48 protein-coding genes and 2 pseudogenes (1 of these 50 running past the window's edge) are annotated in these 57,671 nt (G+C 51.0%); 44 read left to right on the top strand and 6 right to left on the bottom strand.

The annotated features are described in order from the left end of the window. The 4 genes in view from DXA97_RS08410 to DXA97_RS08400 are tightly spaced (at most 23 nt apart) and all read left to right on the top strand, a layout consistent with a single transcriptional unit that may run on beyond the window. Positions 1–1,228 carry the 3' portion of a hypothetical protein gene (locus DXA97_RS08410; RefSeq protein ID WP_147355552.1) on the top strand. Its footprint begins 1,232 nt before the window's first position, so 1,228 of the gene's 2,460 nt are visible here — the last part of the coding sequence; its start codon lies off the left edge, out of view; the stop codon is at positions 1,226–1,228. Then, on the top strand, positions 1,228–1,668 hold the full coding sequence (locus tag DXA97_RS22050; RefSeq protein WP_347561515.1) for an ABC transporter ATP-binding protein: 441 nt from the start codon (positions 1,228–1,230) through the stop codon (positions 1,666–1,668). The genes DXA97_RS08410 and DXA97_RS22050 overlap by 1 nt, the downstream gene beginning before the upstream one ends. Positions 1,669–1,691: 23 nt before the next feature. Next, positions 1,692–2,189, top strand: a complete 498-nt coding sequence (locus DXA97_RS22045; protein WP_347561514.1) for a DUF4162 domain-containing protein — start codon at positions 1,692–1,694, stop codon at positions 2,187–2,189. Next, positions 2,167–3,057 (top strand): ABC transporter permease, encoded by an 891-nt coding sequence (locus tag DXA97_RS08400; protein WP_118719478.1) that lies wholly within the window; start codon positions 2,167–2,169, stop codon positions 3,055–3,057. Before DXA97_RS22045 ends, DXA97_RS08400 begins: the two co-directional genes overlap by 23 nt. Before the next feature lie 94 nt (positions 3,058–3,151). Here DXA97_RS08400 and DXA97_RS08395 read toward each other — a convergent pair whose 3' ends face one another. Next, positions 3,152–4,789 carry a polysaccharide biosynthesis protein gene (locus DXA97_RS08395; protein ID WP_118719476.1) on the bottom strand — a complete coding sequence of 546 codons (1,638 nt, stop codon included), beginning with the start codon at positions 4,787–4,789 and terminating at the stop codon, positions 3,152–3,154. Between the two features lie 128 nt (positions 4,790–4,917). On the opposite strand from DXA97_RS08395, the gene DXA97_RS21535 reads away from it, so the two are divergent. The 11 genes from DXA97_RS21535 to DXA97_RS08350 all read left to right on the top strand — a co-directional run bounded on the left by DXA97_RS21535 (position 4,918) and on the right by DXA97_RS08350 (position 15,416). Beyond that, entirely contained in the window at positions 4,918–5,046 is a 129-nt protein-coding gene (locus tag DXA97_RS21535; RefSeq protein ID WP_279221142.1) for a hypothetical protein, read from the top strand. Positions 5,047–5,062: 16 nt separating this feature from the next. Further along, a complete protein-coding gene (locus DXA97_RS22040; RefSeq protein WP_347561513.1) occupies positions 5,063–5,806 on the top strand; it encodes a DHH family phosphoesterase in 744 nt (247 codons plus the stop codon). Continuing rightward, entirely contained in the window at positions 5,791–6,837 is a 1,047-nt protein-coding gene (locus DXA97_RS22035; RefSeq protein WP_347561512.1) for a DHHA1 domain-containing protein, read from the top strand. Before DXA97_RS22040 ends, DXA97_RS22035 begins: the two co-directional genes overlap by 16 nt. A 237-nt stretch (positions 6,838–7,074) precedes the next feature. Further along, entirely contained in the window at positions 7,075–8,322 is a 1,248-nt protein-coding gene (gene glyA, locus DXA97_RS08385) for a serine hydroxymethyltransferase (RefSeq protein ID WP_118719474.1), read from the top strand. A gap of 254 nt (positions 8,323–8,576) precedes the next feature. Beyond that, positions 8,577–9,536 carry a substrate-binding domain-containing protein gene (locus DXA97_RS08380; protein ID WP_118719472.1) on the top strand — a complete coding sequence of 320 codons (960 nt, stop codon included), beginning with the start codon at positions 8,577–8,579 and terminating at the stop codon, positions 9,534–9,536. Between the two features lie 204 nt (positions 9,537–9,740). Then, complete coding sequence (pstC, locus tag DXA97_RS08375; protein ID WP_118540308.1) at positions 9,741–10,592, top strand: phosphate ABC transporter permease subunit PstC; 852 nt, start codon at positions 9,741–9,743, stop codon at positions 10,590–10,592. A 32-nt stretch (positions 10,593–10,624) separates the two neighbouring features. Next, positions 10,625–11,497: a phosphate ABC transporter permease PstA gene (pstA, locus tag DXA97_RS08370; RefSeq protein ID WP_118719585.1), complete on the top strand. Its 873-nt coding sequence runs from the start codon at positions 10,625–10,627 to the stop codon at positions 11,495–11,497. Positions 11,498–11,588: 91 nt separating this feature from the next. After that, positions 11,589–12,338 carry a phosphate ABC transporter ATP-binding protein PstB gene (pstB, locus tag DXA97_RS08365; protein WP_118719470.1) on the top strand — a complete coding sequence of 250 codons (750 nt, stop codon included), beginning with the start codon at positions 11,589–11,591 and terminating at the stop codon, positions 12,336–12,338. A gap of 1 nt (position 12,339) precedes the next feature. Then, positions 12,340–12,987, top strand: a complete 648-nt coding sequence (phoU, locus tag DXA97_RS08360; RefSeq protein WP_118719468.1) for a phosphate signaling complex protein PhoU — start codon at positions 12,340–12,342, stop codon at positions 12,985–12,987. A 12-nt stretch (positions 12,988–12,999) separates the two neighbouring features. Then, positions 13,000–13,683, top strand: coding sequence for a response regulator transcription factor (locus tag DXA97_RS08355; RefSeq protein WP_118719466.1), 684 nt, complete (start codon positions 13,000–13,002; stop codon positions 13,681–13,683). After that, complete coding sequence (locus DXA97_RS08350) at positions 13,680–15,416, top strand: ATP-binding protein (RefSeq protein ID WP_243107593.1); 1,737 nt, start codon at positions 13,680–13,682, stop codon at positions 15,414–15,416. Before DXA97_RS08355 ends, DXA97_RS08350 begins: the two co-directional genes overlap by 4 nt. A gap of 84 nt (positions 15,417–15,500) precedes the next feature. Here the strand turns inward: DXA97_RS08350 and DXA97_RS08345 are convergent, their stop codons facing one another. The 3 genes from DXA97_RS08345 to asnS all read right to left on the bottom strand — a co-directional run bounded on the left by DXA97_RS08345 (position 15,501) and on the right by asnS (position 20,163). Then, the gene (locus tag DXA97_RS08345) at positions 15,501–17,399 is read right to left on the bottom strand and encodes an AAA family ATPase (protein ID WP_118719464.1); all 1,899 of its coding nucleotides are present in this window, start codon (positions 17,397–17,399) and stop codon (positions 15,501–15,503) included. A gap of 3 nt (positions 17,400–17,402) precedes the next feature. Then, positions 17,403–18,473 carry a metallophosphoesterase gene (locus DXA97_RS08340; protein ID WP_118719462.1) on the bottom strand — a complete coding sequence of 357 codons (1,071 nt, stop codon included), beginning with the start codon at positions 18,471–18,473 and terminating at the stop codon, positions 17,403–17,405. 298 nt (positions 18,474–18,771) lie between these two features. Then, positions 18,772–20,163, bottom strand: coding sequence for an asparagine--tRNA ligase (gene asnS, locus DXA97_RS08335; protein WP_118719460.1), 1,392 nt, complete (start codon positions 20,161–20,163; stop codon positions 18,772–18,774). A gap of 418 nt (positions 20,164–20,581) precedes the next feature. Between asnS and DXA97_RS08330 the strand changes: the two genes are divergently transcribed. The 18 genes and pseudogenes from DXA97_RS08330 to DXA97_RS08245 all read left to right on the top strand — a co-directional run bounded on the left by DXA97_RS08330 (position 20,582) and on the right by DXA97_RS08245 (position 42,704). Next, entirely contained in the window at positions 20,582–21,856 is a 1,275-nt protein-coding gene (locus DXA97_RS08330) for a glucose-1-phosphate adenylyltransferase (protein WP_118719458.1), read from the top strand. Next, a complete protein-coding gene (glgD, locus tag DXA97_RS08325) occupies positions 21,853–22,974 on the top strand; it encodes a glucose-1-phosphate adenylyltransferase subunit GlgD (protein WP_118719456.1) in 1,122 nt (373 codons plus the stop codon). Before DXA97_RS08330 ends, glgD begins: the two co-directional genes overlap by 4 nt. A 175-nt stretch (positions 22,975–23,149) precedes the next feature. Further along, complete coding sequence (gene spoVG / locus DXA97_RS08320; protein ID WP_118719454.1) at positions 23,150–23,431, top strand: septation regulator SpoVG; 282 nt, start codon at positions 23,150–23,152, stop codon at positions 23,429–23,431. Between the two features lie 269 nt (positions 23,432–23,700). Further along, on the top strand, positions 23,701–25,071 hold the full coding sequence (locus DXA97_RS08315) for a BTAD domain-containing putative transcriptional regulator (protein WP_118719452.1): 1,371 nt from the start codon (positions 23,701–23,703) through the stop codon (positions 25,069–25,071). A gap of 219 nt (positions 25,072–25,290) precedes the next feature. Continuing rightward, complete coding sequence (locus tag DXA97_RS08310; protein WP_118719450.1) at positions 25,291–26,181, top strand: hypothetical protein; 891 nt, start codon at positions 25,291–25,293, stop codon at positions 26,179–26,181. A gap of 448 nt (positions 26,182–26,629) precedes the next feature. Next, the gene (locus DXA97_RS08305; protein WP_118719448.1) at positions 26,630–28,987 is read left to right on the top strand and encodes an SHIRT domain-containing protein; all 2,358 of its coding nucleotides are present in this window, start codon (positions 26,630–26,632) and stop codon (positions 28,985–28,987) included. Then, positions 28,974–29,591 carry an SHIRT domain-containing protein gene (locus tag DXA97_RS08300; protein WP_118719446.1) on the top strand — a complete coding sequence of 206 codons (618 nt, stop codon included), beginning with the start codon at positions 28,974–28,976 and terminating at the stop codon, positions 29,589–29,591. The genes DXA97_RS08305 and DXA97_RS08300 overlap by 14 nt, the downstream gene beginning before the upstream one ends. Then, positions 29,542–30,585, top strand: a complete 1,044-nt coding sequence (locus DXA97_RS08295) for a hypothetical protein (RefSeq protein ID WP_182436838.1) — start codon at positions 29,542–29,544, stop codon at positions 30,583–30,585. The genes DXA97_RS08300 and DXA97_RS08295 overlap by 50 nt, the downstream gene beginning before the upstream one ends. After that, the gene (locus DXA97_RS22030; protein ID WP_118719442.1) at positions 30,552–31,232 is read left to right on the top strand and encodes a doubled motif LPXTG anchor domain-containing protein; all 681 of its coding nucleotides are present in this window, start codon (positions 30,552–30,554) and stop codon (positions 31,230–31,232) included. Before DXA97_RS08295 ends, DXA97_RS22030 begins: the two co-directional genes overlap by 34 nt. Before the next feature lie 180 nt (positions 31,233–31,412). Then, positions 31,413–33,119: an AAA family ATPase gene (locus DXA97_RS08285; RefSeq protein WP_118719440.1), complete on the top strand. Its 1,707-nt coding sequence runs from the start codon at positions 31,413–31,415 to the stop codon at positions 33,117–33,119. Positions 33,120–33,132: 13 nt separating this feature from the next. Next, positions 33,133–33,708, top strand: a complete 576-nt coding sequence (gene pth / locus DXA97_RS08280; RefSeq protein ID WP_118719581.1) for an aminoacyl-tRNA hydrolase — start codon at positions 33,133–33,135, stop codon at positions 33,706–33,708. Between the two features lie 5 nt (positions 33,709–33,713). Continuing rightward, positions 33,714–37,255 (top strand): annotated as a pseudogene (mfd, locus tag DXA97_RS08275) (transcription-repair coupling factor). 240 nt (positions 37,256–37,495) lie between these two features. Continuing rightward, a complete protein-coding gene (locus DXA97_RS08270) occupies positions 37,496–38,305 on the top strand; it encodes a transporter substrate-binding domain-containing protein (RefSeq protein ID WP_118719579.1) in 810 nt (269 codons plus the stop codon). Continuing rightward, positions 38,295–40,631 carry an ATP-binding protein gene (locus tag DXA97_RS08265; RefSeq protein ID WP_118719438.1) on the top strand — a complete coding sequence of 779 codons (2,337 nt, stop codon included), beginning with the start codon at positions 38,295–38,297 and terminating at the stop codon, positions 40,629–40,631. Before DXA97_RS08270 ends, DXA97_RS08265 begins: the two co-directional genes overlap by 11 nt. Before the next feature lie 26 nt (positions 40,632–40,657). After that, positions 40,658–40,861: a hypothetical protein gene (locus DXA97_RS08260; protein WP_118719436.1), complete on the top strand. Its 204-nt coding sequence runs from the start codon at positions 40,658–40,660 to the stop codon at positions 40,859–40,861. Between the two features lie 147 nt (positions 40,862–41,008). Beyond that, positions 41,009–41,555: pseudogene (spoVT, locus tag DXA97_RS08255) on the top strand (stage V sporulation protein T). A gap of 58 nt (positions 41,556–41,613) precedes the next feature. Next, positions 41,614–41,964 carry a hypothetical protein gene (locus DXA97_RS08250; RefSeq protein WP_118719434.1) on the top strand — a complete coding sequence of 117 codons (351 nt, stop codon included), beginning with the start codon at positions 41,614–41,616 and terminating at the stop codon, positions 41,962–41,964. A gap of 224 nt (positions 41,965–42,188) precedes the next feature. After that, positions 42,189–42,704 carry a hypothetical protein gene (locus tag DXA97_RS08245; protein ID WP_147353353.1) on the top strand — a complete coding sequence of 172 codons (516 nt, stop codon included), beginning with the start codon at positions 42,189–42,191 and terminating at the stop codon, positions 42,702–42,704. Between the two features lie 117 nt (positions 42,705–42,821). On the opposite strand, the gene DXA97_RS08240 is transcribed toward DXA97_RS08245, so the two are convergent. Then, a complete protein-coding gene (locus DXA97_RS08240; protein WP_147353352.1) occupies positions 42,822–43,145 on the bottom strand; it encodes a hypothetical protein in 324 nt (107 codons plus the stop codon). A gap of 313 nt (positions 43,146–43,458) precedes the next feature. Then, positions 43,459–44,949: a cell wall-binding protein gene (locus tag DXA97_RS08235; protein ID WP_118719428.1), complete on the bottom strand. Its 1,491-nt coding sequence runs from the start codon at positions 44,947–44,949 to the stop codon at positions 43,459–43,461. A gap of 281 nt (positions 44,950–45,230) precedes the next feature. Between DXA97_RS08235 and DXA97_RS08225 the strand changes: the two genes are divergently transcribed. The 11 genes from DXA97_RS08225 to DXA97_RS20820 all read left to right on the top strand — a co-directional run. Further along, positions 45,231–47,186: a thiamine pyrophosphate-binding protein gene (locus DXA97_RS08225; RefSeq protein WP_118719423.1), complete on the top strand. Its 1,956-nt coding sequence runs from the start codon at positions 45,231–45,233 to the stop codon at positions 47,184–47,186. Continuing rightward, entirely contained in the window at positions 47,186–48,124 is a 939-nt protein-coding gene (locus tag DXA97_RS08220) for an NAD(P)-dependent oxidoreductase (protein WP_118719421.1), read from the top strand. Before DXA97_RS08225 ends, DXA97_RS08220 begins: the two co-directional genes overlap by 1 nt. After that, positions 48,072–49,412: a class I SAM-dependent methyltransferase gene (locus DXA97_RS08215; RefSeq protein WP_118719419.1), complete on the top strand. Its 1,341-nt coding sequence runs from the start codon at positions 48,072–48,074 to the stop codon at positions 49,410–49,412. The genes DXA97_RS08220 and DXA97_RS08215 overlap by 53 nt, the downstream gene beginning before the upstream one ends. A gap of 104 nt (positions 49,413–49,516) precedes the next feature. Further along, positions 49,517–49,891, top strand: a complete 375-nt coding sequence (locus DXA97_RS22025) for an NAD(P)-dependent oxidoreductase (protein WP_347561509.1) — start codon at positions 49,517–49,519, stop codon at positions 49,889–49,891. Further along, positions 49,870–50,463 carry an NAD(P)-dependent oxidoreductase gene (locus tag DXA97_RS22020; protein WP_347561508.1) on the top strand — a complete coding sequence of 198 codons (594 nt, stop codon included), beginning with the start codon at positions 49,870–49,872 and terminating at the stop codon, positions 50,461–50,463. The genes DXA97_RS22025 and DXA97_RS22020 overlap by 22 nt, the downstream gene beginning before the upstream one ends. Positions 50,464–50,578: 115 nt before the next feature. Further along, positions 50,579–51,520 (top strand): glycosyltransferase family 2 protein, encoded by a 942-nt coding sequence (locus DXA97_RS08205; protein WP_118719577.1) that lies wholly within the window; start codon positions 50,579–50,581, stop codon positions 51,518–51,520. 5 nt (positions 51,521–51,525) lie between these two features. Further along, positions 51,526–53,730 carry a glycosyltransferase family 2 protein gene (locus DXA97_RS08200; RefSeq protein WP_118719417.1) on the top strand — a complete coding sequence of 735 codons (2,205 nt, stop codon included), beginning with the start codon at positions 51,526–51,528 and terminating at the stop codon, positions 53,728–53,730. A gap of 14 nt (positions 53,731–53,744) precedes the next feature. Beyond that, positions 53,745–54,731: a glycosyltransferase family 2 protein gene (locus tag DXA97_RS08195; protein ID WP_118719415.1), complete on the top strand. Its 987-nt coding sequence runs from the start codon at positions 53,745–53,747 to the stop codon at positions 54,729–54,731. Between the two features lie 152 nt (positions 54,732–54,883). Continuing rightward, on the top strand, positions 54,884–55,504 hold the full coding sequence (locus tag DXA97_RS22015) for a hypothetical protein (protein WP_347561507.1): 621 nt from the start codon (positions 54,884–54,886) through the stop codon (positions 55,502–55,504). A gap of 14 nt (positions 55,505–55,518) precedes the next feature. After that, entirely contained in the window at positions 55,519–56,304 is a 786-nt protein-coding gene (locus DXA97_RS22010) for an exopolysaccharide biosynthesis polyprenyl glycosylphosphotransferase (RefSeq protein ID WP_347561506.1), read from the top strand. A 41-nt stretch (positions 56,305–56,345) separates the two neighbouring features. Then, positions 56,346–57,671, top strand: a 1,326-nt coding sequence (locus tag DXA97_RS20820; protein WP_243107592.1) for an LCP family protein, incomplete at its 3' end; no start/stop codon positions are given.

Raw genomic sequence — 57,671 nt, 5'->3', positions numbered from 1 at the left:
CGTGGTGATCGTGGCACTTGGCTTTTCCGGCCTGGTGTATGTGCTTGGCATACCGACCCGTTTCCGTTCCACCTTCTATACTTATGCCTCCATTGAGGATGTGACGGACGATTATGTGACGGATACGACCTATATTAACATCCGCAATCCTTACAACCGTCCGTATACGGTGGAGCTTGACCCGGGCTACCGTCTGCTCCCGATCACCCGGAGTACCCAGTATACGGTGAGTGGCCAGTCTCTGGATGTAGATGCACCTTACCAGATCGCCATCTGCACGGGTGAGGATGCGCTGACGGTGAAGGGACAGAATATTTCTGCCTTCACACCGCGTTATTTCCGGCTGGAGCGCCGCACGGAAAATTCAGAAAAGGTGGGGATCACCGGCGAGGTGGACTATTTTGAAGGACAGCTCCAGGGCAGCCTGACGAACCGTTTCCCGTACCCGATCGAGAATGCAACCCTGATCCTGTACGGAAATATGGTGCAGCTTGGACGCATGGAAGCAGGTGAGACCAAGGATCTGGCGGGTTACCCGCTGCTGCGTTACCCGCTTGGCGATTCCTACCTGGCGGCAGAGCATATTTCCGGCGAGGATACCTACGCCTCAGCCGATATCCGGAACCGCAGCTATATGCTGGCTGTGGAGCGTTCTAACCTGACCCGCTTTTATCTGGATAACTACTTAACCGGCTACACGGCAGATGCCCGGGTCATTGCGTTCAGCACCCAGAAGGAGGAAAGCCAGTTTTTGAAGAACCCGTCTGAGGAAACCTATGGTATTACCATGCTGACCCAGACGGTTCCAGTCAATGCCTCCCGCGACCACTCCATTTACCGGTCGGTACTGATGAAGGTTCCGAGGGTGAACGGCGGAAGCTATGACGCGGAAACCAACTCCATGAGCGGGGCAGAGCCGCTGACACTGGAATATCAGTTTGGAACCGATATTGAAGTAGAGAGCCTGACCTTTGAGAGTGTGTCGGAGGAATTTATAGACACCGGAAGCGGCAGCATAAGCCATATTTTCACCGGAAGCATCTATTTTTACAACTATGCGACCGGAAACTTTGACCGGATGGAGTTAGAGGGAACGACGCTGAATGTAGAGCAGCTAAAGCCGTATCTCTCACCGGGCAACACTTTAACGGTACGCTATGCCTATAACGGCAGCGGGCTCGATGCGATCCAGCTTCCAATGCCGATGGTAGCAGGGAGGGAACGATAATGCTGAAGATTCAGGGATTACATAAAAAATACGGCAATTACCACGCCCTGGACGGTCTGGACATGGAGCTTTCGGACGGAGCCCTGTTTGGCTTTGTAGGGCCAAACGGAGCCGGAAAGACAACCACGATCAAGATTATGACCGGGTTGTTAAAGCCGGACCAGGGAAGCGTAACATTAGATGGGACCGATATGCTGGCAGACACAATGGCGCTTAGAAGGCGGATCGGCTATGTGCCGGACCATTTTGGCCTGTATGACAATCTGAAGGTGTCGGAGTACATGGAATTTTTTGCGGCCTGCTACCACTTAGAGGGCTTTGAGGCGAGAAAGCGTGCCAGAAACCTGCTGGAGCAGGTGGGACTGGGCGGCCGGATGGATGCCTTCGTAGATGGCCTTTCCCGGGGAATGCAGCAACGTCTCTGTCTGGCCAGGGCCTGATCCATGACCCGGAGCTCCTGATCATGGATGAGCCGACGGCTGGTCTGGATCCACGGACCCATATGGAATTCAGGCAGATGGTATGGGAGCTTCACGAACAGGGAAAGACCATTCTCTTAAGTTCCCACAATCTGGCAGAACTTTCCGAACTCTGCACGGATATCGGTATCATCGATGCCGGGAAAATGGTGCTTTCCGGCAGCATGGATGAGATCATGGAGCGCCTTTATACCTCCAGACAGATCATCATCAGTGTGCCGGGGCAGTTAGAAAAGGCCATCGCATTTTTAAAGGAAAATCCGATGGTGCGCACCATGACCATCAGCGAAAAAGATATCATGGTGGGCTTTACCGGGGACGAGCACATGGAGAGCGAGCTCTTAAAGCAGATGATCGAGGCCGGGATCCCGGTGCGCGGCTTTATGCGTGAGCCGGGAAGCCTGGAGTCGATCTTTATGCAGATCACGGATCATAATGAGGAAAAGGTGGTGTTGTCCTATGAAGACGAATCCGGTCTATAAGCGGGAGTGCATGGTCAGTGCCAGAAGTTTTAAGCTGGCACTGGTGCTTCTGATTTTTAACGGGATCCTGGCGCTGGTGGCACTGTTAAATATGTATTCAGCGCTGGCCCAGGTGCGGCTGACAGCAGAGGTGCAGTACACCGGTTTCCTGGATCTTTACATGTTTGTGGCAGCATTGGAATTTCTGATGCTCATCCTCATTATGCCTGCAGTGACGGCAGGGAGCATCAGCGGAGAGCGGGAACGCCAGACTCTCGACCTGATGCTGACAACCTGTATGACTCCGGTGGATATTGTTCTGGGAAAGCTGGAAGCAGCGCTTGGCACCATGTTTCTGATGGTGGTTTCCAGCCTTCCGGTGTTAGCCATGGTATTTGTGTATGGTGGTATCCTTTTTTCTGATCTTGCTCTATTGTTATGCTGTTTTTTTGCGGCAGCCGTGTTTATGGGAAGCATCGGCTTATGCTGTTCTGTGCTTTTTAAGCGGACAACAGCAGCTACGGTAGCGGCCTATGCGGTGACTGCCGTGCTGACAGCCGGAACCTACGGGATCAATTTCCTGGTCACCTACATCAACCAGATGCGGATCGGGGAATACCTGGCATCGGCTGAGTCCGGCGGGGTATCCGGCGCCTCCGGAGAGCTTTTGTATGTGCTGCTTTTAAACCCCATTGCGACCTTTGCGCAGGTGCTTGGCCGTCTTGCAGCTACAAACCAGAGCTGGGTGCAGGTTGGAAGCTGGTTCGGAAACCAGAAGGAAGGGCTTGTCATCACCCACTGGATGGGAATCAGCATGGGGATCCAGATGGTCCTTGCGGCGCTGTTTGTGTTCTGCGCCGTGCGGGCCGTGGAGCAGAGGAGGTCCTAAAATATAGCAATTTAAATGTATGTATGACAAGGGCCGTGTGAGTTGCCGAAAGGCAACTCGCACGGCCCTATTAAAGTTAATCAAATTGTTAAATTTACATGAGGTGCAGCTTCCGGCACAGGCGCAGGACCCGCATGCCGAACGGCATGTCCGGAAGCTCCTCTGCGGTGACAGCTTTGGTCAGGATGATCAGGAGTCCGTAGATGACCATCGCTGCTGGAACGCTGATGAGAAGTCCAAGCTGGTAATAGCCGGTGATGCGTTCAATCACGGTGTAGACCAGAAGGGCAGCAACGCCCATGATAGCGGCACAGATGCAGGGCAGCAGGAAGGTGGTCTTTACTTCCTGGCGGTAGCGTAAGGCCCTGCCGATGGCACGCCAGTTTAAAAGGCAGACTGCCAGGGCAAAGGTTACATTGCCGATGACCAGTCCGTATACCCCCCAGTTTAAATACTTTAACATCACGTAAACCAGTGCGGCGTGGATGATTAGGGAGATGGCGGAGTGGGTCACGGATTTGCGCATCAGGTCAATTCCCTGCAAGACGGCGTTCGTGACAGTCGAGAGGGAAAAGAAGATAACAGCCGGTGCACCAAGCATCAAAAGATTGGTGGTCAGCTGGCGGCTGTCGTGGAAGATCAGCCGCAGAACCGGAGTTGCCAGTGCTGCCATGCCGAAGGCACATGGAATGGCAATCAGCATGTTAAATTTGATGGTAAGGCGGATCTTGTACATGACATCCGCCTTATTTTTCTGGGCGCGGGAGCGCACGATACTTGGGATCATGGAAGTACCCAGGGAGGAAGCTACGGCTACCGGTACATTGGAAAGCAGGCGGTATTTGCCGCCGTAGATGCCTAAGAGGGAAAGGCGTTCTTTTTCTGTCAGGCCTTTTTCACTCATCAAGAAGCCGAACATGGAGTTATCCACAGAACCACTTAACTGATACACAAACTGGCTGAGAATGATCGGGGTCAGAGTCAGAAATAACGCGGTGTATACATGCTGCCAGCTTTCCAGGCGGTCTGTCTGCGGCTTCCGGAAAGCTGCCGCATTCTGTTTGCGGTAAAGGAACATCAAAAGAGTCAGGAATACAAAGGCAGCCAGGGCACCGGAAAGCGTACCGAGGGTGCCGCCTGCAGCGCCGTAGGCAGCCGGGGTTTCGCGGTTTGCAAACCAGTGCATGAAAGCAAAGGAGGCCACAACGCTGATCACAGCATTTACCACCTGCTCAATAACCTGGGAGATGGAGGTCGGTACCATGTTGCCGAGTCCCTGGAAATAGCCGCGCACTACACCCATAATGGAAAAGACCAGAATGGTCGGCGCCATAACCTTAAGTGGCAGGGCACTGTTTGGGCTGTTGAAGATATGGACGGTGATCCAGTCCGCACCAAACAGCAAAAACAGCGTCATAAGACCGCCTGCGACAAGGCCGAAGAGCAGGCCGGCCCGGAAAACACGCTGTACATCCTGAATCTTGCCGTGCACGCGTCTTGCCGCGATCAGCTTGGAAATGGCGAGCGGCAGACTGTAGGAAGACAGGATCAGACCAATGTTATAAATTTCGTAGGCTGTGTTGTAGTAACCGATTCCCTCGTCTCCGATGGCGCGGGTCATAGGAATCTTGTAGAGAAGTCCGATAAAGCGGACGATGATACCGGCTGCGGCGAGAATGCTTCCCTGTACCAGGAAGTTGCCGGAGTCGGATTTTTCCTTATTGTTACCCATACGTAAATTTCTCCTTTAGTAATTGCATCTGGACAAAACGATATCTGTATATAGAAAAAGTTTTGCCGGAACAGTAACAGTATATCCCATCGGCGATATGATTGCAATCTGGAAATGGGAGGGGAGATATGGTAGAATGGTTGGTGCTGGCGACTTCGAAGGTTCTGGACGGACAAGTCTGGCAGAGCATGGATTTTCGTTGGGGCGCGGCATGTTTTGATAGTTATGAAAGGATCATGATATTATATGAAGAATAATCAGGAGTCTGTCTGGATGCTTCAGACAAAACGGGCAGATTTTAACGGAATCGCCACACGGTTTCATATCAGTCCGGTCACGGCGCGTATCCTGCGGAACCGTGATGTAGAAGGCGAGAAAGCGATTGACCGTTATTTAAATGGAACCATCGACCAGCTTTACGATCCCCACCAGATGAAGGATATGGACAAGGCGGCTGCTTTGATCCTGGAAAAGATCCGGCAGGGGGTCCGCATCCGCATTGTGGGTGATTACGATATCGACGGGGTGTGTTCTACCTATCTTTTGTACCGGGGACTGACCCGGTGCGGCGGGCAGGTCGATTACCAGATTCCGGAGCGCATCCGCGACGGGTACGGGATCAACGAATCCATCATCCAAAAGGCGAAGGAAGACGGCATCGACACCATTGTCACCTGTGACAACGGCATTGCGGCGCTGGAACAGATCAGGCTGGCAAAAGAACTTGGCATGACGGTGATTGTGACCGATCACCATGAGGTAGTCCGCACGGAGGACGGCAGCCAGATTCTGCCACAGGCAGATGCAGTCGTGAACCCGCACCGGGACGACTGTTCGTACCCGTTTGCCGGAATCTGCGGTGGTGTTGTTGCATACAAACTGGTGCAGGTGCTCTATGAACAGAGCGGGGTACCAAAGCAGGAATGGCTGGACATGCTGGAATTTGCAGCCATTGCAACCGTCGGTGATGTGATGAGCTGCAGGATGAGAACCGCATCATTGTGCGCTGGGGCTTAAAGCAGATGCCGTATACCGCCAGTGCCGGACTGCGTGCATTGGTGGAAGCCTGTGGTCTGGACATCTTCGACCTGACAGCGTACCACATCGGCTTTGTGATCGGTCCCTGTTTAAACGCAAGCGGACGGCTGAAGACCGCACAGCTGGCACTGGAACTGTTGCTGTGCGGAGAAGAAACTTCGGAGGGTCTGCTTTCTGCTTCCGGGACACAGAATGGACAGGGGAAGATGGCTGTATGCATGCAGCAGGGACATTCCCGGGCAGAAGCGCTGGCAGCAGAACTTAAAAATCTGAACGAAGAGCGCAAAGACATGACTCAGGCCGGCATGGAGCAGGCCTTTGAGCAGGTCGGTACCGAGCTTTCGCAGGATGATGTTCTGGTCGTATACCTGCCGGACTGTCATGAATCCCTGGCGGGAATTATCGCCGGAAGAGTGCGCGAGGCCTACAATAAACCTTCATTTGTGCTGACAAAGGGTGAGGACTGCGTGAAAGGCTCCGGCCGTTCCATTGAAAGCTACCATATGTATAAGGCTCTGTGCGGCGTACAGGATCTGCTCTTAAAATTCGGAGGCCATCCGATGGCAGCCGGTTTCTCTTTAAAGGAAGAAAATGTGGAAGAGTTCCGCCGCCGCTTAAACGAGCAGTCCACGCTCACAAAAGAGGATTTTATCCCAAAAATCTGGATCGATGTGGCGATGCCGCTGGAATACATATCCGAAGCGCTGGTAAATGAGTTAAAGAGCTTAGAACCGTTCGGACAGGGCAATGAAAAGCCGCAGTTTGCGCAGAAAAATTTGCGTATCCGCAGTGTGCGGGCCATCGGCCGCAACAACAATGCCGTCCGCATGACGGTGGTAAGTGAACAGGGCCGCCCCATGGAAGCCATGGTGTTTACCGTGGCAGATCAGTTTGTGGAAGAAGCAAAGCAAAGCAGAAGTATCGATGTGATCTACTATCCGGATATCAATGAGTACAATGGAAACCGGACACTGCAGATCGTGGTGCGGGCGTACAAACTGCATTCTTAAAGATTTTTCTTTATGATTCTCACAATTTTTTGTACAGACTCATAATTGCTTGACACTTAGAAAACGCTGTACTATAATCGAGCGTAAATAACCGCGAAGGCGCTGGGCTGACCAGTGCCTTTGTCACAACGTGGCGGCCTGTATTCTACGGGAATCGTTGTGTCACAACAAATGCAAAGGAAAGCAACTGCCTGAAAGGTATCAGAGAGGGCATTTGCGGAAAAGGAGACAAAGCCCATGGTTAATGAGGTAATGAAATTTATCGAAAACTATGACCCGGAAGTCGGCAAGGCAATTGAGCAGGAAGCCGCACGTCAGAGAAGAAATCTGGAGCTTATCGCTTCAGAAAATATCGTATCTGAGCCGGTCATGATGGCAATGGGAACCGTGCTGACCAACAAATATGCGGAGGGTTACTCTGGAAAGCGCTATTACGGCGGCTGCCAGTACATCGACGTGGTAGAGACCATCGCAATCGAGCGTGCAAAGAAGCTGTTCGGCTGTGAGTATGCCAACGTTCAGCCGCATTCCGGCGCACAGGCAAACATGGCAGTATTCCTGGCTATGTTAAAACCAGGTGACACCGTACTCAGCATGAGCCTCGACCATGGCGGTCATCTGTCTCACGGAAGCCCAGTGAACTTTTCCGGCCTTTACTTCAACATTGTATCCTATGGTGTAAACGATGAGGGCTTCCTCGATTACGACCAGGTAGAGCGTCTGGCTGTAGAGCATAAGCCGAAACTGATCCTTGCAGGTGCAAGTGCATACGCAAGAGAGATCGACTTTAAGCGTTTCCGCGAGATTGCAGACAAGGTTGGTGCATACCTCATGGTAGATATGGCACACATCGCAGGTCTGGTAGCAGCAGGAGAGCATATGAGCCCGATCCCGTACGCAGACGTGGTAACCACTACCACTCACAAGACCCTGCGCGGACCGAGAGGCGGCATGATCCTGGCAAGCAAGGAGTCTGCTGAGAAGTTCAACTTCAACAAAGCCATCTTCCCGGGAACCCAGGGCGGTCCGTTAGAGCATGTGATCGCAGCAAAGGCAGTCTGCCTGGGCGAGGCATTGAAGCCAGAGTTTACCGAGTATCAGAAACAGGTTCGCAAGAACGCGAAGGCACTGGCAGCAGCACTGGTAGCACAGGGCTTCAAGCTGTTAACCGGCGGTACCGACAACCACTTAATGTTGGTAGACCTGCGCGGCATGGACGTCTCTGGAAGGGAACTTCAGAACCGTTGTGATGAAGTATTCATCACCCTGAACAAGAATACCGTTCCGAATGAGCCGAGAAGCCCGTTCGTAACCTCCGGTGTCCGCATCGGAACCCCGGCCATTACCACCCGCGGCTTAAAGGAAGAGGATATGCCGAAGATCGCAGAGTGCATCTGGCTGGCAGCAACCGATTTCGAGAACAAGGCAGATTACATCCGCGGCGAAGTAACGAAGCTGTGTGAGAAGTATCCGCTGTACGAATAAAATAGAATGAAATAAGAACTGGAACGTATTAGGGACCGGAAATCCTATCCCCGCTATGTGGCGGGGCAGGATTTCCGGTCCTTTTTCTTGTTGTTTTGCTTTACATATATTTAACATATCCCCTCTTTTTGATTTTACATTCAAATTTTACAATGCACTTGTGGTTGGGAGAGAAAGAAAACCCCGGAAATCACAGTAAACATGCAAGGAACTGAAATGAATGTATAAACAAAGAAAAGAGGAGAACACGTATTATGAAGAAGACATTAGCAATGGTATTAGCAATGGGTATGACAATTGCAAGCTTGACTGCTTGTGGCGGCAGCAAACCGGCAGAGACAACTGCAGCAGCTACCGAGGCAGCAAAGACTGAGGCGGCAAGCGAGGCAGATACAAAAGCAGAAGAGACCACCGAAGCAGCTGGCGGCAAGGCAGAAGGCCCGATCACCGTGGTTTCCCGTGAGGATGGATCCGGTACCAGAGGCGCATTCATCGAGCTGTTCGGCATTGAGACCAAGAACGATGCAGGCGAGAAGGTAGACAACACCACCGAGGATGCAGAGATCACCAACAGCACCTCCGTTATGATGACCACCATCGCAGGCAACACCGGAGCAATCGGTTATGTTTCCCTGGGTTCCTTAAATGACACCGTAAAGGCAGTTAACATCGACGGTGCTGAGGCAAGCGTCGATGCGATCAAGGCTGGCGAGTACAAGGTAGCACGTCCGTTCAACATTGCAGTAAAGGATGGTTTAAGCGATGTTGCTTCTGATTTCATCACCTTCATCATGAGCGAGGATGGCCAGAAGGTTGTTGAGGACAACGGTTACATCAGCCAGGGCAATGAGGGTGCTTACACCGCTTCCGGTTTAAAGGGCAAGGTTGTTGTTGCAGGTTCTTCTTCCGTAACCCCGGTTATGGAGAAGCTGAAAGAGGCTTATGTAGCTGTAAACCCGGATGTAGAGATCGAGGTTCAGCAGTCTGATTCCACCACTGGTATGACTTCCGCAATCGAGGGTGTCTGTGATATCGGTATGGCATCCAGAGACTTAAAGGACAGCGAACTGGAAGCTGGTCTGACCCCGACCGTCATCGCAATGGATGGTATCGCAGTTGTAGTCAACAATGAGAGCCCGGTTACCGAGCTGACCAGCGAGAACGTAAAAGACATCTTTACCGGTGCAATCACCGATTGGGCAGACGTTCAGTAAGCAGTAACAGCAAGACACTTAAAACAGACGGTCTGCTGTAGAATTACAGTAGTTTAGCAAGAAAACAAACAGGGCAGCAGGGCGACATCGTTGAAGCGCGGCGCAGACCGTAACGAAGAACCGGCTGCCCTGTCTGACTGTAAGGCATGCGGAAAGATAAAGGTTGCATATCTTCCGCTTTTATAAGGAAAGAAAGTGAGAACCATGAAAAATCTGAAAGAACAGCTGATGCACGCAGTATTTTTACTCAGTGCCTGCGTGTCCATTCTGTGTGTTGCCATGATCTGTGTATTCCTGTTCGCAAATGGTATTCCGGCGATCGGAAAGATCGGAGTCCTGAACTTTTTAACCGGCGAAAAGTGGAAACCGGGCAATAACCTCTTTGGCATCCTGCCGATGATCTTAGGCAGCATTTACGTGACAGCCGGTGCCGTCATCATCGGAGTGCCGATTGGCATTCTGACTGCAGTCTTTATGTCGAAGTTTTGTCCGAAGCGTGTTTACAAGATTGTAAAGCCGGCGATCGATTTGCTGGCAGGAATCCCTTCGGTTGTATATGGATTCTTCGGTATGGTTGTGATTGTACCGGTTGTCTCCACCCTGTTTGGCGGAAGCGGCAAGAGCATGCTGACCGCATCGATTCTGCTTGGAATCATGATCCTGCCGACGATCATCGGCGTGTCGGAATCCGCGATCAATGCCGTACCGTCCAGCTATTACGAAGGTTCCCTGGCACTGGGGGCCAGCCATGAGCGCAGCGTATTTTTCGCTACACTTCCGGCAGCAAAATCCGGTATTCTGGCCGGTGTGATCTTAGGTGTTGGCCGTGCCATCGGTGAGACCATGGCGGTCATCATGGTAGCCGGAAACCAGGCACGTATGCCGAAGGGCATTTTGCAGGGTGTCCGCACCATGACGGCAAACATCGTTCTGGAAATGGGATACGCAACGGATCTCCACAGGGAAGCGCTGATCGCCACGGCGGTAGTCCTTTTCGTATTCATTCTGATCATTAACCTGTCGTTTTCAGTTATCAGCAGAAAGGCGAATGCATAATGGAAGCAGCTATGGAAAAGAAAAATATCGAAATGCAGGCGATCAACCGCCAGACCTTCGGGCAGCGGTTAAAGTCCTACAAACGCAGTCCGCTGTCTCTGGTGCTTCTGATCATGGTATCGGCATCGGCACTTCTGACAGTGATGACCTTACTGTTTTTACTGGCTTATATTCTGATCAAGGGAATCCCGTATCTGACTCCGAGTTTGTTTGCGTGGGAATACAACAGTGAGAATGTATCCCTCATGCCGGCACTCGTCAATACGGTGATCATGACAGGGCTCTCCCTGCTGATCGCAGTTCCCCTTGGCATTTTCGCGGCCATCTATCTGGTGGAATACGCTAAACGTGGCAACCGGCTGGTGAATATCGTGCGGATCACCGCAGAGACCCTGACCGGCATTCCATCCATTGTATATGGTCTGTTTGGATTTCTTCTGTTTGCCGTGGCGCTTGGCTGGTCTTACACCATCTTAGGCGGCGCCATGACACTGGCGATCATGATCCTTCCAACGATCATGAGAACCACGGAGGAGGCATTAAAAGCGGTCCCGGATTCTTACCGGGAAGGAAGCTTCGGCCTTGGTGCCGGACGTCTCCGCACCGTTTTCCAGGTGGTTCTGCCATCGGCAGTACCTGGAATTCTGGCAGGTATCATTCTGGCGGTCGGCCGTATTGTAGGCGAGACCGCGGCACTGATGTATACAGCGGGAACCGTTGCAGGCATTCCATCCAACTTATTCGGCTCTGGCCGGACCCTGGCAGTGCACATGTACGTGCTGACCAATGAAGGAGTTTACACCAACCAGTCCTACGCTACGGCAGTAGTGCTGTTGGTGATCGTAGTTTGTATCAACGCAGTATCCGGGTTCATTGCAAAGAAAGTATCCGGAAAGACCGCTTAATTTCCGGTGGAAGAACAATCTGGAAAAACGGCTCAGTATTCTGGCTGCGGCGCAAAAGGTGCCGCGGCATCCAAAAACAGAGAGGTAACGTATGGATAAGCTAACAATCAGCAACATGGAATTGTATTACGGCGATTTTAAAGCCTTAAAAGGAATCAATTTAAATATCCAGGCCAACGAGATCACGGCGTTTATCGGTCCGTCCGGCTGCGGAAAATCCACCTTATTAAAATCCTTAAACCGCATGAATGACCTGGTAGAAGGATGCCGCATCAGCGGAAGCATTTTGCTTGACGGGGAAGACATCTACGGGGACATGGACATCAACCTTCTCAGAAAGCGGGTCGGCATGGTGTTCCAGAAGCCAAACCCGTTCCCGATGAGTGTTTACGACAACATCGCCTACGGACCGCGTACCCACGGCATCCGCTCCAAGGCACAGCTCGATGACATCGTAGAGAAATCCCTGCGCGACGCAGCCATCTGGGATGAGTTAAAGGACCGCTTAAAAAAGAGTGCGCTGGGACTTTCCGGAGGACAGCAGCAGCGTCTTTGCATCGCAAGAGCACTGGCCGTGCAGCCAGAAGTACTTCTGATGGATGAGCCGACCTCTGCACTGGACCCGATCTCAACTTCCAAGATCGAGGACCTTGCGGTGGAACTGAAAAAAGATTATACTATCGTCATGGTAACCCATAACATGCAGCAGGCAGCGCGAATCTCTGACAAGACCGCATTCTTCCTGATGGGCGAAGTGATCGAGTTCGGCGAGACTGAGCAGATCTTCTCCATGCCGAAGAACAAGAAGACAGAAGATTACATTACGGGGAGGTTTGGCTGATATGCGCAATCGATTTGATGAACAGCTGGAGCTTTTGAATGTGGAGCTGATCCGCATGGGAGCACTGTGTGAGGATGCGATCTCGTACGCGTCCCGCACGCTGATGGGTGAGGGGGACTTTACCAAGGATGTCTACAAGGCCGACCACGAGATCGACCAGAAGGAGCGCGACATCGAGAATCTCTGTATGCGCCTTCTTTTGCAGCAGCAGCCGGTAGCGAAGGACCTGCGTCAGGTTTCTTCCGCACTGAAAATGATCTCCGATATGGAGCGGATCGGTGACCAGGCATCCGATATCGCGGAAATCTGCGGCTTTGTGGATGACCGCGAGGCAAAGAGCCGCCTGCATATCCGCGACATGGCCGATGCGACCATGCGCATGGTGACCCAGAGCATCGATTCCTATGTAAAACGGGATCTCAACATTGCAAAAGAAGTGGTCCAGTACGATGATGTAGTGGATGATCTGTTCGGCAAAGTAAAAGAGGAGCTGATCGGCATGCTGAGTGCCGGAAGCACCGACGAGAAAATGGGCGAGTTTTGTATCGACATGCTGATGATCGCCAAATACTTTGAACGAATCGGAGATCATGCCACCAACATTGCAGAGTGGGTGGAGTATTCCATCACGGGAACCCACTTGGAATAAAAGGAGAAAAAGATGATCTATCTGGTAGAAGACGATGAAAGTATCCGGGAACTTGTAATCTATACGCTGCAGACCACGGGTCTTACTGCAAAGGGGTTTCCCTGCGCGAAGGATTTCTGGAATGCCATGAAACAGGACTATCCGTCACTGGTGCTCCTTGATATCATGCTTCCGGATGAAGATGGCCTGACCATCTTAAAGAAGCTGCGGGATGCCGACCCCACAAAACGGCTTCCCGTTATCATGCTGACAGCCAAGGGAACCGAATATGACAAGGTAGTTGGCCTGGACAGTGGCGCAGACGATTACATACCAAAGCCGTTTGGCATGATGGAGCTGGTCTCCCGGGTGCGCGCCCTTTTGCGCCGGGCAGAGCCGGAAAAAGAAAAACGCACCGATGCCTGCACCGCCGGTCCGATTCACGTGGACTTAAACCGCCATGTGGTAACGGTAGACGGAACTGCTGTAGCGCTGACGTACAAGGAATTTGAGCTGCTCTGTTATCTGACCGAAAACAAGGGCATGGTCTTGACCAGAGATCAGCTGTTATCCAAAATCTGGGGATATGATTTTGACGGAGAAACCCGCACGGTGGATGTCCACATCCGGACACTCAGACAGAAGCTTGGCGAGGCCAGCCGCTGCATCGAGACCATCCGCGGGGTTGGTTATAAGCTGGAGGAATCCGAAACATGAAGATCAAACGAAAAATCTACTGGAATCTGTGTCTGGTAGCACTTCTGACCATGGTGGTGTCAGCGTTGATCACGACGCTCCTTTTGTGCCAGGATCTGCAGACCCAGATGCGCCAGGCAGTTATGACCGAGGTGCGCTACCTGGAGTCCGCCATGGAGGTATCCGGGGAAGATTACCTTTCTCATTTAAAAAGCCGCGGGGACGGCAACAGCGTTAACCGCATTACCTGGGTCGATGCAAACGGCAGCGTGCTCTATGACAGTTATGCGGACAGCGAGAGCCTGGAAAACCACAAAGACCGACCGGAGATCGCGGCAGCCTTAAAAAATGGACACGGCGAGAGCGTCCGTACCTCCCGCACCCTTGCGGAGCAGACCTACTATTATGCAGCACGTCTGAGTGATGGCAGTGTCATCCGCGTGGCAAGTACCACAAAGAGTGCCCTCGCGACGGTATTCCACACCGTTCCGGTCATGATCGCCATGGCTGTTCTGATCGTTCTGGGAGTTCTGATCCTGGCTGAGTTCCAGACCAAGCGGATCATCGCACCGATCAACCAGATGAATCCGGACGATCCGCAGGCTGGAGATGTATACGATGAGCTGGCACCGCTGGTGCGTCGCCTGGAAAAGCAGAAGGAAACCATCCGCCAGCAGATGGAGATATTAAAAGAAAAGCAGGAAGAATTCTCCGCGATCACGGAAAATATGCGCGAAGGTTTTCTTGTGGTAGACAGCAAAGGCGATGTGATGTCTTACAACAAGAGCGCACTGAAGCTTCTGGGAATCTCGGAAGGGGAAGAAGGAATGCTAAGCCGTCATGGGAATGATGGGAATGCGGCGTGGGAAGAACATGAAAAAACAGATGCAAATGTAAACATCATCAGCATCAACCGTTCCGAAAACTTCCGCAGGGTCGTGGACGAAGCCTTAAAAGGCAGCCACTGTGAGGAAATGCTGGATGTCGGGAACCGGCATTACCAGATCATCGCAAACCCGGTCGCAGAATCCGAAGAGCGCAGCGGCGCTGTCGTTGTCATTCTGGATGTCACCGAGCAGCAGGGCCGCGAGGAACTGCGCCGCGAATTTACCGCGAATGTCTCCCACGAATTAAAGACTCCGCTAACCTCTATCTCCGGTTACGCAGAGATCATGATGAACGGCATGGTACAGCCGGCAGACATGGGCCGTTTTTCCGGAAAGATCTACAAAGAAGCCCAGCGGCTGATCACGCTGGTAGGTGATATCATCCGACTGTCCCAGCTGGATGAAGAAAAAGTCCAGATGGAAAAAAGTCCGGTCGACTTACATCTCCTTGCCTCCGATGTGGTAAAACGTCTGCAGGATGTGGCAAAGAAAAATCAGGTCACACTGATGCTTACCGGAAAACCAACCGTGGTAAACGGCAACCCGCAGATCCTCGACGAGATGATCTACAACCTTTGCGACAACGCCATCAAATACAACAAGCCGTTTGGTGAAGTCGAAGTCAATGTCGCCATGATCAAAGACCACCCGGTCCTCACCGTGGAAGATGACGGAATCGGCATCCCGCCGGAAGACCAGGAACGCATCTTCGAGCGCTTCTACCGGGTCGATAAAAGCCACTCCCGCCAGATCGGCGGCACCGGACTTGGACTCTCCATCGTAAAGCACGGAGCCATCTATCATAAGGCGAAAGTAGAGCTCAAGAGCGCGCCCGGGGAAGGAACCACCGTGCGGATTACGTTCTAAAAAATAACAATTTAAGTATATGACAAGGGCCGTGTGAGTTGCCGAAAGGCAACTCACACGGCCCTATTAAAGTGAATCAAATTGTTACATTGTAACGAGGTGATACGCGATCTGGTCGGCGGTCATCATCTGCGCTTCCCTCTGGTGGCAGGTGAAGATGATGATCTGGCCCGGATACGCCTTCTTCAGCCACTTGAGGGCGGTGTGCAGCCGGTCTTCGTCGTAGAGTACGAAGCTGTCATCGAAGATCAGCGGCATGTAGTCGCCTTCCGGCTGGATGAGCTTTGCTGCGGCGAGGCGCAGGGCCAGGTAGATCTGGTCCATGGTGCCGCTGGATACTTGTTCTACCGGAACAAGGCGGGTGCGGGTGTTCATGAAGACATTTAAGTTTTCATCGACACTCATGCTGTCATAGATGCCGCCGGTGATCCCGGAGATTAAATCGGATGCAGTCTTGTTTAAGTAAAGTCCGAAGGAATCGCGGATGGTGGCGGAAAGCTCGGTCATGGTCTCCAGAGCAAGGTCAATGGCGGTAATCTCCTCGCGGATGCGGTCATTTTCGGCAAGAACCTGCTTTAAGGATTCGGTCTGGTCCTTGCAGTGTGCCAGGTGGTCCAGCTTTTTTTCCAGCTCCCACTGGGCTTTTTGCTGGCGGGAGATGACATCGTCGCAGTCCGTTTCTTTTTCCTGCAGGGCACTGATCTCGGCGGCCTGTTCCGTTACGGACTGCTCGGAGCACTCCAGCACCTGGCTTAAGCGGATGAATTCTTCCATGCGGCCCTCGAAGGCCTTCATTGCCTCCTCGGAGATGGAGGAATCACCCAGGTGGCGGGAGAAAATTTCCTGCAGCAGCTTTTCCGTCATGGAAAGCTCCTGGCGCAGGCTGCGGTTCTTCATAAAGAAGATGAGCCCGACAGCGAAAAAGAAGACTGCAGCAGCACTTAAAATACAGATGAGCCATATGGTATAGCGGGACACGCCGGTCGATACGGACATCAGCGCGCCTGCACCGGATGTGGCGGTGGAAATCGGCTGGGAACTGAAAAAGCCGAGGACACCGGCCCCGATGGTAGAGCAGATGGCAAGCACCAGCATGATAACAGGCAGTACTGTGCGTCCCTTTCGGGAAGCAGTTTCTTCCAGTTCCTGATAATGACTGTAAGTAGTTTTTGCATTCTCCTGGTAAGCGCGGATGGAAGCCTCATCAGTAAACTGCGCGCCTTCCAAGGCCTGGCGGCCCTTTGCGATTTTCTGGAGCAGGGTTTCGCGCTCGGTCTGCTTTTCGGAAAGCTGGTTCTTTACCTGGGAACGCAGGTCCTGGTAGGTCCGTAGCTGGTTTTCGTATTCCGGGGCGGAAATCTCTTTTTCGATGTTTTTGATCTCGGTCAGCAGCGCGGTGTAGGTGCGGGCTGCCTCTGGGGTGAGCTGGCGCTCAAACTCTTTCCGGCGCCCCTTTAAATAGGAAGCAGCCTTTGTGATATTTAAAGAAAGATTACCGGTGGTGTTCATGTTGGCAATGTAATTGCGAAGCTCTGTCACCATGCCGCCCTCGGTCACACATTTGAGCTGGCCGATGCTGATGGTGTTGTTGTAGGCGGTTTCGGTGAGCCCTCCTAAGAGAAAGTCCAGAAAGCCCTTGGTGGGCTCCACCTGCTTCCCGGCAGTTTCATTTACGATCACAAACGATTTCTGGTCCTTCTGGAAATTGCGTTCCAGACGGTAGATGACACCGTCCTTTTCCACCCGCATCTGGCCGCCGTAGACACCCTTGTTCTGCCAGGGTTCATATTTGCTGTAAAGGTCGCCGCGGGCAGCACGTCCGCGCCCGCGCTCTAATCCGAACAGCATGCAGCGGATGAAGGTGTGCAGGGTAGATTTTCCGGCTTCATTTTTGCCGTAAACCACATTTAAGTCTTTATCGAAGGAGACGGAGAGGTCGTGGAATTTGCCGAATCCGTCGATATGTAAATCCAGTATCCGCATGGTTTAACTCCTCTCGTCTTTGGTGCGAAGCAGGGCATCGATCCCGTAGTACAGCGCCTTTTTTTCAACCGGACTGAGATCGTCCTTCTGAAACGCCTGGATATAAAAGCCGATCATGTCGCTCGGGTGCTCCGCAAAGAGCTGGCAGAAATCGTACTGGGGTTCCGATTCATCGACTGCCTCCACGATCTGCAGGCGGCGTTCCAATGGAGCTAAGTCGAATGTAATATCCGGGTCACGCATGCCGCGGATGCGGAAACGGTAAATGTTTTCCATACCGCGTTCCTTTACGGCGTCTGTGATGCGGTCACAAAGCTCGCCGTTGGTCGTAGCCGGAGTAACATGAACCACCAGCGGAATGTACTGGGCACGCGCCACAGGGACAAATTCCAGGGAGATGACCTGGCCGGAAGCCGGCTGGATTTCGCCGACGATCATGCCGTGCGGACCGGTCTCGGTTTTGTCAAGCGGCTCTAAGGAGCCTGGATACGCATAGGAAAAATCCGGTGCAAGCTCCCGCTTATGGATATGGCCGAGGGCCGTGTAGGCAAAACCGGTGCGGGCCAGGCTGCTCTTATCGAGCGGGAGATGGGACGCATCGCCGCCGTGGGCCAGAAGCACATGGATGCGGGAATCGTCCGGGGCCTTGATCCCGTTTAAGCGTGCTTCATTGATCTCGGCTGTGTGGTAGGAGAATCCGTGCACCTCCAGATTGAAGTCTGGAAAATAGACAGAGCTCAACTCCTCGGACATGAGAAAGGTGACATTGGGACACCAGGTAAAGCTCATGAGCGCAGAATTAGAGCGGATGCGGTCATGGTTTCCGGCGATGATGACAACCTTCACACCGGGAATCGTGGAAAAGAGATAGTTGACCTCTTTTAGATCGCGCAGGAGCGGCTGACGGTGAAACAGATCTCCTGCAATAAAGAGAAAGTCTGCGTCCCGGAGCTTGGCCTGGCGCACAACCTCTGCGAAGCTGTCGTGAATAGCCTGGGCCCGCTCGCGGCTCCAGGGCCGGTCACTGTCCGGATTCATGCCCCAGTGGACATCGGCAATGTGAATAAATTTCATGGGATCTCCTTGTTGATCAGCGGATGCGCTGCTGGCGCCTCCATGATATGCGGTGCGATAGCAAGTGTGCCATGGCGCCTTCCTGATATGCAATATAATAGAATGCGGGTATGCCGGCAGTTCGTCCTGCGCAGTATACCCGCATTGATTTTCAAAATTTGTAACTGTTCAGTACCTTCACAGTCACGAGCAAAAATCCATGAAAATTGCCTGCGGCAATGGGATTTTTGCCTACCAGCCTATGTTTTCTTACGGTCAGCGCAGTAAATGCGCAGACCTACTGAACAGTTACCAAAATTTACAGATCGCAGTTTCCTACGGTTCTCGGGAACGGGATCACGTCACGGATGTTGCCCATGCCGGTTAAGTACATCACGCAGCGCTCAAAGCCAAGACCGAAACCTGCATGGCGTGCGGAACCGTATTTGCGCAGGTCAAGGTAGAAGCTGTAATCTTCTTCCTTCAGACCAAGCTCTTTCATACGTGCGCTTAACTTCTCTAAGTCATCCTCACGCTGGCTGCCGCCGATGATCTCGCCGATGCCCGGTACCAGGCAGTCTACTGCAGCGACGGTCTTTCCGTCCGGGTTCATCTTCATGTAGAAGGCTTTGATCTCCTTCGGGTAGTCGGTCACGAATACCGGTTTCTTGAAGATCTGCTCGGTCAGGAAGCGCTCATGCTCGGTCTGAAGGTCGCAGCCCCAGGATACCTTGTAGTCAAACTGGTCGTTGTGCTCTTCCAGGATCTTCACCGCGTCGGTGTAGGTGATGCGGCCGAACTCGGAATTTACAACATTGTTCAGACGGTCTAACAGACCCTTGTCGATGAAGTTATTGAAGAATGCCATCTCCTCCGGAGCGTGCTCCAGCACATAGCGGATGACATATTTTAACATGCCTTCTGCAACTTCCATGTTGTCGTCCAGATCAGCGAATGCCATCTCCGGCTCGATCATCCAGAACTCGGCAGCGTGGCGGGTGGTGTTGGAATTCTCAGCACGGAAGGTCGGTCCGAATGTGTAGATATTGCGGAATGCCATAGCGTAGGTCTCGCCGTTTAACTGGCCGCTTACAGTTAAGTTGGTTGGTTTGCCGAAGAAGTCCTGAGTGTAGTCAACAGAACCGTCTTCGTTCTTCGGAACATTGTTTAAATCCATGGTGGTTACCTGGAACATCTCGCCGGCACCCTCGCAGTCACTTCCGGTAATGAGTGGGGTGTGAACGTATACGAAGTCACGCTCCTGGAAGTACTGGTGAATGGCGTATGCGATCAGGGAACGCACGCGGAATACAGCCTGGAATGTGTTGGTGCGCGGACGCAGATGGGTGATGGTACGCAGGTACTCCAGGGTGTGGCGCTTTTTCTGAAGAGGGTAGTCCGGTGCGGACGGACCCTCTACGGTAACCTCAGCCGCCTGGATCTCGAACGGCTGCTTTGCCTCCGGGGTAGCAACCAGGGTGCCTTTTACGATGATGGCAGCGCCTACGTTTAATTTGCTGATCTCAGCAAAGTTTGCCATATTGTCATGATAAACAACCTGAAGGGTCTCAAAATAGGTTCCGTCGCTGACTACGATAAAGCCAAACGCTTTGGAAGCACGCACGCTGCGCACCCAGCCGCCGATGGAAACCTCTTTGCCGAGGTAAGCCTCCCGGTTCTTATAAAGTTCTCTTACAGTAACTAAATCCATGATACTTCTCCTTTGATCTGTGTTTTTTTCGCAGCAGGATTCTTTGTTTATCCCTGCGTTTTCCTGTTTTGACAGATATTTATGGAATGATTTCCACACTTAATCAAGATTATACTTCATTTTATTAAGTGATTCAAGGAAAATTATCGAAATACAGGCATTTTGCAGGTGCCGCCGGGCATGTCCCACGTACAGATGCAGCAAGCTGGAAGCACCGTTTTACAAAGTGCCCCGGCCAATCGCAGAAATAGTGTTATATTTTTTTACCAGCTACCATATATAGACAATGCTCGAAATAACACAAAAAGTGTCGGAAAATGTACAAAAATTATTGAAAATAATACAATTATTTGTTCACTATTTCTGAAATGTGTGTTATAATGGTAGATACAAGAAAACACTACAGCGAGGTGATAACGTGATTAAAAAGGAAATGATTGCCATGCTTTTGGCAGGGGGACAGGGCAGCCGCCTTGGAGTATTAACACAAAAAGTCGCAAAACCGGCAGTGTCGTTTGGCGGCAAATACAGAATTATCGATTTCCCGCTCAGCAACTGTATCAATTCTGGCGTTGACACAGTTGGAGTTTTAACACAGTATCAGCCATTACGTCTGAATAGTCACATCGGAATTGGTATTCCGTGGGACTTAGACCGTAATGTCGGAGGAGTTACCATTCTTCCACCATACGAGCGGAGCAAAGGCAGTGACTGGTATACCGGTACTGCAAATGCGATTTATCAGAACCTGGAGTATATGGAAAGCTATAATCCAGACTACGTTCTGATCCTCTCCGGCGACCACATTTACAAAATGGATTATGAGGTTATGCTGGAGTATCACAAAGCAAACAATGCAGATGTCACCATCGCCTGTATGCCGGTGCCGATCGAAGAAGCAAGCCGCTTCGGTATCGTGATCACCGATGACAACAACCGGATCACCGAGTTCGAGGAGAAGCCAGCAAATCCGCGCAGCAACCTGGCTTCCATGGGTATCTACATATTCAGCTGGCCGGCATTAAAGGAAGCACTCATCGCTATGTCCGAGGAGCCGGGCTGTGACTTTGGTAAGCATGTCATCCCGTACTGCCACGGAAAGGGCGAACGCATCTTCGCTTACGAGTACAACGGTTACTGGAAGGACGTCGGCACCTTAGGCTCTTACTGGGAAGCAAACATGGAGCTTATCGATATTATTCCGGAGTTCAACCTCTATGAGGAATACTGGAAGATCTACACCAAGAGCGATATCATCCCGCCGCAGTATGTAGCTGCAGACGCAGTCATTGAGCGCAGCATCATCGGCGAGGGTACCGAGGTACACGGAACCATTACCAACTCCGTGATCGGCGCAGGTGTTACCATTGAGCCGGGCGCAGAGGTACACGATTCCATCATCATGCGCGACTGCCACATCAAGGCAGGCGCAAAGATCAACAAAGCCATTGTCGCTGAGGACACTACGGTGGGCGAAGGCGCAGAGCTGGGTGTCGGCGAGTACGCACCGAGCAAATATGACCAGAAGGTATACCAGTTTGACCTGGTAACCATTGGCGAACACAGTGTGATCCCGGATCACGTAAAAATTGGTAAGAATACCGCAATTTCCGGCGTCACCACTCCGGAGGACTACACCGACGGGGCACTGGCAAGCGGAGACTACATTATAAAGGCAGGTGGCGTACGATGAAAGCGATTGGTATTGTATTAGCAGGCGGAAACAGTAAGAGAATGCGGGAATTATCCAACAAACGTGCGATTTCCGCAATGCCGGTTGCAGGCAGCTACCGCAGCATTGACTTTGCGCTCAGCAGCATGAGCAATTCCCATATCCAGAACGTGGCAGTATTTACCCAGTACAACTCCCGTTCCTTAAACGAGCATTTAAGCTCCTCCAAGTGGTGGGATTTCGGAAGAAAACAGGGCGGACTTTATGTATTCACCCCGACCATCACCGCAGAGAACAGCGACTGGTACCGCGGCACGGCAGATGCCCTGTACCAGAACCTTACCTTTTTAAAGAACAGCCATGAGCCGTATGTAGTCATTGCCGCAGGTGACGGTATCTACAAGCTGGACTACAACAAGGTTCTGGAATATCACATTGAGAAGAAAGCAGACATCACCGTTGTCTGCAAGGACATGCCTGAGGATGAGGACGTAACCCGCTTCGGCCAGGTAAAGGTAAACGAGGATGGCCGCATTACCGACTTCGAGGAGAAGCCTATGGTTTCCACCTCCAACACCATTTCCTGTGGTATCTATGTCATCCGCAGACGCCAGCTCATTGAGCTCATCGAGCGCTGCGCAGCAGAAGACCGTGTAGACTTTGTACGTGACATCCTGGTACGTTATAAAAACTTAAAACGTATCTACGCATACAAGATGGACACTTACTGGAGCAACATCGCTTCCGTAGATTCCTACTATAAGACCAATATGGACTTCTTAAAGCCGGAAGTACGCAACTACTTCTTCAAGGAATATCCGGACGTATACTCCAAGGTGGATGATCTTCCGCCTGCAAAATACAACCCGGGCGCACTGGTAAAGAACAGCCTGATCTCCAGCGGCTCCATCATCAACGGAACCGTCGAGAACTCAATCCTGTTTAAGAAAGCATATGTAGGAAACAACTGTGTGATCAAGAATTCCATCATCCTGAACGATGTTTACATCGGTGACAATACCGTCATTGAGAACTGCATCGTAGAGAGCCGCGATACCATTCGTGCAAATACCACGTATATCGGTACTCCGGAGGATATCAAGATCGTTATTGAGAAAAACGAACGTTATACCCTGTAATGGGCGTGTCTGTGCAGGCACCGGGCCTTGCATAGCGAAAAGGTCCCTGTTTGCGCAGTGCGTAAATAGCAGCGGGGGACATCGTTTTGACATCATGAAAACACACAGCCGGCAGCCGGGGCAGGCAGTCAGCCCGCTCCTGGCAGCCGCATAAATATGGGGGAGGGGTTTCCACATGCAGATAACAGATGTGAGAGTGAGAAAGATCGAAAAAGAAGGAAAAATGAAGGCAATCGTTTCCATTACCATAGATAACGAATTTGTTGTTCACGACATTAAGGTTATCGAAGGCGAGAAGGGATTGTTTATCGCTATGCCGAGCCGCAAGGCTGCAGACGGCGAATACCGCGATATCGCACATCCGATCAATTCGGGAACCCGCGATATGATCCAGTCCATCATCCTCAACAAATACGAGAGTGCGGCACTGGAGAGCCAGCAGGAAGAGCTGGCATAAGAGCTGCTGTTTCCTGTATCAGGATTTACAGATAGACAGCGGCGGGAAAAGCAAAAGTCAAAGGACACCTGACAGAAAGGAAGATCTGTCAGGTGTTTTTACGTTGTGTTCATGGTAGAAATATGCTGTTGGAATGCCTGTTATTACATGCTTTTGAGTGCCATGACATGAAAAAACTGACCAATTTTGGCGAAGTTTGACCAATTCTTGCGAAGTACTTGCATAACGTTATTTTACGCGATATATTGTAGAAAAAGGAGGGGAACATTATGGAAAAGGATAATACATATGAAAATTCGAATATAGAAGTAACGGAAACAAGCCGTTTGGAGGCAGAAAATATAATGGAAACAAGCGCAGGGGAACTGGTGGCTTCGCAGAAGGCGCAGAACCCGGGTGTGCTTTATATCCAGATGCTTGGAGGCTTCTCCATGACCTACCAGGGCCAGCCTATCTTACTTGGAAAAAGCCTCAGCAGCAAGATGCTTCATCTGTTAATGCTCCTCATCTACAGCCGCGGGGAGGGCATCCGCCGTATCCGGTTATTAGAGCAGCTTTACGGGGACAGTGACACCGAGCAGGCAGCCAATTCCCTGCGTGCCATGATCTTCCGTTTGAGAAAGAGCCTGGTTGCAGCCGGACTCCCGGATGGTGAGTATATTTCCACCAGAGGCGGCATATATATGTGGACAGCGGATCATGTCGATGTCGAGCTGGACGTGGAGGTGTTCCAGAAGCAGGTTATGGCAGCTATGGAAGAGAAGGATGCCAGAAAGAAGGTTACGCTTCTGGAGGAGGCCTGCGGACTCTATAAAGGAGAGTTCCTGCCGCTTATGATCGCGGATGAATGGGTCTCCGCCGCAAACTGGAAATACCAGGAGCTTTACTTTAAGGTATTGCGGGAGCTTGCAGATCTTTTGAAAAAGCAGAACCGCTACGCAGAGCTGCTTCCATACTGTGAACAGGCGTTAAGCCGTTACCCATATGAGGAGTGGCAGTTGGTCAAGCTGGAATGCCTGACCGCCATGAAGGAATACCAGACCGCGGTGGAGTATTACGAGCAAATCGAAAAGGAATCGCAGCAGGAATACGGCATCAGCATGTCGGAGGAGATGATGGAGCATTACCGCGCCATTCGTAACATGATCCAGTACGAGATGAACAACATCGAGGAGATCCAGCAGCACTTAAGACCGGATCCGAACGTATTCGGTGCCACCCGGTGTGACTACTTAACCTTCATTGATATTTACCGCTACATCGTCTGGGTGCTTGGGAGAGAAGATACCAGAGCTCATCTGGTCCTGTTCACCCTGATCGACCGGGAAGGGGAGCCGTTAGAATCCTCGGAACAGTTAGAGGAGGTGCGGCAGAGACTGGAAAGCTCCATCATCCGCTCAGTGCGGCGCTCTGATCTGTATACCCGTTATGGAAAGAACCAGTTTCTGGTCCTGGTGACCAGCACCGACCAGAAGGGCTGCAATATCGCGGCAGACCGTGTGTGCAAGAATTTCCGCACTGTAAACCGCCGCAGAAAGATCGATGTCTACTATGCCTGCCGGCCAGCCATGGCTGTGACCGGAGACAGTTTAAAAAAGAACATGGGAAAGAATGTTAAGGAGCTGGAAACGGAGGCATAACCGGGAACGGAAGGCGCATGAAAAATGCAGCCTGAAAAGAACTACGGAAAAGTAAGAAAATTGCGGTGCAAATGGAAAAAAATGTAAGGGAAAATGCAGAAAGTAACAGTTCCTGTAACACCTGGCAGCGTATACTAAAAATGACAATGAAACCATTGTCTGATTTTTACTATTATTCACCTTCAGATAGTCAAATTTAAGGGAAAAGGAGAGAGAAGTATGAAAGGACTCGAAGCGAAAACATTGGGCCTGAGAAAGATGCTCAGGCACGAGTATAAACGCATCGTGGCGTTTATGCTGACGGTAGCCATGGTTGTGACCAACTTTGGCACCAACCTGACCGTGGCGTTCGCGGCAGGCGAAGAAGAAAGCTCTCTGTTCCTGCTTAACAGCAGTGAACTTGAGGATGCGATCAGCGCAGCTCTGGAAAGTGGAGATGTGTTCGATTTTTCATCCCTGGAGCTGAAAGCAAAACAAAAGAGCCTGAAGACATCCTATGAAAAACTGATAGGAAGCAAGGCCGGAAAGGTATACCAGCTCGACGTAGATGTAGACAGCACCTACGCAACCGAGAACACAGACCTGCAGGTATTCTACAACGCAGGTACCGACAGCGTGGTATTCCTGTTCATCAACCAGAGTGACATGGCAGTTACCTTCCGCGCAAACGTAAGCGGATATGAAACTGCACGCGTTACCGTAAACCCGAACACCTCCAACATCGAGGACGCAGAGGGCGTTGAGAATGCAGAAGACTACAGCAACACCACCATGGTGGACGATGAAAAGAAGCCGCAGGCAGAGGTTGTAAAGCCGGAAGGCGAGACCTCTGAATCCGAGAGCGCTTCTGACGAAACCGAAGCAGCCGAGACCGAAGCAGACGTAACCGAGAGCGAGAACGCTTCCGAGAACGGCGAGGCAGAGGAGACCACCGGCGCAGAGGAAGCTGCTGAGACAGAAACCTCCGAAGCAGCCGAGACCGAAGCAGAGACTGAGCCGGAAACCGAGGCAGAGCACCGGCAGCAGAAGAAACTGAGGCAGAAATTGAGCTTACTCCGGAAGAGGGAAGCGCAAGCGCATCCATCTCCGCAAAGAAGGTATTCCGTGTAAGCACCAGCGCAGAAGCAGCAGGGGAAGCTCCGGCAGCAGACGCTGCGGAAGAGACCGAAACCGAAGCAGAGGAGCCGGAAAAAGAAACTGAGGCTCCTGTAGAGACTACCGCAGAAGAAACCGTTGCTGATGACAGCACGGAGGAAACCATTGCAGACGAGACTCAGGCAGACGAGACCACCGCAGCCGATGAGACAGACGGCGAGCTCACCGATGAGACTGAGGCTCCGACTGAAGACGTTACCGCTCCGGATGAAACAAACGGAGAAGAGCCGGCAGACAACGGCGGTAGCGAGAATATTGGTTTTGACAACGACGAGCAGTTCCTGGAGGATGACTCCATTGAACTGGCAGGCGAGCTGAATGGTAAGGCATACAACACCGTAACCATCTGGGGCAGCATGAGCATGTCTATGCAGTAGAAGCCGTTACCGAAGATCTGGAGATTGTGGCAAGCCTGGAAGAAACCGTGGGCGTGGCACATCCGGAATTCAGCGCATCCTATGTGAGCAGCGAAGGCGTGACCATCAGCCTGCACGCAGAGGAAGGCATCCTTCCGGAAGGCACCGAACTTTCCGTAACCGAAGTGACCGATGCTCTGGGCGATACCATCAAAGAGAAGATGGACAGCGAGACCGAGGGCACAACCGTTCACAGCGTATTAGCATACGATATCAATCTCCTTTATAATGGGAAGAAACTCAGCAACAGCTGGTCCGAGAGCGGCTATGTAGACGTAACCTTCACAGGTGCTCCGATCCAGGAAATGACCGAGGCTTCCGATAAGGTCGAGATCGTAGCAGTAGACGATACCAGCGCAACCAAGCTGAGCGCAGACAATGCAGCCGAGGCAGAAGCAAGTGAACTGAAGCTGGAGACTGTCGGCGAGCAGAACGTAGAGGGAACTGTGGTAGAAGAAGTTGGATTTAAGGCAGAGCACTTTACGATTTATGCGATTGCTGGCAGTGGCAGTACAAGCGCAGTGCCATTAGAAGAAATGCTTGTTGGTAAGAATAGTAGTAAAACTATTTATTCTGATAATTATTCGTATGATTATTGGTATACATGGGAATCTTCTGATACGAGTATTTTAAGAGTTGGAGCTAATACTCGATATAATTGGTATTATAACGCAACTACAATCACAACATACAATAAAACTGGTATTGTTACACTCCGATTAAAAAATTCACGTGGACAGGTGTTGGACGAAGCAATTATCTCAGTAGGTACGGGATATGTGACAGCACAGTTTTATCATTTGAAGGATCCAACAAAAACACCGGATTCCAATAATACAAGTGAATGGAGCAGTAATCTTGGAACAGGTCTTGCAAATGAAACAGGAGCTGTATGGACGGACAATAAAAATATCTTCAATGCAGGTAATCGTGTTGAAGAGTGGCCATCTGGTTATGGTACAAAAACTGCGGATGGTAAACTGGAATTAACTCGAAATACGACAACCTGGAATGAAATTTATACGAAATTCAAGGATCAGGCAGCAAAAAATGCAGGGGTAACGATTAATAGCAAAGATGATGTGGAAGCAATTTATCTTGTTCCATATAAGATTTCAAGAAACAACGGAACGCATCCGGATCATCATGTTGACTGTATCATTGAAATGAAGGTAAAAACCGTTGTTACGGTTTCTTACAGATTGAAAGATGCTAGTACAGACAATGTTTACCGTGCACCGGAAGATAATAAGATTGTTGCTACAGGTTCAATCGCACCGAGACCTACTGGAAGCTATCCGGCAAGAAAGCAGGTAAACGGTGTTTGGTATGAATTTGATGGTTGGTATACCAATCCGGAACTGACAGGTGATCCAGTTGATTTTAACACTTACGTAGTTAATGAAAATACTACATTTTATGCGAAGTATGTTGGTGAACATAAAGTAAGTTATGATTGGACTGGTTTGCCAACAGGTGTGACCTTGTATGATGAACAGGGAAATGTAGTAACACCTGCTCTGCCAAGAGATATTACCGGATTAAAAGCTGGTCAGAGTTATGACATTGATACAACAATGCCAGGAACCGTAGTATATACGCATGATGGGTTTGGAAATAAGAATGCGAAGTATACACTTGGAGCATGGAATGATCCTAATAATGGTGTTATGGGAGAAAGCAATGTTCTGGTAACTGGTATCTGGACTTCAGAAGTGGTAAATGTACCGGAATACCGCATTGTATATAGCTGGACAGGAACTGTGCCGGATGGAGTGACATTACCGAACGATAACCACAGCTATAAGAACAATGAGACGTATGTGGTAGATACTACTTACGGAAAAGGCTATACCGTGAATTCGTATGATCAGTATCACAATGTGAATGGTGTTTATACGTTTAGCGGATGGGACACTCAGCCAGGAAGAATCCAGAAAAATCTTGAGATCAAAGGTATCTGGAGTTTTGAAAAAACAAGCGTGGCTCAGCACAATGTAAGCTACCAGTGGAGTGGCCTGCCAAAGAATGCAACATTATATGATGAAGCAGGTTTCACAGTTGAACCAGAGCTTCCGACCAGTATTAATGGTTTGGTAAAGGGTCAGCCGTACCAGATTAATAGAAGCCAAGAGGGAATTGTGGTATATACGCATGACGAGTATGGAAACAGAAATGCGAAGTATACATTTGGAACATGGACGGATCCTAATAATGGCGTTATGGGAGAAAGTGATGTTCTTGTAACTGGTATCTGGACTTCAGAAGTGGTAGATGTACCGGAATACAGCATTGTATATAGCTGGACAGGAACTGTGCCGGGTGGAGTGAGTGGGAGAAAGTGATGTTCTTGTAACTGGTATCTGGACTTCAGAAGTGGTAGATGTACCGGAATACAGCATTGTATATAGCTGGACAGGAACTGTGCCGGGTGGAGTGAGCTTACCGGAAGATGACCATAGTTATAAGAACAATGAGACGTATGCGGTAGATACTACTTACGGAAAAGGCTATACCGTGAATTCGTATGATCAGTATCACAATGTGAATGGTGTTTATACGTTTAGCGGATGGGACACTCAGCCAGGAAGAATCCAGAAAAATCTTGAGATCAAAGGTATCTGGAGTTTTGAAAAAACAAGCGTGGCTCAGCACAATGTAAGCTACCAGTGGAGTGGTCTGCCAGAGAATGCAACATTATATAATGAAGCAGATGTCGCAGTTGTCCCAGAGCTTCCGACCAGTATTAATGGTTTGGTAAAGGGTCAGTCGTACAAGATTAATAGAAGCCAAGAGAAAATCGCGGTATATACGCATGACGAGTATGGAAACAGAAATGCGAAGTATACACTTGGAACATGGAACGATCCTAATAACGGAGTATGGGAGAAAGAGATGTTTGGTAACTGGCGAGTGGACAAGAGAAAACATCGAAGTGCAGAAGTATAAAGTAACTTACAAATATGTAGGTTCTATTATTCCGTCGAATGCACCTCAGGTACCTGTCACTGCAGAGTATGTAAAGAATCAGCCGGTGAATGTAGAAGAGACACCAGAAATTAAGGGTTATTCATTCAATGGTTGGAATCGCGGAACATCCAATGCAGGAAGCACATTCAATATGCCGGCAGAAGATGTTGAGTTAACCGGTTCATTTGTTAAGAATTCTTACCCGTACTTCGTAACATACCATTACGAAGATGCAAAGGGCAATGAGATTTACGCAGATGATTCTGTTAAAAATGTTTTAGCTGAATTTGAGTCAGTAATTCCATATGATACGACTTCACCGAAACAGTATGCGATTGATGGAAAAGACCATAATTTCGTACTGGATAAGGTGGTATTTGGAAATACGCAGGGCGCAGGCAAAACAGCAATTGTGACGGATGTTGCAGCAAAGAATAATGTTGATGTTTATTATGCACTGGATGAACTCGGTACCAATCCGGAAAATCCAACCAATCCGAATAAGCCGGATGGAATTGCAGATAAATATCAGATTGTATTTACCTATGTCGCAGATGATCACGGAACAGTAACTGGTATGCTGAAAGAAGTTGTAACCAGATATGAGGGTGATAAGAAATTCAGTACAACTGCTCCTGCTTATCCAATTGCAGAAAATATCGTGGCAACACCTGATGCTGGTTACAAGTTTGTAAACTGGACTTCTCGTAATCCGTCAGAAGCATCTGCAAACATTGTAGCTGTATTCAGCAGAATCCTTCAGCAGAGCAGTGCAACCAATGCTGAATTTAAAGATGTAGCAGCAATCAGGGCTGCAGGCTTTACTCAGGATACCGAGTTTACTGCCCATTTCCTTGCAAGTGATGCAACTACCTACAAGGTAGAAGTTTATTACGAGCATGAGGCAAGTATTCAGCAGTTCCGAGTAAGACCGAGACTCTGGCTGGTACAACCGATACCCAGGCAGCCGTAAAGGCAGAGACTTATCTGCCGACCAGCGGCTATGTATTCGATAAGAATGCAGCAAATGTACTGAGCGGTACAATTGCTGGTGACAACAGCCTGGTACTGAAGGTTTACTACAAACAGGTATTTAAGGTAACTTACGCACCTGGTGATCATGGTTCCTTCAAATCTCAGACCTACACCGTATCTTACGGAAGTCAGACTCCGGGATTCAGTGGTGACAAGACTGCAAATGGTAACTACAGATTCACTGGTTGGGATAAGACCATTGAATCCAGAGTAACTGGTGACATTGTTTACACCGCGCAGTGGGCTGCCAACAGCAATGGCGGCGGCGGTAACGGCGGCGGAGGTGGCGGAAGCTCCTCTGGCGGTGGCGGCGGAAGTTCTTCTGGCCCGAGAGACAACGGTTCTACACCGTCCGGTGGCCCGGGAGCAACAACCGTAACCATTGACCCGGATGCAGTTCCGTTAGCAAACCTGCCGAACGAAGATGGAGCAGCTGATCTGCTAGTGATCGACGATGAGGACGTTCCGTTAGCGGCACTTCCGAAGACCGGTCAGAGTGGAGCAAGCGGACTGGTACTCTTCCTGTCCAGCATGATGCTCGCAGCATTCGTGGCAGTCAGCAAGAAACGCGAAGACGATAAGTAATGGAATCGTTTTCAACCATAAGAATTACAGAGAAAGCGCCGGGAGCGAAAATGCTCCCGGTGCTTTTCTGGTATCTAAAAGTTTGTCGAGCCGTTCTCATTGCAATACATTCCGAATTTTGCTATTCTATATTCATAAAAACCATGTTTACAGAAAGAAGCATAGAAGGGAATGTGAGCCATGAAATCGTCATTATTAAAATTGCCGGTGGGGGTAGACAGCTTCGAGAAAATCCGGAAAGATGGATTTTATTATGTGGATAAAACCACATTGATCGAGCAGCTTCTGGAACAGTGGGGAGAGGTGAATCTGTTTACCAGGCCGCGCCGTTTTGGAAAGACTTTAAATATGAGTATGCTCCGCTGCTTTTTTGAAATAGGAGCAGATCGTTCTTTGTTTGACGGTTTGGACATTTCAAAAAATCAGGAACTTTGCAATGCCTATATGGGAAGGTTTCCGGTGGTGTTTTTTTCTTTAAAGAATGTGAATGGTCTTACCTTTGCAGATGCAAAGTATCGCCTGACAGAACTGGTTGCTGCGGAAGCGGAGCGCTTTTTATTTTTGTCAGATAGCAAAAAGCTTTCTGAAAATGAAAAAAGCAGGTATCAGGCCCTGATTGCGCTTGACCATGGGCGTTATACTATGGATGAGACAATTCTTGTGTCCAGTCTGCAGCTGCTGTCACAGCTTTTATACAGACATTACGGACAGAAAACCATAATATTGATAGATGAATACGATGTTCCACTGGACAAAGCATTCCAGCATGGTTATTATAAGGAAATGGTTTCCCTGATCCGTGGAGTATTCGGACAGGCTTTAAAAACCAATGATGCGCTGCAGTTTGCGGTATTGACGGGATGTCTGCGGGTATCGAAGGAAAGTATTTTTACAGGACTGAATAATTTTAAAGTACTCGCTATTACGGATGCCCGTTTTGATGAACAATTTGGCTTTACGGAACAGGAAGTGTCAGAATTGTTGGAGACGTATCACCTGGAAGAACATCAGGCGGAAACAAAAGAATGGTACGATGGATATCATATTGGCGGTGCAGATGTTTATTGTCCATGGGATGTGATCAATCATGTGGACAGGCTTCGCGGAGAACCGGGGGCGCAGCCGCAATCCTACTGGATCAATACCAGTGGGAATGATCTGGTGAAGCGGTTTGTGAACAGGGCAGATAAGACAACGCGTGATGAAATGGAACGGCTGATTGCCGGGGAATCCGTGGAAAAAGAAATACGTCTGGAATTAACGTATGACGAGATTGATCAGAGCATTGACAATTTATGGAGTGTGCTGTTTACGACCGGTTATTTGACAAGGATCGGAAAACCTGTAAATGGTATTTATCGGCTGGCTATTCCAAACAGAGAGGTGCGGGAGGTTTATATCACCCAGATACAGGAGTGGTTTAAAGAAAAAATCAGAAAAGACACGGGAACCATGCAGACATTTTGTAAGGCATTTCTGGAGCGGGATTCCGATGAAATTCAAAAGCAGTTAACAAGGATTCTGAACAATATGATCAGCATTTTGGATACAAAGGCACGAAATGAGGAAAAAGAAATATTTTATCATGGGTTGCTGCTCGGCCTGCTGCGCAGTGAGTCTGACTGGCTGATCTTGTCAAATGCAGAGTCTGGCGATGGATTCAGTGATATTTTGATTGAACCGGACGATCCGGATATGGGAATTGTGATTGAGTTAAAGTACGCATCTGATTTTTCCGGTTTGGAAAATGCCTGTAAAAAGGCGATGGAGCAGATTAAAGACCGAAGATATGCGGACCGTTTGAAAAAGGACGGTCGCAGTGATATTCTGGCATATGGAATTGCGTTTTGTAAAAAACGGTGCCAGGTTATTGCTGAACAATTATAGGAAGGATAAAATGATGTATTTAATTGCAGGACTTGGGAATCCCACACGGGAATATGATAAAACGAGACATAACGTTGGCTTTTCGGTGATCGATGTGCTGGCGGACAAATATAATATTGATGTAAGCGACCGCAAGCACAAGGCGCTGTGCGGCAAGGGTATCATTGAGGGGGAGAAGGTCCTTCTTTTGAAGCCGCAGACCTTTATGAACTTAAGCGGGGAGAGCATCCGGGAGGCGGTCGATTATTACAAGATCGATCCGGAGGAAATCATTGTCATTTATGACGATATCAGCCTGGAACCGGGGCAGCTGCGCATCCGGTTAAAGGGAAGTGCCGGCGGGCACAATGGCATTAAGAACATCATCGCGCACCTGGGAACGCAGGAGTTTCCGCGCATTAAGGTTGGCGTCGGCGCGAAGCCGCCGAAGATGGATCTGGCGGACTATGTGCTGAGCCGCTTTGGCGCGGAGGAGCAGAAGGTGATGGATGAGGCGTTTGGCGAGGCGGCTGAGGCGGCTGTCATGATGATGACGACAGGAGCGGAGCGTGCCATGAATCATTATAACGCCAAAAAGAAAGCGGAGTAGGTATCATGAGCAGAGGATTTGCAAATCCACTTACAGAGCTGGCGGAGTTTGAACAGCTTCAGGAGAGTCTGAAAAAGAAGAAGGGACCGGTGCAGGTCAGCGGCTGTCTGGATTCCCAGAAGGTACACCTGATGCACGAGAGCATGGCGGAGCGTCCGTGGAAGCTGGTTGTGACCTATGACGATGCCAGGGCGAAGGAAATTTATGAGGATTTCGGATGCTTTACGGAGAATGCGTGGCTGTATCCGGCGAAGGACCTGCTGTTTTACAGTGCGGATATTCACGGAAACCTGATCACAAGGGAGCGCCTGCAGGTGCTGCGTCATCTGATGGAGGATGCGGGCGGCGTGGTGGTGACCACTATGGACGGCCTGATGGACCATTTGCTTCCGCTTGCCTGCATGAAAGAGCAGGTGCTGCATCTGGAAGCGGGGCAGGAGCTGGATCTGGAGGCGTGGAAGATCCGCCTGGCAGAGCTCGGTTATGAGCGCATGGCGCAGGTGGACGGCATGGGGCAGTTTTCCGTGCGGGGCGGCATTCTCGATATTTATCCGCTGACGGAGGAGCTTCCGGTGCGCATTGAACTGTGGGACACCGAGGTGGACTCCATCCGCACGTTCGATATCGAGAGTCAGCGTTCCATCGAGCAGTTAGATGAGATCGATATCTACCCGGCTACGGAGATCGTGCTGACGAAGAAGCAGGCGAAGGAAGGTGTGGAGCGCATCCGCAAAGAGGCGAAGACCTTTGCGGAAAAGCTGAGAAAGCAGGGAAGTACCGAGGAAGCGTACCGCATTACCAGAATTACACAGGAACTGACAGAGGGCATCGGGGAAGGTCTGACACAGACTGGTCTGGATGCCTGGATTTCGTATTTTAATAAGGAAACGGTTTCGTTTCTGGATTACTTTGACCCGGAGCGCAGCATGATCTTTTTAGACGAGCCGCTGCGGTTAAAGGAGCAGGGCGAGGCTGTGGAGCTGGAGTTTCGGGAGAGCATGGAGCACCGTCTGGAGAAGGGATATCTGCTTCCGGGACAGACCGGGCTTTTGTATCCGGCGCGTGAGATCCTGGCAAGGGCGCAGCGTAAGGATACGGTTTATCTGACCGGTCTGGAGCAGAAGCTTCCGGGCATGACGACCGAGGCGCGGTTCTCGTTCGATGTTAAGAACATGAATTCTTACCAGAACAGCTTCGAGATGCTGATCAAGGATTTGACCAGCTGGAAAAAGGAACGCTACCGGGTGATCCTGTTGTCGGGTTCCCGCACGCGTGCCAGCCGTCTGGCGGAGGACCTGCGGGAGTATGACTTAAGTGCGTTCTGCACGGATGATGAGGAGCGGCAGGTGCAGCCGGGCGAGATCCTGGTGACCTTCGGAAACCTGCACCGTGGTTTTGCGTACCCGCAGATCAAGTTTGCGGTCATCACCGAAGGCGACATGTTCGGCAAGGAGAAGAAAAAGCGCAAGCGGAAGAAGACCTCGTATGAGGGCAAGAAGATCCAGAGCTTTACCGAGCTTTCCGTGGGGGACTATGTGGTGCATGAGGATCACGGTCTTGGTATTTACCGCGGAATCGAGAAGATTGAGCGTGACGGTGTCGTGAAAGATTACCTGAAAGTGGAGTATGCGGACAACGGCAGTCTCTATCTTCCGGCAACCCGGCTGGATGGCATCCAGAAGTATGCGGGCTCCGATGCGAAGGCGCCGAAGTTAAACAAGCTGGGCGGGGAGCAGTGGAACCGCACGAAGGCGAAGGTCAAGACGGCCGTGAAGGAAATCGCACGGGACCTGGTGCAGCTTTATGCGGCACGGCGGGAGCTGGGCGGTTACCAGTACGGCGAGGATACGGTATGGCAGCAGGAGTTTGAAGAATTGTTCCCTTACGAGGAGACGGAGGACCAGCTGACGGCGATCGAAGATACAAAGCGCGACATGGAGAGCCGCCGCATCATGGACCGCCTGATTTGCGGGGATGTGGCTATGGCAAGACCGAGATTGCCCTTCGCGCGGCCTTTAAGGCGGTGCAGGAGAGCAAGCAGGTAGTATACCTGGTGCCGACGACCATTCTCGCGCAGCAGCATTACAATACCTTTGTGCAGCGCATGAAGGATTTTCCGGTGCGCATTGAGCTTATGTCGCGTTTTCGCACGCCGGGGCAGATCAAAAAGACGATTGAGGATCTGAAAAAAGGGCAGGTGGACATTGTCATCGGTACCCACCGTGTGCTTTCCAAGGATGTGAAATTCAAGGATCTTGGTCTTCTGATCATCGATGAGGAGCAGCGCTTCGGCGTGGCGCACAAGGAAAAGATCAAGCAGATGAAGGAAAATGTCGATGTGCTGACTTTAACAGCAACACCGATCCCACGGACTCTGCACATGAGCCTGGTCGGCATCCGCGATATGAGTGTGCTGGAGGAGCCGCCAGTGGACCGTGTACCGATCCAGACCTACGTCATGGAGCATAACGATGAGATGGTCCGCGAGGCAGTGAACCGCGAGCTGGCACGCGGCGGACAGGTTTACTATGTATACAACCGGGTAAAGGACATCGAGGAAGTGGCACACCATGTGCAGGAGCTGGTGCCGGATGCCACGGTCGTTTATGCGCACGGGCAGATGCCGGAGCATAAGTTAGAGCAGATCCTGCTTGACTTTGTGAACGGCGATATCGATGTGCTGGTATCCACAACGATCATTGAGACGGGGCTGGATATCCCCAATGCCAACACCATGATCATCCAGGATGCGGACCGCATGGGGTTGTCCCAGCTGTATCAGCTGCGCGGTCGTGTGGGACGTTCCAGCCGGACCTCTTATGCATTTTTGATGTATAAGCGTGACAAGCTGTTAAAGGAAGAGGCAGAAAAACGCCTGCAGGCGATCCGTGAGTTCACCGAGCTTGGTTCCGGAGTCAAGATTGCCATGCGGGACTTAGAGATCCGCGGAGCGGGCAATGTCCTCGGTGCGGAGCAGCATGGTCACATGGAAGCGGTAGGCTACGACCTTTACTGCAAGCTGTTGAACCAGGCCGTGCAGGCGATCCAGGGGCGCCGGGACGAGACGGAAGACTTTACTTCTACGGTGGAGTGCGATGTGGATGCCTACATTCCGGTTTCCTATATTAAGAATGAGTACCAGAAGCTAGATGTGTACAAGCGCATTTCCGGCATTGAGAATGAGGAAGAGTATCTGGATATGCAGGATGAGCTGATGGACCGCTTTGGCGATATTCCGAAGGCGGTAGCAAATCTTTTGCAGGTAGCCCTCTTAAAGGCCATGGCACACAAGGCCTATGTGACCGAGGTGCGCATCAACCGGCAGGAAATCCGCCTGACCATGTACCAGAACGCAAAATTAAATACAGAAGGAATCCCGGATTTTGTCGCTTCCTATGGCGGGGAGTTAAAGTTTGCCATGGCGGAGCAGCCGTATTTCTTATATGTGGACCGCAGAAAGAAACAGAAGGACTGCGCGGCGATGATGGAGCTTGCGCGGACGATGCTTGGACAGTTAGGAGCGCTGGCTGAGCCTGGAACTGTGTAGACCGGGGAGAACAGGGAAGTCACGGGTTCGGAGACTTTGGAATAACGGATGATAAGACAAAAAAATATTTGTCATTTCCGTGCATGCTTTTGTCAGAAAATGAACGACGTTACCGGAAAACGCAATGGACAAAACGCATCGATTTTTTTTATAATGATAGGAAGTAAGGAATGAAAATCTCTGATATTTCTATAAAATGTGTGGCAGTTCAGAAATATCAGAAAAAAAGGAACTGGTGATATGAAAAAAATGTTCAGGATTCTGGCGTTGACATGGCTGGGAGCGTGTCTGGTTTGTGGCTGTACTTCTTCGACGATTGGGACCAGACAGGTGGATCATCGTCCGGAAATCATCGTAGGAAGTGATGTATACCCGCCCTATAATTATATGGATGAAAATGGTTCCCCAACCGGAATCGATGTGGAACTGGCGCGGGAGGCGTTTGGGCGGATGGGCTACCAGGCTGTGTTTGTCGGCATAGACTGGGAGGAAAAAGACCGTCTTTTGAAGGAAAAAGCCGTGGATTGTGTCTGGGGCTGTTTTTCGATGAATGGGCGGGAGGACCGTTATCTCTGGGCCGGACCGTATATGGTAAGCCGCCAGGTTGTGGCTGTGGACCGGCGCAGCGAGATCTACCATCTGGATGACCTGAAGGGAAAGATGATCGCAGTCCAGTCGACCACAAAGCCGGAGGATATTTTCTTAAAGCATGAGGGCAAAGTTCCGGAGCTGGAAGGTGTATACAGCTTTGAGGACCGGGAGCTGATCTACACGGCATTAGGAAAAGGCTATGTAGATGCCATCGCGGCCCATGAGACTGCCATCGCCCAGTACATGAAGGACTACGGGGCAGATTTCCGCATTCTGGACGAGGAAATCCTGACGACCGGAATCGGAGTGGCATTCGACCGGGACGATGACCGGCAGCTTGCCGGGCAGCTGTCAGAAACGCTGGAGCAGATGCGGCGTGATGGGACATCCGCACAGATCATAGGGCACTATCTGCCAGATGCGGAAAAATATCTGGAGGTAGGGCAAAGTGAAGATTAATAAGCTGGTTTTTCAGGATAAACGATTTTTCCGTGTTATGATGCTGCTTGGTGTTATGATTCTTTGCGGCGTTGGTTTTGTTTCATACCGTGCGGATTTAAGACGTACAGCCTGGGTTATGCAGGATACCATCAATTATGTTGGCGGTCAGTATATCATCTGCGATAAATTCAACGCAGACAGTACGACCAAGAGCCTGGACCGTATGGTAGAGCGGGTGCGCCAGGTGCGAAGGGACCTGGAACTGGCGGGAGACCATGTGAACGAGGAAGTGCTGAAGGCTTGTGCGGAAGATCTTCGTCTGACTGGAATTGTTCTTCTGGACCCAGAAGGAAACATTACCTGTGAATATCGCCAGAATGATGAAGGCTGGGACGAACTGGAAGAGCATTTGAAAAAAGAGGCGCTTCTGAATGCTGCCCGTTATCCACTGAAATATTATACGACCCGGTTGGATATTTCCGATGGTTCCCTGACGGATCTGGCAGCAACTGCGCGCAGAAATGTGCCGGGTGTGGTTGTGTGTTATTATCACACGCCGCTTCAGTACAGCCGGAATTATAAGCTGTCGATCCAGAGTGTGCTTTCCGGTTACAGTGCCTATGCAGGCAGTACCATAGCCATTACCGATGGAAACCGGATCATTGCATCGAATAAAGAAACCCTGGTTGGGATGCAGGTGGAAGACCAGCCGGTCCTTGCGCAGCTGCGCGGTCAGGATGAGCGGGCTGGTGAGCTAATCCATATTCATGCGGATTCTGCCGGCTACTATGGCGGCCGGGCTGTTGGGCGGAATTACTATATTTATGTGTATTTTAATGAAGCTTCTATTTTTACAAATTTGAAATCCAACGTATTTTCTGTTCTGATTTTGTATACGTTGGTGCTTCTGGTGGCATTGGTGCTGCGTCAGAAAGCGGCAAAGGAGTACCAGCAGGAGCAGAGTCGCCGTGACTGGGAATACCGGAGAAATCTGGAGGAAAAAGCCAGGGAGGCACAGCGGGCAAATCATGCGAAAACGGAATTTTTACAGCGCATGAGCCATGATATCCGGACTCCGATTAACGGAATCCGCGGTATGCTGGAGATGGCGGATTATTATCAGGATGACCTGAAAAAGCAGACGGAGTGCCGGAATAAAATCCGGGAGGCATCGGGCTTTTTACTGGAATTGATCAACGATGTACTGGATATGGGAAAGCTGGAATCCGGGGAAGTAACCCTGGAGGAGCGGCCATTTGAGCTGAAAGAGCTTTTGGACGGCATGGTAGAGATCGTATCCAAACAGGCCAGGGAGCGCGGAATTGAGATCGTTGTCAGGGATTATGAGGTCCGCCACTGGCATCTGCTTGGCAGTCCCCTTCATCTGAAGCGGCTTTATATGAATATCATGAGCAATGCCGTGAAATATAATAAGGATAAAGGAAAAATCTTTGTGGAGTGCCGGGAGACCAGCAGCCGGGAGGATATTGCAGAGATCGAATTTATCTGCCAGGACACTGGTATCGGCATGAAGCCGGAGTTCCAAAAGCACGTGTTTGACCCGTTTGTGCAGGAATCCAATACGGCGCGGACTTCCTATGGCGGCACCGGCCTTGGCCTTGCCATTGTAAAAAACCTGATAGAAAAAATGGGTGGTACCATTACCTTTGAGAGCGAACCGGGCGTGGGCAGTACGTTTTATCTCACAGTGCCCTTTAAGATTGACCAGAATGCTGCTGCGCAGGAACATGTGGCACAGGAGGAAAAGAACGCATCGATTCGCGGAATGCATATTCTGATTGCGGAAGACAATGAACTGAACATGGAGATTGCCCAGTTTGTCTTAGAGAGTGCCGGGGCAGTACTAAGCCGTGCCATGAACGGAAAAGAAGCCCTGGAATGTTTTCAGGCTTCTGCACCGGGAACGTTCGATGTGATCCTTATGGATGTGATGATGCCGGCCATGGATGGATTTGAGGCAACCCGGGCGATCCGTGCGCTTGACCGGGAAGATGCGAAAACAATTCCGATCATTGCCATGACAGCCAATGCCTTCGCGGAGGACCGCAAGCGTGCGTTCGAGGCGGGAATGAATGAGCATCTGGCGAAGCCGCTGGAGAGCCGGCAGATGAAGGAGGTCATTGCGGCTTACCGCGGGAAGAAGATGCAGGCGGACAGCACAGCGCAGGCGGACAGCATAGCGCAGCCAGGCAGCAAGGAGCAGCCAGACAGCAAGGTGCAGGCGGACAGCACAGCGCAGCCAGGCAGCAAGGTGCAGCCGGACAGCACAGCGCAGCCAGGCAGCGAGGTGCAGCCGGATGGCGGGACAGGCAGTGAAAAGTAGAAAACAGAGTGGAAAAAACAAGTGAGATGAAAGAAAAATCAATGAAACAGGAGACACAAAAGAAATCCGGGGGTGGCGTGCGCAAATTTCTGGTGCAGGATGAAAACCATGTGATCGAGGCGCATGAGCTTGCAAAGGACGGCATTGTAAACCGGATCTACCCGCTTGAGGGGAATGAGGAAGCCATGGGCTTAAATATGCTGGAGCAGATCATCGGTACCGGATATTGATGGGCTGATACAGCTTTTGAGCATAAATTTATGTATAAATTTCAGATGTTTCCACATACTGTCCATAAGACACACGATATGGAAAGGATGTTAAGAAACGGTATGAACCGGTGCTTGACGGAATAAGCGGTATGCAGGAGGAGCATTATGAAAGCTACAGGAATTGTGAGAAGGATCGATGATCTTGGACGCGTCGTGATTCCGAAGGAGATACGAAGGACACTCAGACTGAGGGAGGGGACTCCGCTTGAAATCTTTACGGACCGTGAGGGCGAGATCATTCTGAAAAAATACTCGCCCATGGTCGAGCTGGCGGCGTTTGCCACACAGTACGCAGACGCCATGGCGCAGACTACCGGTATGCTGGTCTGCATTACGGACCGGGACCAGGTGATCGCGTTTTCCGGCGGTCCCAAAAAGAATGTGCTGCAGAAGATGATCAGTAAGCAGCTGGAGCAGATGATCCATGAACGGGAAACCATTATAGCGGAACGGGAAAGCAAGAATTTTATTCCGGTTGCGGGAGAGGAGATCGATGGTGTGACCGCTGAGGTGATCGTACCGATCATCTGCGAGGGCGATCCCATCGGGGCGGTGGCACTTTTAAGCCGGGACGCGGGAAAAGCTGGGTGAGCCAGAATTAAAGCTGGTATCCACGGCGGCCGGTTTTTTAGGACGGCAGATGGAAGGATAAATCGAAAGAAATGTAGAAAGAAAAATAGAAAGAAAGTAGAAGGATAAGCAGGAAAAACATGCAGGAGAAAAATACAATGGGACAGCAGGAGGACTGGGAACTGTCTGAAGAATACTATAAGGAAGAAACCGGAAAGAAGGAGCTTCGTCTGGAAGATTTTCTGGAGACAGAAGAAGCACCGGAGAACCAGTCTGGTCTGGGCGGTGCAAATGGAGTTGCCGGGCAGCTAGAGGAGATGGCAGGACGCGTAAAGCAGGTCATGGAACTTTCCGGATCCGGACATCCGGCCGGTGCCATCGCATCGATGCTTGGCATGGATGTGCAGCAGGTGCGCGATATCATGGTCTGTGTCCAGTCATTTCCGGAAGATGACCCGCTGGCAGTGGCGCGGCTCATCGTGCTGGGATAGGCAGGGCGGTGTGAGTGGAATCTGAATCCGTGAGTATTCTGTGAAAAATCTTTACATTTTTCGAAAATGACTGTTCAAACGGAAGTCTTTCGTATATAATGTTATCTGTTTTCGGCGAAAATGCCGGAGTGAAAATCAGAAAAGAACCGTTATGGAAGGCAGTGCAGGTTATGGATTTCTGCACAATGCCAGCCGGAAAACAGAATACAGGAGGAATGAAGATCATGATGAAAATGGGTAAAAAAGCATTGCTTGTAGCTGCAGGCTGCATGCTTCTTTTATGCGGATGCACGAAGAGCAACATTGTACAGCCGGATGCGAGCGAGGCTGAGACACCGGATTTCAACATCTACAACAACATCGAGCTGGATATGGACCAGTTCCACGAGGAAGTAAATGAAATCTATCTGGACGAGGACGATTATCCGATGGCCGATTCCATCGATTTTACCATCGATGAGGACAAGGCTGTGGTTGACCTGACGATCGTTGTGAAGGATGGCACCAGTGGTGCAGATGCAGCAGAGTATGCAGATGCCGTAATCAAGGGAATCAATGATGAGGCAGCCGTTCAGGATTACAACTATGGCGAATCCGGAGAGGATACCTTCGGTGGATTTTTCCAGGACCGCAAGATCAGCTTAAAGATTTATGAGAAGAGCGCTTATGAGTCTAAGGGCGAGCCAATGTACGAGACCGAGATCCCGGAAGATACCTATATGACGTTTGATATCCAGTAACCAGAAAAAGCAGCGGAGGCACCAGAAACATGTCTGGTATTCAATGCAAAAAAACAGAGCAACAGATTTCCCACTTTGGAATTTCTGCTGCTCTGTTTTTCATTTCATTGTTTTCACTTAACGCATCTTATCCATCTGTCCGTCGGAACCGACATGGTAGTTGTCGACCCAGGAGTCAGTAACCATTTGCCCGTCTTCCCCGAAGAAATACCAGTCGCCCTTGTAGCGAAGCCAGTAGGAGGTTTTCCGGTTGCCCTTATCGTCGAGGTAATAGGTACCGTCCTTTAGTTCCAGGAGGCCGGTGGCTTTGGTTCCGTCATCCTTGATATATTGATATTGATCCTCTGCGGTTTTGTGCCACTCACCTGCCATGGCAGGGAATGCGCTCATCAGAAAACACAGGATGGTTAAGATGAGGGTGAGTCCTGCTTTTTTCTTCATAGTGATCATCCTTTCTCTCTGCAAACTCATTATAACAGCCCTGCTTTGCACTGGCAAGGGGCGCGGGGGTATTGTAAGGAAATCGGTGGAATTGTAAGAAAAATGTTATGAACAGAGCGGGAAGCACAGAAACAAGAGCAGAGAAAAAAATGAGGCGAGGGCAGAGGAGAGGGCAGAGACAAGAACAGTGATGCGAACAAAGATAGAAGGACATGCCAGCGACATGCCCTCTCTGTGTGAACGGATGAAATCTTCTTATTTTTCATTTGTACAGATAAATCGTTTGTATGGTTTCAGGTTGCGGTTTATTGTTCTACTCCTGGATGATTCCGTTTACATCAACGGTCCAGATCTTATCGTTGGAATCTTTCACATCTTTATAGCCATTTCCAAGCTCCGGCTTTGCCGCAGATTTGGAAGAGGAGGATGCTTTCTGAATGACACCATTGGTACCTGCCAGATAGGATACGCCATCTAACTGTACCGGGGCGAAACGCAGGTCGCGGTCTGCATCCTGGCGCAGTCCCTGCACGTAAACATTGTTGTCGCGGACTCCGTGGAAGCCGCGGCCCTTGTTGCCACCGTCGGTGTAGAAGAACCAGGTCTGGTTTTCGCCGAGATCTTCATCGTAGATGGTCTGCTTGCCGGTCTTCATAATGCCATCGGTGCCAAAGTAGTAATTACAGGTCTGTCCGTCTTCGGTGATCACACTCTGAAGTCCGGTCTGCAGCTCGCCTCGTTCGTTAAAGCCGAAGCGCTTGCCATCGACTGTGAAGACCTGTACACCCTGGGCTGCGTAGTAAGGACGGCCATTCTTAATATAGAAGATAAAGGTCTCGCCTTCCTCGCTGATCTCCGGTGCGCCTTCCATCTGGTACCAGCCGTTTCCTCGTTTTCCGTCGTTCTCATAGAACTGGTAGGATGCGATGCGAGGTGCAGTGGTTTGTGTGCGGTCCGTGTTGCTGTCACTTGCTACTGTGTTGGAACTATCGCCTGCGTCTGTGCTGCTTTCGCCTGCTTCAGCGTTGGAGACGCCTGCAGTTTCAGCGTCAGCGCTGATCTCAGCGTTTGCGTTGCCAGCAGCCGGATCAGCATTTGCTGCGCTGTCAGCGCTTTCCGGCAGGCGGAACCATCCGGTCTGCAGGATCCCGTTCTGGAAGGTGTAGTAGGAACCACCGATCTTGCGGTCGATCTGGTTCATGACCATGCGGCCATTGTTGTCAAAGAAATGCCATACAGTATCCTGATCCAGTTCTTCGTCCTCATTTTCCAGCTCAATCCAGCCGGTCTTCATGGCTCCGTCGCCTTCTTCGCCGAGATAGTAGGTTGCGCCGTCTAACTCTAGCATGCCAGTCTGCATGTGGCCTTCTTCGTTAAAATAGTAATTCTTTCCGCCGATCTCCTGCCATTTGGAGATGACGCTTCTTCCGTCTTTTCCATAGTAGTACCAGTAAGTATCCGGGGCCTCAGAGTCCCACTCATCCTCGTTTGCTTCACTGATCCACTGGTTCATGACACGGCGGCCTTCCTCGTTTACATAATATTCATCAATTCTGCAGGAACGGGAAAGGTAGCCGTCTTCGTTTAAGTAATACCACTCGCCGTCTTTCTTTTTCCAGGAATCAGTCAGGTAGTAGCCTTCGCTGTCTTTGTAGCGGAGCTCACCATCTTCTGTGAGCCATCCGGCTGTTGCAGCCAGGACGGTGGAAACGCTGCCCGGAATGGAAAGCGCAAGTGCAGGGGTTGCCGCTGACATTGCTGCCGCGGTGGATAATACAGCCAGTAATTTGCAATGTTTGTTCATAACTTTGTTACTCTCCTTTTTTCTTGTGGAAACCGGAGCCGTCTGGTGTCTGTAGTGCGGTCTGCAAAAGCAGCAGGAGCTACAGACGGACGAAGCCAGTTTGCAGGTTGGCCGAAAATCCGCAGTTGCATTACGGTGCCGATTATAGCGGATTTCATACAGCTTGAAAAGTGAAGGTTACTGGAAAGAAAGGCATGCGCTGCCAGTCGAGATTTCTGGGTGCAGGATGCGGGATAATATGCTATACTTATGCTATTGACGAAAACAGGAGGAGATTCCCAATGAAGATCAAGGTATCGAATTACATTGCCGGAAAGCTGGTTGAGGCAGGCATCAACCAGGTCTTTACGGTTACAGGGGGAGGTGCCATGCATTTGAACGATGCACTGGGCCATCAGGAAGGGCTGCACTGCCTGTACCAGCACCATGAGCAGGCATGTGCGATCGCGGCAGAGGCTTATGCGAGAATCCACAACAAGATTGGTGCACTGTGTGTGACAACAGGCCCTGGCGGCACCAATGCCATCACCGGCGTGGTTGGCGGCTGGCTGGATTCTATTCCGATGCTGGTCTTATCCGGTCAGGTGCGCTACGACACGACTGCACGCTGGTCCGGCGTTGGCATCCGTGCCATGGGTGACCAGGAGTTTGATATTGTAAAATCCATCGACTGCATGACCAAGTACAGCGAAATGGTGATCGACCCGCTGCGCATCCGCTACTGCCTGGAGAAAGCAATCTATCTGTCTTATTCCGGACGTCCTGGCCCGACCTGGCTGGACATTCCGTTAGATGTACAGGGTGCGTATGTGGATACGGACGACTTAGTCGGATTTGACGCGGCAGATTACGAGGCTGGCGGCACTGGCTGGGCAGAGCCTTCACCAGCTCATGCGATCCCGGAGGATTACGCTGGAAAAGGGGAGCACCGCCAGGTACTTCCGAAACCGGTTTCCAAGGAGCTTGCAAGAGAGATCATCGAGAAAATCCGCAATGCGAAACGTCCGGTTCTGTATGCAGGAAACGGAATCCGCATTGCCGGCGCGTTCGATGCTTTTATGGAAGTGGCAGACGGACTGGGAATTCCGGCAGTTGTTGGCTGGAATGCGAACGACTGCATGTACGATGACTGTCCGTGGTACGTGGGCAGACCGGGCAACATGGGCGACCGTCCGGGCAATCTGGCTGTACAGAACAGTGATCTGGTATTTTCCGTGGGAAGCCGCTTGAGCATCCGTCAGGTCGGCTACAATTATAAGACCTGGGCCCGCGAGGCGTATGTGATCATGAACGATGTAGATCCGGAGGAATTGAAAAAGCCGAGCGTCCATGTCGATATGCCGGTTCATGCAGACGCAAAGGATCTCATGGAGACGATGGCAGCCGTTCTTCGGGAAGAATATGACAAAAAGCCGGTATTTGACGGCGGCGAGGGTCTTCCGGGCATGACCTGGAGCGAGACCTGCCGGATGTACCGGGAGAAATACCCGACGATCCGCAAAGAACAGTTAAAAGCGGATCCGACCCGCGAGGCGAATGTTTACGCGGTGGTAGAAGCACTCAGCAGCCGTTTGAGCGAGGATCAGATCACGGTAGTCGGAAATGGTTCTGCCTGCGTGGTCGGAGGACATGCGTACATCATGAAGAAAGGACAGCGGTTCTTATCCAACTCCGCGATCGCTTCCATGGGTTACGATCTGCCTGCAGCGATCGGTGCCTGCATGGCAGCCCATGATCCGGAATTTGAGGGGGACGGATACAGCCAGCACGACATCATCCTGCTGACCGGTGAGGGCAGCATCCAGATGAATCTTCAGGAGCTGCAGACCATCATCCACCACAAGATGCCGGTCAAGATTTTCCTGATCAACAATGGCGGCTATCATTCCATCCGCCAGACCCAGCGGAATTTCTTCGGGGAGCCGTTGGTCGGAATCGGCGTAGACAGCCACGACTTAAGCTTCCCGGATATGGCAAAGCTTGCCCCGGCTTACGGTTATCCGTATGTGGCAGCATATCACAATGAGGAGCTGGCTGATGCAGTAGAAAAGACTCTGGCCATGGAAGGACCGGTCATCTGCGAGCTGTTTGTGACGACCGACCAGAACTTTGAGCCGAAGTCCTCCGCAAAGCGTCTGCCGGACGGTACCTTGGTATCTCCGCCGCTTGAGGATCTTTCCCCATTCCTTCCGGATGAGGAGATGGACAAACTGATGATCATTCCGAGGATAAAATAATGCGAATTGTAGTAACAGGCGCGACCAGCTTTATCGGCGCGGCAACAGTAAGACAACTTTTAGAGGCGGGGCACCAGGTTTTTGCGGTGGTCCGCCCCGCTTCTTCTAATATGAAGCATTTGCAGGAGATGGCAGAGGGCATAGATTGCGGAACACTTGCCATCCGTCCGCTTGATCTGGCAAATATCAGAGAGCTGGCCGGCTTTTTTGCAGATGCCTGGATCCATATCGGCTGGGATGGCGCAGGAAGTGAGAACCGGACCAAACGTGACGTGCAGCAGAAAAATGTCACGTATGCCCTGGATGCAATAGAGACAGCAGCAGCGCTTGGCTGCCGCCGTTTTTTATTTACCGGATCTCAGGCAGAGTACGGAGTCTGGCACCAGACGGTGGCAGAGGACACTCCCTGTCACCCGGTGTCTGAATATGGCAAGGCAAAGGTTGATTTTTGCGAAAAAGCGAAAATACTTTGCAAACGTAAGAATATGGAGTATATTCATACGAGGATATACAGCGTGTACGGCCCTGGGGACCATCCGTGGTCACTGGTGCAGTCTTGCCTTCGCACCTTTTTGGAGGGCGGCAGCATGAAGTTGGGTGAGTGTACACAGAACTGGAATTTTCTTTATATCGATGATGCAGCCGCAGCGCTTGTTGCACTGTTAACCGGAGGAAAGGCTGGCATCTATAATATTGGCAGTACCGATACCAGACCGCTTAGGCGTTACATTGAAGAGATGCATGCGCTTTGCGGACACCGGGGAAGCTTTACCTATGGGGAGCGGCCGCAGAATGCGGAGGGTCCGGCAGACCTTATGCCGGATATCAGCAAGCTTTTGCGGGAAACCAGCTGGCGGCCTGTCAGGACATTTGCGGAGGGAATTTATGAAACATTGCATAGCCTGCGGGAAGATCCTGCCGGAAAAGAGTCTCTTTAATTTAAAAAATGCACCGGCATCGGCCCAGGATATTCCGGATGTGGATGAAGTGAAGGACGATCAGGGCATTACCCTTCAGTTACACCAGTGCAGTGGCTGCGGACTGGTCCAGTTTGATTATGAGCCGGTGGCTTACTACCGCGATGTGATCCGTGCCGGTGGTGGTTCTTCCACCATGCGGGAGCTGCGGACGAGCCAGTACCGCCACCTGATCGAAACCTACCATCTGGAGGGAAAAACCTTTCTGGAGGCAGGCTGTGGCCGGGGCGAATTTTTGAAATTCTTACAGGAGTTTCCGGTTGAGATCTACGGAATGGAGCACAAGGCAGATCTGGTTGCGGCAGCGCAGGCTGATGGCCTTCGTGTCTGGAGAGAGTTCCCGGAGCGGGAAGACCAGAAGTTTGGCCATTCCGGGGAAGCCTCCATGCTGCCGGAGCGTGGCTGGAGCGTGCCGGAAAAGCCGTTTGATGTGTTCTTATCCTTTAACTTTTTAGAGCACCAGCCAAGACCGGATGTTATGCTGAAAGCCATCTGGAACAATCTGGCTGAGGACGGCATGGGCCTGGTCACCGTGCCGAGCCTGGAATACATTCTGGAGAAGGAAAGCTACTATGAGCTGATCCGCGACCATATTGCTTATTACACGTTTGATACACTTCGTGCATTATTAAACCACTGCGGCTTTGAGGTGCTCGAGGAGGAAATGATCAACCGCGATACGCTTTCCATGGTGGTGAGAAAGACTGCTATGCCGGAAGACGGGAAAATGGAGCAGGATGATCTTGCGGGTCTGGAACGCGCAGCATCAGGTGTACAGACAACTTCGAAATGTATGGAAGCAGAAACTGGTGCACAGAAAGAACATGCAGAAAAAACAGCGAAGGCACAGCGTGAAGACGCTGCAGATGCAGGCATCATCGCCCCTCTGACCGACGGCTATGCGGTGGTAACCGGAGAAATCCGCGCACTGACAGAACGTCTGAACCGGGAAGGCAGACGCCTTGCCATGTGGGGAGCAAGCCATCAGGGCTTTACCCTGGCATCGACCTCTGCTCTTGGGGAGTCTCTGGCTTACATCATCGATTCTGCTCCGTTTAAACAGGGGCGTTTTGCACCGGCCTCCCATGTGCCGATCGTGGCACCGGACCATTATTTTGAAGAGCCGGTGGATGCAGTGCTGATCGTGGCACCGGGTTATACCGATGAGATCGCGGGTATCATAAGAACAAAGTTCGGTGCGGGTGTGGAGGTCATGACTCTGCGCACAAACCGGATTGAGCAGCTCTGATGCCGCAAGGAAGAAGAAACGTTACTGATTCATGCAGTGCCTGCACAGAATCTGGCATGGAGTGAAAGCGCAGGAACGGCAGAAAACAACAGGAGTATGGAAACATGATACAGAATCTTTCCGGAAAACGGATTGTGATGACCGGAGCCACTGGTTTTATTGGAAGCCATGTGGGAGAGCGGTTTTTGGAAGAGGGTGCAGAGGTTTACTGCCTGGTGCGCCCGCAGTCGCAAAAAACAGACTGTCTTCCGGTGCATGAGCACTTGCACCGGATCGCGGCGCAGATGGATGAGGCGGTAGCGTGTGTTCCGCAGATTGGCCACGCAGATGCATTTTTACATTTTGCATGGCGCGGCGTAAACCGCCAGGAAATCGACTCACCCGAAGTGCAGAAAACCAATATTGACGGCTCGCTTCGCTGTCTGGAAGCGGCAAAGCTTCTGGCTGCCAGGTGTTTATGGACGCCGGTTCCCGGGTAGAATACGGTATTACTTCAGACGGCACCATGGAAGAGTCCATGGAGTGCCACCCGGTCAATGAATACGGGAAAGCAAAGCTTGCTTTTTTTGAGCAGGCAGCAAAGCTTTGCCGGGAAATGCAGATGACCTATTACCACCTGCGTTTCTTCAGTGTTTACGGAAAAGGCGATCACCCGTGGTCCATCATTTCCACGCTGACGCGGGAGCTGCCGGAGGGAAAAACCGTATCGTTAAGCGCCTGCAGGCACCGCTGGAATTTTATGGATATCGCAGATGCATCCCGGGCAGTCGTAGAATTGTATCGCTACAGCGACAGCCATCCGGATGAATGCCACGCTGTGAATGTGGCTTCGGAAGATACCCGGGTACTGCGGGATTTTGTTGAGGAGATCCACACGCTGTGCGGTGGACGCGGAAACCTGGAATACGGAAGCTTCGTCCAGGCAAAGGAAGGTGCCCTTTCCATCTGTCCGGTCAATGAAAATATAAAGAAGCTGACGGACGGAACCTGGAAGGAAGAGGTTTCTTTTGCGGAGGGAATCCGGAGGATGCTTCCACAGATACTGGCATAAAAATGTGGAAAAAACAAACAGAAGCATCAGCTTCTGTGGAAAATTGTCATTCTGGATCTGGACAATGACAGTGATGGCAAATAAGTTACAAGAAACGATATGGAAGGAAACGATTATGAAAAAGATCAGTGTGCTGATCCCCTGCTACAACGAGCAGGAAAATGTTGAGGCAATCAGCAAAGCGGTACTGGAAACCCTGACGCGGGATCTGCCGCAGTACGACTATGAGCTGGTGTTCATCGACAACGACTCAACCGATGAAACCCGCCCGATCCTGCGCAGGCTCTGTGCAGAAAACCCGAAGATTAAGGCCATCTTTAATGCCCGCAATTTCGGACAGTTCAACTCTCCGTATTACGGCATGCTGCAGGTGACCGGCGACTGTGTCATTGAGATGGTGGCAGATTTCCAGGACCCGGTGGACATGATCCCGAAATACGTGAAGGCCTGGGAAGAAGGCTACAAGATCGTCATCGGCATCAAGACCAGCAGCAAAGAAAACAAGATCATGTATGCGCTCAGAAGTTTCTATTATAAGACAATCAAGAAGCTGTCTGACGTGGAGCAGATCGAGCACTTCACCGGTTCCGGACTGTACGACCGGGATTTTATCGAGGTGTTAAGAAAGCTGGATGACCCGACGCCGTTCCTGCGCGGAATTGTGGCGGAGCTTGGCTATAAGCGGAAGGAGATTCCGTACGAACAGCCGAAACGCCGCGCCGGAAAAACGCACAATAACTTTTACCGCCTGTACGATGCAGCCATGCTCAGCGTGACCTCTTACACGAAAGCAGGCTTACGTCTGGCTACGTTTGTGGGTGCCATCAGCGCATTTTTAAGCATGGTGGTTGCAATCGTTTACCTGGTCATGAAGCTGGTCTGGTGGGACCGTTTCCCGGCAGGCATGGCACCGATGCTGATTGGCATGCTGTTTTTGGGTTCGGTGCAGATCTTCTTTATCGGTATGGTGGGAGAGTATGTGCTCTCCATTAACCAGCGTGTGATGCACCGCCCGCTGGTCGTAGAGGAAGAACGACTGAATTTTGAGGAGAAATAGTTTATATGAAATACAAGATTGACGTAGTGAGGATCCGGGAAAATTCGATTCAGTTAAATGGCTGGGTCATCGGAAAGACACCGGAGTCCAAGGCAGAGTTTGAGGTTCTGGACCAGGAGAAAAAGCCGCTTCCGGTCAAATATGTGGCAACCCGCAGGGATGACGTGAGCCAGATTTACTATAAACAGGTCTATGACCGGGATTATGGCTTTGACATCCAGTTCCCGTATGAGCGTGGGGCGGACTACTGGCTGGTGATCCGCTGTGATGGAAAGACTGCCCGTGTGAAGTATAATGAGGAATTGATCGCGAAGCGTGCCAGTGTGGCACACAAGCGCATGGAAAAGATCAAGGATCTTATGAACATGGAAACCGTGCATGTGGCACTGGAGTTTGGAAAAAAGCATGGCTTAAAGGCGTTGCTTTTGAAGTCCCGCCACAAGCTGCAGGGCCTGGACAACGATTATGACTATGGCGAGTGGTATGAGCTGACCCGCCCGAAGGAAGAAGAACTGGATGCCCAGCGCGAGACAAAGTTTGCGAAGGAGCCGCTGTTATCCATTGTCATTCCGGCGTACAAGACTCCGGAGAAATACCTGCGGGAGATGCTGGATTCCATTCTGGCCCAGACCTACAAAAAATGGGAGGTCTGCGTAGCAAACGGAAGCCCGAAGGGCGAGGGAGCTATTGTCAGCCGCGTGATGGCGGAATATACAAAGAAAGACAGCCGCTTCCACGTGTCGGAGCTTGGGGAGAACCTGGGTATTTCCGGCAACACCAATGCGGCCCTGGAGATGGCAAGTGGTGACTTTATCATTCTGGCCGACCACGACGATACCATTCCAGAGCATGCCCTGTATGAGGTGGCAAAGATCATCAACGAGCACCCGGACTGCGATGTCATCTATTCCGATGAAGATAAGCTGGATATGGACGGCGGCGCGCTGTTCGACCCGCATTTCAAACCGGATTTCAACCCGGACCTTTTAACCAGCGTCAATTATATCTGCCATCTGTTTGTAGTGAAACAGGAACTGCTGAACAAAGTAGGCGGCTTCCGCCACGAGTTTGACGGCGCCCAGGATTACGATTTTATTTTCCGCTGTACGGAGAATGCGAAAGAAATCTGCCATATTCCAAAGGTGCTGTACCACTGGCGCTGTCACCAGGAGTCTACGGCCAGCAACCCGGAGAGTAAGCTGTACGCGTTTGAGGCAGGTGCACGTGCGATCATGGCACACTATGAGCGCATGGGCATCCCGGCTGAGAAAGTGGAAAAGGGCGTGGATTACGGAATCTACCACACGACCTTTAAGATCCAGGGCGACCCGCTGGTGTCGGTTATCATTCCGAACAAGGATCACAGTGTGGACTTAGACCTCTGCATCCGATCCATCATCGAGCGTGCCACCTACAAAAACCTGGAGTTTATTGTGGTGGAGAACAACAGCACCGAGCCGGAGACCTTCGCATATTATGAGAAGATCCAGAAGGAATTCCCACAGGTGAAGGTCGTCCGCTGGGAGCGGGAGTTCAACTATTCTGCGATCAACAATTTCGGCGCTTCCTTTGCAAAGGGCGAGTACCTGATGCTGTTAAACAACGATACCGAGATCATTGCCCCGCGCCTGTTTGAGGAGATGCTTGGCTTCTGCCAGCGGAAAGAGGTCGGCATTGTCGGTGCCAGACTGCTCTATGAGGATGACACGATCCAGCATGCCGGAGTCGTGATCGGTTTTGGCGGCGTGGCAGGTCATACCTTTATTGGCCTGCATGAAGCGGAAAACAGTTATTTCCACCGTGCAATGTGTGCACAGGATTACAGTGCTGTAACGGCAGCCTGCCTGATGGTGAAAAAGTCGGTTTTCCATGAAGTTGGCGGCCTGACTGAGGAGCTGGCTGTGGCATTTAACGACGTGGACTTCTGCCTGAAGGTGCGGGCAGCCGGATATCTGGTCGTTTACGCACCGTATGCAGTGATGCATCATTATGAGTCCAAGTCCCGAGGTCTGGAGGATACACCGGAGAAAGTAGCACGCTTCAACCGGGAGTGGGCACTGGTGGCAAGCCGCTGGCCGGATATCTTAAAGAACGGGGATCCTTACTACAACCCGAACCTGACCCTGCGAAAATCAGACTTTTCCCTGCGGGATCTCTTAAAAGAGAAGATCGGCGAGCCTTATAAGCTTCCGGATCTGAAGGAACAGTAGGTGGAGGCGTGCGTATGAAGAAAGTAACGATCATCATTCCAAATTATAATGGCCTGAAATTCATGGAACCCTGTATGGCGGCGCTGGATCGGCAAATCTGCCGGGACTTTGAACTGCTGGTGGTGGACAACGGCTCCACCGACGGCAGCGTGGAGTGGCTGAAGGAGTATGGGCTTCCATCGATTTTCCTTGAGACGAATACCGGCTTTTCCGGAGCGGTCAATGTGGGGATCCGGGCAGCAAAAACGCCGTATGTGATCCTTTTGAATAATGACACCGAAGCAGAGCCGGAGTATGTCGGAGAACTCTTAAAAGCCATAGAAAGTTCTCCGAGGATTTTCTCCGTGAGTCCGAAGATGATCCAGCTTTACCATAAAGATCTGATGGATGACGGCGGCGATATGTACAGCATTATGGGCTGGGCATACCAGCGTGGCGTGGGACAGGAAATAGAACGTTATGACCGCCCTTGCCATATCTTCTCTGCCTGCGCCGGTGCGGCGATCTACCGCCGGGAGGTGTTTGAAGAGATCGGATATTTCGATGAGATGCATTTTGCTTATCTGGAAGACATCGATGTGGGATACCGGGCAAAAATTGCGGGATACTATAACCGTTACTGCCCGTCTGCGAAGGTGTTTCATGTGGGAAGCGGCACCAGCGGCTCCAAGTACAATTCCTTTAAGGTCAAGCTTGCGGCCCGCAATAACGTGTATCTGAACTATAAAAATATGCCGGCACCACAGCTTCTGTTTAACAGCATTCCGATCGCTATGGGCATCGCCGGAAAGTATCTGTTCTTTAAAAAGCTCGGCTTTGAGAAAGACTATGTAGCCGGGATCTTAGAGGGAATCAAGACGGTAAAAAAGACCCGCAAGGTTCCTTACCGCCGGGAGAATTTTGGCAATTATCTCGCCATTGAGTGGGAGCTGATCTACGGAGCGGCACTGTATATTTACGAGTTTTCCAGACGTCAGGTGAGAAAAGCAGGGAAAAGTTAAGAGAAATTTAATATCTCAATCCAGAAAATTCGTGTATAATCGTTACGATTCCATTATGATGCCATAAGACCGCCATTTTGCGCGGATCCTGGCAAAATCCGTTGCTGTTTGTGCTATATACGGGCGGCAATCTGAAAATCAAGGTGGACTATATGATAAAAGATAATCAGTCCAGACTGAACCGGCTGCATGTGCTTCTGGATGCACTGGTGATCGCAGCTGCCTATGTGTTCAGCTGGTTTATTACATTAAAAAGCGGATTGTTCGGGGCAGATTTAGAGGCTGGTATCCTGCCGACCTGGTTTTATATGCGGGTCCTGGTGGTGATCATACCAGTCTATCTGCTTTTGTATACAATCTTTCATCTGTTCACGCCAAAGCGGGTGCAGGGCAGACGCCAGGAGTTTGCCAACGTCTGCAAGGCGAATATCATCGGACTGTTTCTTTTCGGAACTATTTTGTATGTAGGAAGAAAGAACCCTTATCTGCGGGAGTTTTCTGCAAGGCTTGTCGCTGGCTTTTTCCTGACCAACATTACCGCAGAAACGCTGGAACGGAACCTGATCCGTACCGTGCTGCGCTCCATGCGTGCAAAGGGCTACAATCAGAAGCATATCATTCTGGTGGGTTACAGCCGTGCAGCCGAGGGTTATATTGACCGTGTGCTGGCAAACCCGGAGTGGGGATACCGCGTGCGCGGCATTCTCGATGACCATAAGCAGTGGGGATATGATTACCGCGGCATCAAGGTCATTGGAACCCTGAAAGAGTAAAACCGATCCTGGATATGAACCGTCTGGATGAGATCGCGATTACCTTAAGCCTGAAAGAGTATGCCGGTCTGGAGCAGATCGTGGCAGTCTGTGAGAAATCCGGAGTCCACACGAAGTTCATTCCGGACTATAACAATGTGATCCCGACCAGGCCATATACGGAAGATCTGCAGGGACTGCCGGTCATCAATATCCGCCATGTTCCGTTAAACGATCCGCTGAATGCGGCGATGAAGCGTGTGGTTGATATTTTCGGCGCGGTTGTTGCGCTGATCCTGTTTTCCCCCATTATGCTGGTGACAGCCGTGTTGATCAAGCTGACTTCACCGGGACCGCTGATTTATTGTCAGGAACGGGTGGGGCTTCATAACCGCCCATTTAAAATGTACAAGTTCCGTTCCATGGAAGTGCAGGCGCCGGAAAAAGAAAAGAGTGAGTGGACGACCAAACGCGATCCGAGGGTAACGCCGATCGGAAGGATCATCCGCAAAACCAGCATCGATGAGATGCCGCAGCTCTTCAACGTTTTGTTCGGCAGCATGAGCCTGGTAGGGCCCCGGCCGGAGCGCCCGTATTTTGTAGAGCGGTTTAAGGAAGAAATCCCAAGGTATATGATCAAGCACCAGGTACGGCCGGGTATGACAGGCTGGGCGCAGGTGAATGGTTACCGTGGTGACACTTCTATCACCAAACGGATCGAGCACGATCTTTATTACATTGAAAACTGGACTTTGGGATTTGACTTTAAGATATTGTTTCTGACATTTTTCAAAGGCTTTATTAATAAGAACGCCTATTGACCCGGTTGCGGAGCAGGCAGGAATTAAGATGAGGTACAAACATGAGTCACGATTATGACGATGAGTTAGAGCGCAGTACAGAAAGACGAAGCAGACGAAATCCCCACATGAGGGACAGATCCGGAGCGTATGCAGCTTCTGAACGCGAAGACGGTTACGTAAATGAGCGGGAACGCTGGGAGAGCCGTCAGAGAAAACGTCAGGAGGCAGCAGAGCGGGAGCTGGATGTAATGGGAGATTCCCGGATCTATGCGCTTCCCAAACAGCCGAGACGGGAATATGAGCAGGAAGACTCCAGAAGAGCGAAGGAGCCGGATATGCTCGATGAATTCGAGATGGGCCGGGTGCGCGTTTCATCCCGCCGCAGGACCAATGCAGATTATGAAGCTGATATGTCCGATGAAAGCCCGCGCAGCAGTGCCGTGCGTGAGACAGCCGGAAGCCGTGCAGTACGGGAAACAGCCGCTGCGAAGGCAGGAGCCGGAAACAGCCGCCGCGCAGGAGCAGCCGGAGAAGACCGGAGAAGCGGAGGGACAGCTGATGCTGGAGAAGGCCAGTGGGGAAGAAACACTGGAGCGGAAGAAAACTGGGAAAATTCCAGAAGTACCGGAACTGGAAGAAGCCGGCGCAGAAATGCCGGGACTTCAGAAAACTGGCAGAATGCTCAGGAAACTGAGCAGGGAAGAAGCCAGCGCAGCATGAGAGCTGCTGAAGCCGGAGAAAGCCGCCGGGATACAAGAACAGCAGAGCCTTCCGGAGGCGGACGGCGGGGCGGACGTTCCGAGTTTGGCCGCAGTGAGGCGAAGAAAAAACGCAGACGCCGCATCATTGCCATGATCGTGGCAGAGTGCATTGCCCTGGTGGCTATCTTCAGCTATGCCTTTATGGCACGCATGATGTCCCAGATCCAGCGCTCGGAGGATTTCCAGATCAGCGAGATCAAGACGAATGATATTGCGATGGACGCAGAAGAAAATATGAAGGGCTACTGGACCATCGCCATCTTTGGTGTCGATGCACGTGACAATGCCATCGAGAAATCCACAAACTCCGATGTTATCATCCTCTGTAATGTCAACCGTGATACAGGTGAGATCAAGCTGGTATCGGTATACCGTGACTCTTATTTAAATATCAACGATAAGGGCTCTTATACTAAGATCAACCAGGCTTACTTTGTAGGCGGACCAAAGCAGGCAGTAGAGGCATTAAACCGTAACCTTGACCTTCAGATCCAGGATTATATGACCTTCAACTGGAAGGCCGTAGCCAATGCAATCGATGTTCTCGGCGGTGTCGATATCGAGCTGAGCAAGGCAGAGTTTTTCTATATCAACTCCTTTATTACTGAGACTGAACGAAGCGAC

It is taken from the genome of Clostridium sp. OF09-36, from assembly GCF_003481985.1.
Taxonomy (GTDB): Bacteria; Bacillota; Clostridia; order Lachnospirales; family Lachnospiraceae; genus Brotaphodocola.
Note: the sequence above shows the minus strand (reverse complement) of the source record. Positions and strands in the feature narration are given on the sequence as shown.

Coding starts and splice junctions, on each gene's coding strand:
- glgD (WP_118719456.1), top strand. CDS start 21,853: ATGAAAGCGATTGGTATTGTATTAGCAGGCGGAAACAGTAAGAGAATG.
- DXA97_RS22045 (WP_347561514.1), top strand. CDS start 1,692: ATGGATGAGCCGACGGCTGGTCTGGATCCACGGACCCATATGGAATTC.
- DXA97_RS08250 (WP_118719434.1), top strand. CDS start 41,614: ATGCAGGAGAAAAATACAATGGGACAGCAGGAGGACTGGGAACTGTCT.
- DXA97_RS08200 (WP_118719417.1), top strand. CDS start 51,526: ATGAAATACAAGATTGACGTAGTGAGGATCCGGGAAAATTCGATTCAG.
- DXA97_RS08220 (WP_118719421.1), top strand. CDS start 47,186: ATGCGAATTGTAGTAACAGGCGCGACCAGCTTTATCGGCGCGGCAACA.
- pstA (WP_118719585.1), top strand. CDS start 10,625: ATGCAGGCGATCAACCGCCAGACCTTCGGGCAGCGGTTAAAGTCCTAC.
- DXA97_RS08215 (WP_118719419.1), top strand. CDS start 48,072: ATGAAACATTGCATAGCCTGCGGGAAGATCCTGCCGGAAAAGAGTCTC.
- DXA97_RS08400 (WP_118719478.1), top strand. CDS start 2,167: ATGAAGACGAATCCGGTCTATAAGCGGGAGTGCATGGTCAGTGCCAGA.
- glyA (WP_118719474.1), top strand. CDS start 7,075: ATGGTTAATGAGGTAATGAAATTTATCGAAAACTATGACCCGGAAGTC.
- asnS (WP_118719460.1), bottom strand. CDS start 20,163: ATGGATTTAGTTACTGTAAGAGAACTTTATAAGAACCGGGAGGCTTAC.
- DXA97_RS08355 (WP_118719466.1), top strand. CDS start 13,000: ATGATCTATCTGGTAGAAGACGATGAAAGTATCCGGGAACTTGTAATC.
- phoU (WP_118719468.1), top strand. CDS start 12,340: ATGCGCAATCGATTTGATGAACAGCTGGAGCTTTTGAATGTGGAGCTG.
- DXA97_RS08195 (WP_118719415.1), top strand. CDS start 53,745: ATGAAGAAAGTAACGATCATCATTCCAAATTATAATGGCCTGAAATTC.
- DXA97_RS08310 (WP_118719450.1), top strand. CDS start 25,291: ATGAAAGGACTCGAAGCGAAAACATTGGGCCTGAGAAAGATGCTCAGG.
- DXA97_RS08345 (WP_118719464.1), bottom strand. CDS start 17,399: ATGCGGATACTGGATTTACATATCGACGGATTCGGCAAATTCCACGAC.
- DXA97_RS08315 (WP_118719452.1), top strand. CDS start 23,701: ATGGAAAAGGATAATACATATGAAAATTCGAATATAGAAGTAACGGAA.
- DXA97_RS08225 (WP_118719423.1), top strand. CDS start 45,231: ATGAAGATCAAGGTATCGAATTACATTGCCGGAAAGCTGGTTGAGGCA.
- DXA97_RS08395 (WP_118719476.1), bottom strand. CDS start 4,789: ATGGGTAACAATAAGGAAAAATCCGACTCCGGCAACTTCCTGGTACAG.
- pth (WP_118719581.1), top strand. CDS start 33,133: ATGTATTTAATTGCAGGACTTGGGAATCCCACACGGGAATATGATAAA.
- DXA97_RS08380 (WP_118719472.1), top strand. CDS start 8,577: ATGAAGAAGACATTAGCAATGGTATTAGCAATGGGTATGACAATTGCA.
- DXA97_RS08260 (WP_118719436.1), top strand. CDS start 40,658: ATGAAAGAAAAATCAATGAAACAGGAGACACAAAAGAAATCCGGGGGT.
- DXA97_RS08245 (WP_147353353.1), top strand. CDS start 42,189: ATGATGAAAATGGGTAAAAAAGCATTGCTTGTAGCTGCAGGCTGCATG.
- DXA97_RS08285 (WP_118719440.1), top strand. CDS start 31,413: ATGAAATCGTCATTATTAAAATTGCCGGTGGGGGTAGACAGCTTCGAG.
- DXA97_RS22040 (WP_347561513.1), top strand. CDS start 5,063: ATGCTTCAGACAAAACGGGCAGATTTTAACGGAATCGCCACACGGTTT.
- pstC (WP_118540308.1), top strand. CDS start 9,741: ATGAAAAATCTGAAAGAACAGCTGATGCACGCAGTATTTTTACTCAGT.
- DXA97_RS08340 (WP_118719462.1), bottom strand. CDS start 18,473: ATGAAATTTATTCACATTGCCGATGTCCACTGGGGCATGAATCCGGAC.
- DXA97_RS22025 (WP_347561509.1), top strand. CDS start 49,517: ATGATACAGAATCTTTCCGGAAAACGGATTGTGATGACCGGAGCCACT.
- spoVG (WP_118719454.1), top strand. CDS start 23,150: ATGCAGATAACAGATGTGAGAGTGAGAAAGATCGAAAAAGAAGGAAAA.
- pstB (WP_118719470.1), top strand. CDS start 11,589: ATGGATAAGCTAACAATCAGCAACATGGAATTGTATTACGGCGATTTT.
- DXA97_RS22015 (WP_347561507.1), top strand. CDS start 54,884: ATGATAAAAGATAATCAGTCCAGACTGAACCGGCTGCATGTGCTTCTG.
- DXA97_RS08235 (WP_118719428.1), bottom strand. CDS start 44,949: ATGAACAAACATTGCAAATTACTGGCTGTATTATCCACCGCGGCAGCA.
- DXA97_RS08350 (WP_243107593.1), top strand. CDS start 13,680: ATGAAGATCAAACGAAAAATCTACTGGAATCTGTGTCTGGTAGCACTT.
- DXA97_RS22050 (WP_347561515.1), top strand. CDS start 1,228: ATGCTGAAGATTCAGGGATTACATAAAAAATACGGCAATTACCACGCC.
- DXA97_RS08205 (WP_118719577.1), top strand. CDS start 50,579: ATGAAAAAGATCAGTGTGCTGATCCCCTGCTACAACGAGCAGGAAAAT.
- DXA97_RS22020 (WP_347561508.1), top strand. CDS start 49,870: ATGGACGCCGGTTCCCGGGTAGAATACGGTATTACTTCAGACGGCACC.
- DXA97_RS08270 (WP_118719579.1), top strand. CDS start 37,496: ATGAAAAAAATGTTCAGGATTCTGGCGTTGACATGGCTGGGAGCGTGT.
- DXA97_RS08240 (WP_147353352.1), bottom strand. CDS start 43,145: ATGAAGAAAAAAGCAGGACTCACCCTCATCTTAACCATCCTGTGTTTT.
- DXA97_RS22010 (WP_347561506.1), top strand. CDS start 55,519: ATGAACCGTCTGGATGAGATCGCGATTACCTTAAGCCTGAAAGAGTAT.
- DXA97_RS21535 (WP_279221142.1), top strand. CDS start 4,918: ATGGTAGAATGGTTGGTGCTGGCGACTTCGAAGGTTCTGGACGGACAA.